The 56,374-nt window shown below is 72.5% G+C and carries 51 protein-coding genes, 1 pseudogene and 1 riboswitch; of the genes and pseudogenes, 17 read left to right on the top strand and 35 right to left on the bottom strand.

Annotation, left to right across the window (positions count from 1 at the left end; all coding sequences use genetic code 11):
- Positions 1-62 precede the first annotated feature (62 nt).
- Complete coding sequence (locus FLV34_RS27000; protein ID WP_147944406.1) at positions 63-1,166, bottom strand: cysteine--tRNA ligase; 1,104 nt, start codon at positions 1,164-1,166, stop codon at positions 63-65.
- A 10-nt stretch (positions 1,167-1,176) separates the two neighbouring features.
- On the bottom strand, positions 1,177-2,895 hold the full coding sequence (gene polX, locus FLV34_RS26995) for a DNA polymerase/3'-5' exonuclease PolX (protein WP_147944405.1): 1,719 nt from the start codon (positions 2,893-2,895) through the stop codon (positions 1,177-1,179).
- Between the two features lie 191 nt (positions 2,896-3,086).
- Here polX and FLV34_RS26990 point away from each other — a divergent pair, with 191 nt between their 5' ends.
- Both FLV34_RS26990 and FLV34_RS26985 read left to right on the top strand, forming a co-directional pair.
- A complete protein-coding gene (locus FLV34_RS26990) occupies positions 3,087-4,235 on the top strand; it encodes a sensor histidine kinase (RefSeq protein ID WP_142648464.1) in 1,149 nt (382 codons plus the stop codon).
- Positions 4,232-4,837 (top strand): response regulator transcription factor, encoded by a 606-nt coding sequence (locus FLV34_RS26985; protein WP_142648463.1) that lies wholly within the window; start codon positions 4,232-4,234, stop codon positions 4,835-4,837. The genes FLV34_RS26990 and FLV34_RS26985 overlap by 4 nt, the downstream gene beginning before the upstream one ends.
- A gap of 14 nt (positions 4,838-4,851) precedes the next feature.
- Here the strand turns inward: FLV34_RS26985 and FLV34_RS26980 are convergent, their stop codons facing one another.
- The 3 genes from FLV34_RS26980 to FLV34_RS26970 form a co-directional block, all read right to left on the bottom strand.
- The gene (locus FLV34_RS26980) at positions 4,852-5,859 is read right to left on the bottom strand and encodes an acetamidase/formamidase family protein (protein WP_142648462.1); all 1,008 of its coding nucleotides are present in this window, start codon (positions 5,857-5,859) and stop codon (positions 4,852-4,854) included.
- The gene (locus FLV34_RS26975; protein ID WP_142648461.1) at positions 5,856-7,250 is read right to left on the bottom strand and encodes an APC family permease; all 1,395 of its coding nucleotides are present in this window, start codon (positions 7,248-7,250) and stop codon (positions 5,856-5,858) included. The genes FLV34_RS26980 and FLV34_RS26975 overlap by 4 nt, the downstream gene beginning before the upstream one ends.
- Positions 7,251-7,332: 82 nt before the next feature.
- Positions 7,333-8,439, bottom strand: coding sequence for a substrate-binding domain-containing protein (locus FLV34_RS26970; protein WP_147944404.1), 1,107 nt, complete (start codon positions 8,437-8,439; stop codon positions 7,333-7,335).
- On the opposite strand from FLV34_RS26970, the gene FLV34_RS26965 reads away from it, so the two are divergent.
- Both FLV34_RS26965 and FLV34_RS26960 read left to right on the top strand, forming a co-directional pair.
- Entirely contained in the window at positions 8,440-8,892 is a 453-nt protein-coding gene (locus tag FLV34_RS26965; protein WP_260617313.1) for a MarR family winged helix-turn-helix transcriptional regulator, read from the top strand. It abuts the gene before it with no gap.
- A gap of 18 nt (positions 8,893-8,910) precedes the next feature.
- Positions 8,911-10,173 carry a cytochrome P450 gene (locus FLV34_RS26960; RefSeq protein ID WP_147944403.1) on the top strand — a complete coding sequence of 421 codons (1,263 nt, stop codon included), beginning with the start codon at positions 8,911-8,913 and terminating at the stop codon, positions 10,171-10,173.
- A 7-nt stretch (positions 10,174-10,180) separates the two neighbouring features.
- Here the strand turns inward: FLV34_RS26960 and FLV34_RS26955 are convergent, their stop codons facing one another.
- The 4 genes from FLV34_RS26955 to FLV34_RS26940 form a co-directional block, all read right to left on the bottom strand.
- Complete coding sequence (locus FLV34_RS26955) at positions 10,181-11,791, bottom strand: peptide chain release factor 3 (protein ID WP_142648458.1); 1,611 nt, start codon at positions 11,789-11,791, stop codon at positions 10,181-10,183.
- A gap of 137 nt (positions 11,792-11,928) precedes the next feature.
- Entirely contained in the window at positions 11,929-12,744 is an 816-nt protein-coding gene (locus tag FLV34_RS26950) for an MBL fold metallo-hydrolase (protein ID WP_147944402.1), read from the bottom strand.
- Positions 12,741-13,349 carry a TetR/AcrR family transcriptional regulator gene (locus FLV34_RS26945; RefSeq protein ID WP_147944401.1) on the bottom strand — a complete coding sequence of 203 codons (609 nt, stop codon included), beginning with the start codon at positions 13,347-13,349 and terminating at the stop codon, positions 12,741-12,743. The genes FLV34_RS26950 and FLV34_RS26945 overlap by 4 nt, the downstream gene beginning before the upstream one ends.
- Positions 13,350-13,406: 57 nt before the next feature.
- Entirely contained in the window at positions 13,407-14,384 is a 978-nt protein-coding gene (locus tag FLV34_RS26940; protein ID WP_147944400.1) for a helix-turn-helix domain-containing protein, read from the bottom strand.
- A gap of 63 nt (positions 14,385-14,447) precedes the next feature.
- Here FLV34_RS26940 and FLV34_RS26935 point away from each other — a divergent pair, with 63 nt between their 5' ends.
- Both FLV34_RS26935 and FLV34_RS26930 read left to right on the top strand, forming a co-directional pair.
- Positions 14,448-15,428 (top strand): aldo/keto reductase, encoded by a 981-nt coding sequence (locus FLV34_RS26935; protein WP_142648454.1) that lies wholly within the window; start codon positions 14,448-14,450, stop codon positions 15,426-15,428.
- Between the two features lie 501 nt (positions 15,429-15,929).
- Entirely contained in the window at positions 15,930-18,161 is a 2,232-nt protein-coding gene (locus tag FLV34_RS26930) for an HNH endonuclease signature motif containing protein (RefSeq protein ID WP_187280746.1), read from the top strand.
- Between the two features lie 86 nt (positions 18,162-18,247).
- Here FLV34_RS26930 and FLV34_RS26925 read toward each other — a convergent pair whose 3' ends face one another.
- The 7 genes from FLV34_RS26925 to FLV34_RS26895 all read right to left on the bottom strand — a co-directional run bounded on the left by FLV34_RS26925 (position 18,248) and on the right by FLV34_RS26895 (position 24,577).
- Positions 18,248-18,460, bottom strand: coding sequence for a hypothetical protein (locus FLV34_RS26925; protein WP_142648452.1), 213 nt, complete (start codon positions 18,458-18,460; stop codon positions 18,248-18,250).
- A gap of 288 nt (positions 18,461-18,748) precedes the next feature.
- Positions 18,749-19,549, bottom strand: coding sequence for a hypothetical protein (locus FLV34_RS26920; protein ID WP_147944398.1), 801 nt, complete (start codon positions 19,547-19,549; stop codon positions 18,749-18,751).
- Between the two features lie 261 nt (positions 19,550-19,810).
- A complete protein-coding gene (locus FLV34_RS26915) occupies positions 19,811-20,986 on the bottom strand; it encodes a lipid-transfer protein (RefSeq protein ID WP_142648450.1) in 1,176 nt (391 codons plus the stop codon).
- Entirely contained in the window at positions 20,983-21,408 is a 426-nt protein-coding gene (locus FLV34_RS26910) for a MaoC family dehydratase (protein ID WP_142648449.1), read from the bottom strand. The genes FLV34_RS26915 and FLV34_RS26910 overlap by 4 nt, the downstream gene beginning before the upstream one ends.
- Positions 21,405-22,349: a bifunctional MaoC family dehydratase N-terminal/OB-fold nucleic acid binding domain-containing protein gene (locus tag FLV34_RS26905; protein ID WP_147944397.1), complete on the bottom strand. Its 945-nt coding sequence runs from the start codon at positions 22,347-22,349 to the stop codon at positions 21,405-21,407. The genes FLV34_RS26910 and FLV34_RS26905 overlap by 4 nt, the downstream gene beginning before the upstream one ends.
- A 142-nt stretch (positions 22,350-22,491) precedes the next feature.
- Positions 22,492-23,322, bottom strand: a complete 831-nt coding sequence (locus FLV34_RS26900; RefSeq protein WP_142648447.1) for a phosphoenolpyruvate hydrolase family protein — start codon at positions 23,320-23,322, stop codon at positions 22,492-22,494.
- A gap of 13 nt (positions 23,323-23,335) precedes the next feature.
- Positions 23,336-24,577 (bottom strand): Tm-1-like ATP-binding domain-containing protein, encoded by a 1,242-nt coding sequence (locus FLV34_RS26895; protein ID WP_142648446.1) that lies wholly within the window; start codon positions 24,575-24,577, stop codon positions 23,336-23,338.
- 113 nt (positions 24,578-24,690) lie between these two features.
- Between FLV34_RS26895 and FLV34_RS26890 the strand changes: the two genes are divergently transcribed.
- Entirely contained in the window at positions 24,691-26,085 is a 1,395-nt protein-coding gene (locus FLV34_RS26890; RefSeq protein ID WP_187280745.1) for a PLP-dependent aminotransferase family protein, read from the top strand.
- A gap of 69 nt (positions 26,086-26,154) precedes the next feature.
- On the opposite strand, the gene FLV34_RS26885 is transcribed toward FLV34_RS26890, so the two are convergent.
- From FLV34_RS26885 to FLV34_RS26840, 10 genes are all read right to left on the bottom strand, one after another.
- Positions 26,155-26,913, bottom strand: a complete 759-nt coding sequence (locus tag FLV34_RS26885; RefSeq protein WP_222709635.1) for a sugar isomerase domain-containing protein — start codon at positions 26,911-26,913, stop codon at positions 26,155-26,157.
- 12 nt (positions 26,914-26,925) lie between these two features.
- Positions 26,926-27,669: a GntR family transcriptional regulator gene (locus FLV34_RS26880; RefSeq protein WP_142648444.1), complete on the bottom strand. Its 744-nt coding sequence runs from the start codon at positions 27,667-27,669 to the stop codon at positions 26,926-26,928.
- A complete protein-coding gene (locus FLV34_RS26875; RefSeq protein WP_147944395.1) occupies positions 27,663-28,565 on the bottom strand; it encodes an ROK family protein in 903 nt (300 codons plus the stop codon). The genes FLV34_RS26880 and FLV34_RS26875 overlap by 7 nt, the downstream gene beginning before the upstream one ends.
- Positions 28,562-29,386 carry a carbohydrate ABC transporter permease gene (locus FLV34_RS26870; RefSeq protein ID WP_142648442.1) on the bottom strand — a complete coding sequence of 275 codons (825 nt, stop codon included), beginning with the start codon at positions 29,384-29,386 and terminating at the stop codon, positions 28,562-28,564. The genes FLV34_RS26875 and FLV34_RS26870 overlap by 4 nt, the downstream gene beginning before the upstream one ends.
- Positions 29,383-30,285 (bottom strand): carbohydrate ABC transporter permease, encoded by a 903-nt coding sequence (locus tag FLV34_RS26865; protein WP_142648441.1) that lies wholly within the window; start codon positions 30,283-30,285, stop codon positions 29,383-29,385. The genes FLV34_RS26870 and FLV34_RS26865 overlap by 4 nt, the downstream gene beginning before the upstream one ends.
- The gene (locus tag FLV34_RS26860; RefSeq protein WP_205830390.1) at positions 30,282-31,466 is read right to left on the bottom strand and encodes an extracellular solute-binding protein; all 1,185 of its coding nucleotides are present in this window, start codon (positions 31,464-31,466) and stop codon (positions 30,282-30,284) included. Before FLV34_RS26860 ends, FLV34_RS26865 begins: the two co-directional genes overlap by 4 nt.
- A gap of 300 nt (positions 31,467-31,766) precedes the next feature.
- On the bottom strand, positions 31,767-33,392 hold the full coding sequence (locus FLV34_RS26855) for a beta-1,3-glucanase family protein (protein WP_142648440.1): 1,626 nt from the start codon (positions 33,390-33,392) through the stop codon (positions 31,767-31,769).
- 163 nt (positions 33,393-33,555) lie between these two features.
- Positions 33,556-34,737, bottom strand: coding sequence for a steroid 3-ketoacyl-CoA thiolase (locus FLV34_RS26850; RefSeq protein ID WP_142648439.1), 1,182 nt, complete (start codon positions 34,735-34,737; stop codon positions 33,556-33,558).
- Between the two features lie 88 nt (positions 34,738-34,825).
- Positions 34,826-35,113, bottom strand: a complete 288-nt coding sequence (locus FLV34_RS26845) for a hypothetical protein (RefSeq protein WP_142648438.1) — start codon at positions 35,111-35,113, stop codon at positions 34,826-34,828.
- Positions 35,114-35,187: 74 nt separating this feature from the next.
- On the bottom strand, positions 35,188-38,031 hold the full coding sequence (locus tag FLV34_RS26840; protein WP_187280744.1) for a LuxR family transcriptional regulator: 2,844 nt from the start codon (positions 38,029-38,031) through the stop codon (positions 35,188-35,190).
- Between the two features lie 153 nt (positions 38,032-38,184).
- Here FLV34_RS26840 and FLV34_RS26835 point away from each other — a divergent pair, with 153 nt between their 5' ends.
- The gene (locus FLV34_RS26835) at positions 38,185-38,532 is read left to right on the top strand and encodes a hypothetical protein (RefSeq protein WP_142648436.1); all 348 of its coding nucleotides are present in this window, start codon (positions 38,185-38,187) and stop codon (positions 38,530-38,532) included.
- 61 nt (positions 38,533-38,593) lie between these two features.
- Complete coding sequence (locus tag FLV34_RS26830) at positions 38,594-38,842, top strand: hypothetical protein (RefSeq protein WP_222709634.1); 249 nt, start codon at positions 38,594-38,596, stop codon at positions 38,840-38,842.
- 154 nt (positions 38,843-38,996) lie between these two features.
- Here FLV34_RS26830 and FLV34_RS26825 read toward each other — a convergent pair whose 3' ends face one another.
- From FLV34_RS26825 to FLV34_RS26815, 3 genes are all read right to left on the bottom strand, one after another.
- Complete coding sequence (locus FLV34_RS26825; RefSeq protein ID WP_147944392.1) at positions 38,997-39,626, bottom strand: TetR family transcriptional regulator; 630 nt, start codon at positions 39,624-39,626, stop codon at positions 38,997-38,999.
- Positions 39,627-39,744: 118 nt separating this feature from the next.
- Positions 39,745-40,911, bottom strand: coding sequence for a 3-hydroxy-9,10-secoandrosta-1,3,5(10)-triene-9,17-dione monooxygenase oxygenase subunit (gene hsaA / locus FLV34_RS26820; protein WP_142648434.1), 1,167 nt, complete (start codon positions 40,909-40,911; stop codon positions 39,745-39,747).
- Positions 40,912-40,940: 29 nt separating this feature from the next.
- Positions 40,941-41,747, bottom strand: coding sequence for a TetR/AcrR family transcriptional regulator (locus FLV34_RS26815; protein ID WP_142648433.1), 807 nt, complete (start codon positions 41,745-41,747; stop codon positions 40,941-40,943).
- 111 nt (positions 41,748-41,858) lie between these two features.
- Here FLV34_RS26815 and FLV34_RS26810 point away from each other — a divergent pair, with 111 nt between their 5' ends.
- Genes FLV34_RS26810 through FLV34_RS26800 form a run of 3 tightly spaced genes read left to right on the top strand, consistent with a single transcriptional unit; the run spans position 41,859 to position 46,064 of the window.
- Positions 41,859-42,449 carry an NADPH-dependent FMN reductase gene (locus FLV34_RS26810; protein WP_142648432.1) on the top strand — a complete coding sequence of 197 codons (591 nt, stop codon included), beginning with the start codon at positions 41,859-41,861 and terminating at the stop codon, positions 42,447-42,449.
- 1 nt (position 42,450) lies between these two features.
- Positions 42,451-44,193 (top strand): ABC transporter ATP-binding protein, encoded by a 1,743-nt coding sequence (locus tag FLV34_RS26805; protein ID WP_142648431.1) that lies wholly within the window; start codon positions 42,451-42,453, stop codon positions 44,191-44,193.
- Entirely contained in the window at positions 44,190-46,064 is a 1,875-nt protein-coding gene (locus tag FLV34_RS26800) for an ABC transporter ATP-binding protein (RefSeq protein ID WP_147944391.1), read from the top strand. Before FLV34_RS26805 ends, FLV34_RS26800 begins: the two co-directional genes overlap by 4 nt.
- A 183-nt stretch (positions 46,065-46,247) precedes the next feature.
- Here FLV34_RS26800 and FLV34_RS26790 read toward each other — a convergent pair whose 3' ends face one another.
- The 3 genes from FLV34_RS26790 to FLV34_RS26780 all read right to left on the bottom strand — a co-directional run bounded on the left by FLV34_RS26790 (position 46,248) and on the right by FLV34_RS26780 (position 47,506).
- Positions 46,248-46,586, bottom strand: a complete 339-nt coding sequence (locus FLV34_RS26790) for a TraR/DksA family transcriptional regulator (protein ID WP_142648429.1) — start codon at positions 46,584-46,586, stop codon at positions 46,248-46,250.
- A gap of 37 nt (positions 46,587-46,623) precedes the next feature.
- A complete protein-coding gene (locus FLV34_RS26785) occupies positions 46,624-46,908 on the bottom strand; it encodes a TraR/DksA C4-type zinc finger protein (protein WP_168066021.1) in 285 nt (94 codons plus the stop codon).
- A gap of 232 nt (positions 46,909-47,140) precedes the next feature.
- Positions 47,141-47,506 carry a hypothetical protein gene (locus FLV34_RS26780; protein WP_142648427.1) on the bottom strand — a complete coding sequence of 122 codons (366 nt, stop codon included), beginning with the start codon at positions 47,504-47,506 and terminating at the stop codon, positions 47,141-47,143.
- 167 nt (positions 47,507-47,673) lie between these two features.
- On the opposite strand from FLV34_RS26780, the gene FLV34_RS26775 reads away from it, so the two are divergent.
- Together FLV34_RS26775 and secD are read left to right on the top strand one after the other, a co-directional pair.
- Positions 47,674-48,108, top strand: coding sequence for a hypothetical protein (locus tag FLV34_RS26775; protein ID WP_147944390.1), 435 nt, complete (start codon positions 47,674-47,676; stop codon positions 48,106-48,108).
- Positions 48,109-48,150: 42 nt separating this feature from the next.
- Positions 48,151-50,397 (top strand): protein translocase subunit SecD, encoded by a 2,247-nt coding sequence (secD, locus tag FLV34_RS26770; protein WP_147944389.1) that lies wholly within the window; start codon positions 48,151-48,153, stop codon positions 50,395-50,397.
- Positions 50,398-50,483: 86 nt separating this feature from the next.
- Here the strand turns inward: secD and FLV34_RS26765 are convergent, their stop codons facing one another.
- Positions 50,484-51,209, bottom strand: a complete 726-nt coding sequence (locus tag FLV34_RS26765) for a glycoside hydrolase family 25 protein (RefSeq protein WP_142648424.1) — start codon at positions 51,207-51,209, stop codon at positions 50,484-50,486.
- A gap of 12 nt (positions 51,210-51,221) precedes the next feature.
- A riboswitch (cyclic di-AMP (ydaO/yuaA leader) is annotated at positions 51,222-51,367 on the bottom strand.
- A gap of 276 nt (positions 51,368-51,643) precedes the next feature.
- Between FLV34_RS26765 and uppS the strand changes: the two are divergent.
- Together uppS and FLV34_RS42695 are read left to right on the top strand one after the other, a co-directional pair.
- A pseudogene (uppS, locus tag FLV34_RS43440) lies at positions 51,644-52,744 on the top strand (polyprenyl diphosphate synthase); the annotation flags it as partial.
- 254 nt (positions 52,745-52,998) lie between these two features.
- The gene (locus FLV34_RS42695; RefSeq protein ID WP_260617312.1) at positions 52,999-53,400 is read left to right on the top strand and encodes a hypothetical protein; all 402 of its coding nucleotides are present in this window, start codon (positions 52,999-53,001) and stop codon (positions 53,398-53,400) included.
- Between the two features lie 214 nt (positions 53,401-53,614).
- On the opposite strand, the gene FLV34_RS41780 is transcribed toward FLV34_RS42695, so the two are convergent.
- Together FLV34_RS41780 and FLV34_RS40735 are read right to left on the bottom strand one after the other, a co-directional pair.
- Complete coding sequence (locus FLV34_RS41780; protein ID WP_222709631.1) at positions 53,615-53,869, bottom strand: hypothetical protein; 255 nt, start codon at positions 53,867-53,869, stop codon at positions 53,615-53,617.
- A gap of 9 nt (positions 53,870-53,878) precedes the next feature.
- Positions 53,879-54,025, bottom strand: coding sequence for a hypothetical protein (locus tag FLV34_RS40735; RefSeq protein WP_187280743.1), 147 nt, complete (start codon positions 54,023-54,025; stop codon positions 53,879-53,881).
- 231 nt (positions 54,026-54,256) lie between these two features.
- Between FLV34_RS40735 and FLV34_RS26745 the strand changes: the two genes are divergently transcribed.
- Complete coding sequence (locus tag FLV34_RS26745; protein ID WP_142648423.1) at positions 54,257-54,829, top strand: flavin reductase family protein; 573 nt, start codon at positions 54,257-54,259, stop codon at positions 54,827-54,829.
- The last annotated feature ends 1,545 nt before the right edge of the window (positions 54,830-56,374 follow it).

The raw sequence follows: 56,374 nt of genomic DNA, 5'->3' as shown, positions 1-56,374 counted from the left end.
GCCAGCTCAGGCAGCCCAGCTCAGGCAGCCCAGCTCAGGCAGCGCAGCTCAGGCAGCGCGGATCAGCCGAGCGCGAGCACCGCGATCACGGTGCGGGCGGCCTGCCCGCCCTCCTCCTCGGCGATCTCCAGGGCGGTCGCGACGTCGAGGTCGTCCAGCAGGGCGCGCACCACCGCCCGCTCGCCCGTGCCGGAGGCCGCGGGCCGCCCGGCCGCGGTGCGGGAGGCAGCACGGTGGAGACGCTCCAGCCGGGCCTCGGCCTTCTCCAGGTCGCCGGGGCGGTAGTCCCAGTCGTCCGCCCACGGGTGGCCGAGGAGCAGCAGGCGTACGGCGCCGGCCGGATGGTGCCGCAGGAGATCGGCGGTGAAGACGAGGTTGCCCGCCGACTTGGCCATCTTGGCGCCGTCCCCCCGCCCCCCCCCCACGTGCAGCCAGGAGCGGGCGAACGGCCGCACACCGGTCACCGCCTCGGCCATCGCGGCCTCGTAGGCGTGGTGGGGGAAGCGCAGGTCGGCGCCGCCCGCGTGCAGGTCGAGGGCGGGGCCGTACGTCGTCAGCGCCATGGCCGCGCACTCGGCGTGCCAGCCGGGCCGCCCGTCGCCCCACTCGCTCGGCCAGCCCGGCTCGCCCTTCGCCGACGGCCGCCAGACCGCGACGTCCGCCGGGTCGTCGCCGTCCGCCGGGTCGTCGCCGAACTCCGCCAGGAGGCGGGCCGCCTCCTCGGGACCGAGCCCGGCCCGCTCACGCACGCCCGCGCCGCGGAAGTACACCGCGCCGTCCCTCTCGTACGCGTGGCCCAGCTCCAGCAGGGCACGGGCGAGCGCCACCACCTGCGGCACATAGGTGTGCGCCCGCGGCTCGTACGTCACCGGGTGCACGCGCAACGCGGCCATGTCCCGGTCGAAGTAGAACTGCTGCACGGCGGCGAAGCTGTCGTAGGGGCGGCCGGCCAGGCGCGCCGCCGAGGTCAGCACGTCGTCCACGTCGGTGACGTTGCGGCAGACCTCGACGGGCACGCCCACGTGCCGCAGCACCCGCACCGCCACGTCGGCCCACACGAACGTCCGCGCGTGACCGAGATGGGTCGTGTCGTAGGGCGTGATCCCGCACACGTACATCCGGGCGCGGCCCACCACGGGCAGCGGCCGCCCGCCGATCGTCAGCATGAAACCCCCTTCATCCCGGGCGGAGGAACTCCCGCAGCCGATCCAGTGGCCACGTGTTGATTACCCGGTCGGGGGTGAGCCAGCCGCGCTGCGCGGTGCCGACGCCGTATCGCATCACGTCGAGGTGCGGCACGGCGTGCGCGTCGCTGTCGATCGAGAACAGCACGCCCATGTCGGCGGCCCGCCGGACGAGGTCGGAGGGCAGGTCGAGCCGGTCGGGGAAGGAGTCGATCTCCAGCGCCGTCCCGGTGCGCACGCAGGCGTCGAACACCCTGGTCCAGTCGGCGTCCACCGGCTCGCGCCTGCCGATGATCCGCGCCGTCGGATGGCCGATGATCTTCACGTACGGGTTCTCGCAGGCCCGGATCAGCCGCCGGGTCATCTCCTCGGGCGGCTGGGTGAAGTGCGAGTGCACCGAGGCCACGCACAGGTCGAACCCGGCCAGGAACTCCGGCGGCCAGTCGACCTCGCCCTCCGGGCCGATGTTGAGCTCGCACCCGTGCAGCAGCGTCATGTCGTGGCGGGCGGCGCCGAGGCGCCGGAGCCGCTCGCGCTGGGCCAGCGCCTTCTCGTCGGTCATCCGCTGCATGAACAGGTTGGGCGCGTGGTCGGTCACCGCATAGTAGGCGTAGCCGCGCGCCGCGGCCGCCTCGATCATCTCCTCCAGCGGCGCGAGCCCGTCGGTCAGGTCGGTGTGGGTGTGCAGGTCGCCGCGGATGTCGGCCAGGGTCACCATCTTCGGCAGCTGCCCTGCGAGCGCGGCCTCGATCTCCCCGGTGTCCTCGCGCAGCGTCGGCTCGATCCACGGCAGGCCGAGCATGCCGTACACCTCCGCCTCGTCGGCCGAGGTGATCTTCTCGCCGGTCGCCACGTCGAACACGCCGTACTCCGACAGCTTCAGCTTGCGGTGCACGGCGATCTCCCGGGTGCGGATGTTGTGCGCCTTCGAGCCGGTGAAATACTGCAGCGCGGCGCCCCAGGAGTCCCTCGGCACCACCCGCAGGTCGACCTGCAGCCCCGCGGTCGTGCGGACCGAGCTCTTCGTGTCGCCGTGGGCGATCACCTCGGTGACGTACGGCAGCGTGGTGAAGGCCGCCATCAGGGCGGCCGGGTCCTTCGCCGTGGCCAGCACGTCGACGTCGCCGATCGTGTCCTTCATCCGCCGCAGCGACCCGGCGTACGCGCACCGCTCGCAGCCCGGCACGGCCGACAGCGCGGGCACGATCTCCTCGGCGACCGCCATCGCGGTGCCGATGTGCACCCGGCTGCCGGTCTTGCGCATCACCTCGATGCCGTGCAGCAGGTTCTCCTCGGTCTTCGGCCCGAAGCCGTGCAACCCGCGCAGGTCACCGGCGCGGATGGCGTCCTCCAGCTTCTCGATCGAGTCGATCCCCCGCTCCTGATAGAGCAGCATGGCCTTCTTCGGCCCGAGCGTGGGGATCGTGGTCAGCATGCGCACCCCGGCGGGGATCTTCGTCCGCAGCTCCTCTAGCCGGTGGATCGACCCGGTCCGCAGGTATTCCTCGATCTTGGCGGCGATCGACTCACCGACGTTCGGGATCGCCCGCAGCTCGGCCGCGTCCATGCCGTCGATGTCGCGGCCGTAGCCGCCGACCGAGCGGGCCGCCTTCTCGTAGACCCGCACCTTGAAGGCGTCGCCCCCGGTGATCGCGATCAGGTCGGCGTACTCCTGCAGCAGCCCGGCGACCTCCTCGTTGCAGCGTCTCATCACAGGCACCCCCAGGCCAGGCTGCGACGTGTCCCGGGGCCCCTTCCAGGTGCGGAGGTCCCCACCGGCTGTGACCGAAGACCCAGGGACCGGAGACCCAGGGACCGGAGACCCAGGGACCGAAGGCCCGCGTGACCCAAGATCCGCCTGACCTTGTCCGGTTCGGCCGGAAGGCGACCATAATGGCGACCATGACGGAATCGGCGGCGAAGCCCGTGCGGCTGCCGGGCCGGTTGCTCGTCGCCGCGTTCGGGCTGACCGCCCTGCTGCTGATCTCTCCGGCCGCGGTCGCCGCGTCGGTGGTGCCGGCGTGGCCCGCCTGGACCCTGGTGGCCGCCGCGGGGCTGTCGTTCGCGGGAGCCGTGCTGACCACCCGCCTGGACCGCCCGGACGTACGGCCGGTGACGGCGGCGTTCGTCGGGCTGCTCGCGGCGGTCGTGGTGGCGGCGGCCCTGGCCTACCGGGAGGACGGCTGGCAGACGCTGTTCTCGCTGCTCGCCGTGGCCGTGGCGCTCGTGCTCCCGGTCAGGGCGGCGCCCGCGCTCGTCGCCGTCACGGCCGTGCTGGCCGCGGTCGTCCCGGTGCACAGCTCGGTCGGCGAGGCGCTGTGGGGCGCCGGGCTGACCACCTTCCTCGCCGGGATCACGACGTACGGCTTCCGCCGGATGGGCGAGGTGATCGCGGAGCTCGCCCGGACCCGGGAGGCGCTCGCCGTCGCCGCCGTCTCGGCCGAGCGCCTGCGCTTCTCCCGTGACCTGCACGACCTGCTCGGCCACACGCTCTCGATGGTCGTCGTCAAGGCCGAGGCCGTACGCCGGCTGGCCCCGCGCGACACCGAGGCGGCCGTGCGGCACGCCGCGGACATCGAGACCATCGGGCGGCAGGCGCTGACCGAGGTGCGCGAGGCGGTCACGGGCTATCGGGACGCGAGCCTCGCCTTCGAACTCGACAGCGCCAGGGCGGCCCTGGAGGCGGCCGGCATCGAGTGCGTGGTGAAGGAGTCGGGGCCCGCGCTGTCATGGGAGACCGACATGCTGCTGAGCTGGGTCGTCCGTGAGGGGATCACGAACGTCGTGCGGCACTCCGGCGCCCGGCGCTGCGTCATCACGCTGCGCCGCGACCGCGACCCGGTGCTGGTCGAGATCAGCGACGACGGCCCCGACGACGACAGTGACGACGGCATGGGCGGGAAGGACGGCAGCGGCCTGCGCGGGCTGCGCGAGCGCCTGGCCGTCGCGGGCGGGCGGCTGACCACGGCCCGCACGCCGCGCGGCTTCGTCCTCACCGCCGAGATCCCGCACGCGGGCGTGGACGACGACGATCGGAAGGACGGCCTGTGACCCGGGTGCTGATCGCCGAGGACCAGACGATGATGCGCGACGCGCTCACCGTGCTGCTCGACCTGGAGGACGACTTCGAGGTCGTCGCGCAGGTCTCCACGGCGGGCGAGGTCGTGCCGGCCGCGCTGCGGGTCGAGCCCGACGTGGCACTGCTCGACATCGAGATGCCCGGCGGCAGTGGTCTCGACGTCGCCGCGGACCTGCGGGACGCCCTCCCGGAGTGCGTGGTGGTCATCGTCACGACGTTCGGGCGGCCCGGTTATCTGCGCCGGGCGCTCGACGCGGGCGCCCGGGGCTTCGTGGTCAAGGACCGGCCCGTCGGCGAGCTGGCCCAGGCGATCAGGCGCGTGCTGGCGGGCGAGATCGTGGTCGATCCCGCCCTGGCCACCGCCGCCCTGAGCGCCGGGCCCAACCCGCTGACGCCGCGCGAGCGCGAGGTGCTGGCCGCCGCCGCGGACGGCTCGGCCGCCGCCGACATCTCCCGCCGCCTCTACCTGTCGGAGAGCACCGTACGCAACCACCTGTCGGCGTGCATCACCAAGACCGGCACCCGCAACCGCATGGAGGCCGTACGGGTCGCCCGCCACAACGGCTGGCTGTGACCCTCGGCGACCTCTCAGCGGCCGAGGTACTCCTCGCCGAGGGCGCGCAGGCGGGCGTGCGCGGAGCCGTACACGTCCGGGCCGCCCAGGTAGGCCTTGGGCAGCTTGGCGACCATCGTGTAGTTGGTGTCGCAGACGTTGCCGACCGGGGCCTGCCCGCCCTGGCTGACGAGCTGGTAGGCGTCCAGCTCGTCGAGACCGGTGAGGGAGGAGGTCCAGGTGACGAGGTCGTGCTGGCTGATGCGGTAGGCGTCCTCCAGCGGCCGGGCCGAGCCGGTGGACATGATGTGGTGGTCGTCCTCCAGCCGGGGCCACGGCGTGCCGACGCCCTTGATCAGCTCGACGGCGACGACGGTGTTCATCGCGGCCTCGACGGCCGTGCCGCAGACCTCGCCGTGGCCCTGCCGGCAGTGTCCGTCGCCGATGGCGAACAGCGCGCCCGGCACGTTGACGCCCAGATAGACGGTGACCCCGGCACGCAGCTCGGGGGTGTCCATGTTGCCGCCGTGGGCGTCGGGGGTGATCGTCATCCGCGCCTCGGCGGCGGCCGGGGCGACGCCCACGGTCCCGTGCATCGGGTCGAGCGGCATCTCGACGGCGAAGTCGCCCCGCCGGGCGCGGTAGCGCACGGTCCGCTTCCCGGCGTCCACCTCGTACATCCACACGACCTCCTCCAGCGGCGGCTGGAGGGTGGCGGTGGTGTGCGTGCTCGTCAGCGCCCCGAAGTGCGGGAACGTCGTGGAGACCGCCCAGTCGCGGGCGGGCTCGATCGAGACGAAGTGGAGGGCCAGCGTGTCGCCGGGCTCGGCCCCCTCGACGTGGAACGGGCCGGTGACCGGGTTCAGGTAGGGGAACTCGCAGACCTGCGAGGGAAGGTCGCCGGGGCCGCGCACCCGGCCGCCGAAGCAGTCCTCGGTGTACAGCTCGAGCACCGTGCCCGGGGCGACGGACTCGACGGCCGGACGGCCGCCGAAGGTGTACGCCAGGTCGTCGGGACGGGGACGGTAGGACACGACGTTCACTCGGTGGCCTCCGGGGTGACGGCGGACAGGGTGGGGCGCCGGCCCATCATGTAGGAGCCGGCGAGGATCACGACGCCGATCGCCAGCCAGACGAATCCGAGCACCTGGGCGGCGATGCTGGCGTTGATCACGACGTAGAGCAGGATGAGGAAGCCGATCGCGGGGGCCACGAGGTGCCGCCACCAGTCACGGCTGCCGTTGCGGACGACGTAGTGGACGACGACCGAGACGTGCAGGGCGAGGAACGCGGTCATCGCGCCGAAGTTGACCAGCGAGCCGAGCAACCCGATGCCGTCGTCGCGCGTGCTCATGTACAGGCCGAGGGCCAGGGACACCGCGGCCACCAGGAACGTGGCGTTGACCGGCACCTTGTGCTTGGGGTGCACCTTGCGGAGGAACGCCGGGAGCTGGCGGTCGCGGGCCATGGCGAACAGCAGGCGGGAGGTGGCCGCCTGGGCGACCAGGGAGTTCGCGAACCCCCAGGCGACGGCGGTGGCGACGGCCGTGAGCACGCTCAGCCAGTGGCCTCCGGCGTACTCGGCGGTGTCGTAGAACGCGTTGTCGCCGCCGTGGGCGAGGAGCTCGGCGCGGTTGGGGGCGAGCAGCGCCGCCACCCAGGTCTGCGCGACGAACAGCGCGCCGGCCAGGACGAGGGCGAAGACCATCGAGCGGCCCAGGCGCCGGGTGCTCTCGCGGCTCTCCTCGGCGAGCATCGAGATGCCGTCGAACCCGAGGAACGACAGCACCGCCACGGACACGGCTCCGAACGCCAGCGGCCAGGAGAACGTGGAGGAGTCGAACAGCGGGCTGAGCGCGGCGCCGTGGCCCTTGCCCTGTGCCAGGGCGACGATCCCGACGATCAGGAAGATCGCCAGCACGATCAGCTCGGCGACCAGCATGATCTTGTTCATCCGGGCGGTCATCTCGATGCCGAGGTAGTTGACCACCGTGTTGAGCACGATGAAGGCGATCAGCCACACCCAGATCGGCACGCCGGGCACGAACGACGTCATGGCCGAGCTCGCCACGAGGTACAGCAGCGCCGGCACCAGCACGTAGTCGAGCAGGATCACCCAGCCCGCGAGGAAGCCGACCGGGGCGGCGATGCCCCGGCCCGCGTACGTGTAGACCGAGCCCGCCATCGGGAACGCCCGCGCCATCTGGGCGTACGACTGGGCGGTGAACGCCATCGCGACCATGCCGATCACGTAGGCGAGCGCCACCATCCCGCCGGACGACTGGAAGACGCTGCCGAAGATGCCGAACGGCGCGATCGGCACCATGAAGATCAAACCGTAGATGAGCAGGTCGGCGAAGCTGAGCGAGCGCTGCAGCTCTTGTTGGTAACCGAAGCGCTCGACGCTGGGCGCCGTTGGCTGTGGGGAGGACATGGATCCGCTCCTAAACGCACATGGGGGCAGAGCCGTACGATAGGGGCAATCCTTGAAAACGAAAAGGTTTCTAGTGGAAGTTTTACATGGGGTACATAAACGGCGTGACGACCTCGAAGTCCAGCCCGTCGGCCCTGGCGAGGTACACCCGCTGCCGCACCCGCCCCTCGGCCAGCGTGAGCGGGCCGCGCCCGGAGACGATCGTCGTGCCGTCGGCGACCGCCTCCACGGCGGGCACCGCCAGCGTGCCCGCGCGCCGGGCCAGGGCGGCCAGCATGAGCACACCCTCGTAGCAGCCGTGAGCATGCCCGTTCAGCAGCGGCGCCTCCGGGCCGAACATCGCCGTGTAGCGCTCGGCCAGGGCGAAGTTGGCGGCGGTCACGATGCCGCCGAAGTACCCCATCGCGGCGTAGAGCCCGCCGGTCGTGTCGCCGCCCGTGGCGAGCAGCCCGTGCTCCTCCAGCGCGCCGCACAGCCGCGCGCAGCCGAGACCGCTGGCGGCGAAGGCCCGGTTGAACGCGATCAGGTCGCTGCCGATGAGCGTGAGCAGCACGGCGTCCGGCCGCGCCGCGGCCACCTCCTCGAGCAGCCGGTCCGTCGCGGCGGTGCCGGGCGGGACGAGCCGCTCCCCCACGACCGTCGCGGACCGGGCGCGCAGGTGCCCGCGGGCCGAGGCGTGCACCAGGCGGGGCCAGACGTAGTCGTTGCCGAGCAGGAACCAGCGCCGGGCCTTCCGGTGCCCGACCAGCCAGTCGATCCCCGGGGCGACCTGCAGCGACGCCGGCTCGCCGAGATAGTAGACGCCCGGACGCCGGGCGCCGCCCTCGTACGGCGGGGTGTAGACGAACGGGGCCGCGCCGCCGAGCGCCTGCTCGACCGCGATGCGCACGTCGCTGGCGTGCGTGCCGACGACGGCCTGGACGGCGCCGGAGAGCACCAGGCTCCGCACCTCCGAGGCGACCGCGGACGGACCACGGCCCCCGTCGACGAGCACGAGCTCGACCGGCCTGCCCAGCACTCCCCCGGCGGCGTTGACCTCCCGGGCGGCCAGCACGGCACAGTTGATCGCTCCGGGCCCGAGCAGACCGAGCACACCGGAGACCGGCACCACCAGCGCGACCCGGAGCGTGTCCGCGGGCAGCAGGTGTGCCTCAAGAGAGTCGATGACGACTGTGACAGGATCGGCCACGTGCACGAGTATCCCCCCACCGAACAGGTGACCGGCCTCGGGTCGTCGCTCGCCTATCTGCTGAGCCGGGCAGAACGCAGCGTCAACCGCGGCCTGGCCGCCGTGCTCGCCACCGAGGACGTGACCGTCGAGCAGTGGCGCATCCTGCAGGCGCTCGCGGACGGGCGCGGGCACTCGATGGGCGACCTGGCAGAGGCCGCGCTGATGCCCCACCCCACGCTGACCAAGGCGGTCGACCGGCTGGTGGACCGCGCGGTCGTCTACCGGGGACACGACCCGGCCGACCGCCGCAAGGTCGCGGTCTTCCTCGCCGACCGGGGCCGCGACCTGCTCGCCCGCCTGGAGGCGGGCATCGCCGAGCACCAGCGGGGGATCATCACCGCGTACGGCCCGGCCCGCACCGACCGCCTGATGCGCGACCTGGAGTCGCTGCTGGCCTCCCTGGAGGACTGACATCGAAGTGAGGTAGGCATGAGCACTTCCGGCACGGCACGACCCGTCGACCTGTTCGGCGCGGATCTGGTGCGCGACCCGTTCGAGGGCTACTCGCGCCTGCGGGAGCAGGCCCCGATGGTACGCGGCTCCTTCCCCGGCCTGGACTCCCCCGTCTGGCTCGTCACGCGGTATGACGACGTCAAGACCGTGCTGGGCGACCGCAGGTTCGTCAACAACCCGGCCAACGTGCCGGGTGCGAACGTGCACAACATCCGCGAGCAGCTCATCGAGGCCCGGGGCATTCCCCGCGAGTACGCCCCGTACATCCTCGACAGCGTCCTCGACTCCGACGGCGACGACCACCTCCGGCTGCGCAGGCTCGTCTCGCGCGCCTTCACCGCACGCCGGGTGGCGGAGCTGCGGCCCCGGGTCCAGGAGATCACCGAGGACCTCCTCGGCAGGCTGCCCGGCCACGCCGAGGACGGCGTCGCCGACCTGATCGAGCATTTCGCCTACCCCCTGCCGATCACCGTCATCTGCGAACTGGTCGGCATCCCCGAGGAGGACCGCCCGCTGTGGCGGGAGTGGGGCAGGAGCCTGGTCTCACTCAGGCCCGGAGCGATGGCCGAGCCGCTGCGGCACATGGTGACCTACATCCGGGAGCTGATCGCCCGCCGCCGTGCCGAGCCCGCCGGAGACCTGCTGACCGGCCTGATCCGCGCCCACGACGAGGACGGCGACCGGCTCACCGACACCGAGATGGTCACCATGGTCCTCACGCTCGTCCTCGCCGGGCACGGGACCACCGCCCACCTGATCGGGAACGGCACCGCCGCCCTGCTGACCCACCCGGACCAGCTCGCCGCGCTGCGGGCCGCCCCGGAGCTGCTACCGCGCGCCGTGCACGAGCTGATGCGCTGGTGCGGGCCCGTCCAGGGCACCCGGATCCGGTACGCCGCCGAGGACGTCGAGTTCGGCGACATGACCGTGCGCCGGGGCGAGCCGGTGATGGCGGTGCTGGTGTCGGCCAACTACGACCCCCGGCGCTTCGACGACCCCGACCGGCTCGACGTCACCCGCGAGCCCGACGGGCACAAGGAGGTCCACGTCGGCTTCGGCCACGGCCTGCACTACTGCCTGGGCGCGGCGCTGGCCCGGCAGGAGGGCGAGGCGGCCTTCGGCGCCCTGCTGCGCCGTTATCCGGCGCTCGAACTGGCCGTCGCCCCGCAGGACCTCGACCGGCAGTTCCTGCCCTTCTCCTGGCGCCTCGCCCGTCTTCCCGTACGCCTGGGGGCGTGAGCGGACGTCAGGGGGACGTGCCGGGGACGGCCTGGCCGGCGATCAGCGGTTCGAGGGTGAGGCCCTCGTGCTCGCGCTGGATGGAGCGCATGCGCCACTGATCGGTGAACACGGCGAGCAGGGCCTGGTCGCGGCTGCGGATCAGCACCTCCGCGCCGCGCTGGCGCCGCAGCACCTCCGCGGACTCGGCGTCGGTGCGCAGGGCGAGGCCGTACTCCAGCCGGTCGAGCACGATCTCCGCGCCGAACTCGGTGGCCAGGCGCTGCTCCACGACCTCGAACTGCATGGGCCCGACCGCCGCGAGCACCGGGGCCTGGTCGCCGCGCAGGTCGGAGCGGAGCACCTGGATCACGCCCTCGCCGTCGAGCTGGTCGATGCCGCGGCGGAACTGCTTGGCCTTGGCGGTGCTGCGCGACCGGGCCACGGCGAAGTGCTCGGGGGCGAAGCTGGGGATGGGCGGAAACTCCACCGGCGTCCCCTCATAGAGGGTGTCGCCGGGCCGCAGCGCGGTGGCGTTCACCAGCCCGACCACGTCTCCCGGGTACGCCTCGTCGATGGTGGCGCGCTCCTGGCCGAACACCGACTGGGCGTACTTGGTGGCGAACGGACGGCCGGTGGCGGCGTGGGTAAGCACCATGCCGCGCTCGAACCGGCCGGAGCAGACCCGGACGAACGCGATCCGGTCGCGGTGGGCGGGGTCCATGTTGGCCTGCACCTTGAAGACCAGGCCGGAGAACGGCGCGTCCAGCGGCCGGTCCGCGCCCTCGACGTCCGGGCGGGGCGCCGGGGCGGGGGCGAGGTCGACGAGCACGTCCAGCAGCCGGGCCACGCCGAAGTTCGACAGCGCCGCGCCGAACAGCACCGGCGTGGACTCGTGCGCCTCGAACGCCTTCTGGTCGTGCTCGGCCCCGATGGCGGCGAGCAGGTCGGCCTCCTCCCCCGCGCGCACCCAGTCGGCCCCGAGCTCGGCGGCGGCCTGCTCGGGGGTCAGCTCGGTCTCCAGCGCCTTGGTCGCGCCGCCGGGCGTGCGGGTGTAGCGGACCGCGCGGCCCTGCAGCCGGTCGACCACGCCGTGGAAGTTCCCGGCCGCGCCGATCGGCCAGGTGACCGGCGTGGGACGCAGCCCGGTGCGCTCCTCGATCTCGTCCAGCAGCTCCAGCGGCTCCCGGCCCGGCCGGTCCCACTTGTTCACGAACGTGATGACGGGGATGCGGCGGTGGCGGCAGACCTCGAACAGCTTCATGGTCTGCGGCTCCATGCCCTTGGCCGCGTCGAGCAGCATGACCGCGCAGTCGACCGCGGCCAGCACGCGATAGGTGTCCTCGGAGAAGTCCGCGTGGCCGGGCGTGTCCACCAGGTTGAACACGTGGCCGCGATAGTCGAAGCGCAGCGCGGCCGACGTGATGGAGATGCCGCGGGCCCGCTCCATCTCCATCCAGTCGGACGTCACGCCCCGCCGCCCGGCCTTGCCGTGCACGGCTCCCGCCTGGGTGATCGCCGAGGCGTGCAGGGCCAGCGCCTCGGTCATCGTGGACTTTCCCGCATCCGGGTGGCTGATCACCGCGAACGTGCGGCGCCTGGCCGCCTCACTCGCGGCGGCGCTGGTGGCGGTGCTCATCGCCGCGTCCCCCTGTCGGCGCGGGCGCGGGTCGTCGTGATGCGGTCGTACGTGCAGGCCATCCGTGCTCCCAAACAGCATGAGGACGGTTGAGGTTACCGCACGCCGGAGGATGCGAAGGATCTAGACGGCCCGGCTCACTCGCCGGGGGACGTGAAACGGCGCAGCTCCCACGGATCGTGGGCGGAGAAGACCTCCACCTCGTCCGCGTGGTCGCGGACCAGGGCGCGCAGCCGGTCGCGGTTGCGCAGCCGCAGCTCGGCGTCGACCTGCGAGCCGGTCTGCACGAAATCGAGCAGCGGGTGCGGCTGCGGCTCGTCCGCCCGCAGCTCGCCGTGGTAGAAGTACGCGTCGCCCGCGTGCAGCAGCCACCGGCCGCCGTCGCGCACCGCCACCGCCGCGTGCCCGGCCGTGTGCCCGCCGAGCGGCACCAGCAGGAAGTCCGCCGGCAGCCCGTGCGGCAGCCGTACGCCGCCGAAGCCGAACCACTCCTCGCCCGCGCCGGTCCCGTACGTCTCCCAATGGGGCCCATGGGCCCAGTGCGCCGGCCGGTAGCGCCTGCTGGGGGCCTCGGCGAGCGCCGCAGTCAGTTCGTCCTCCAGGACGTGCACCCGGGCGCCCGGGAAGTCCGGCAGGCCGCCGGAGTGGTCGACGTCGAGGTGGGTCAGCAGGACGTGCCGCACGTCGGCGGGCGCGTATCCGAGCCGCTCGACCTGCCGCACGGCGGTCTCGGCCGGATCGAGCACCGGCTCGACCATCTCGGTCCAGTCCGCGGCGAGCGAGCCCGCCGGGTCGCGGACGTCGCCGAGCCCCAGCCCGGCCTCCACGAGCACCAGGCCGTCGCGATCGGTCTCGACCAGCAGGCAGTGCGCCACCGCGTGCGCGGACGGCATGCCGTCGTCGATGGGCTCGAGCTTCCGCATCGAGCCGCAGTTGAGGTGATGGATCTTCATTCGGAGTCCTTTCGCGCAGCGGCATCGGCGGCGTCGGCGACCATGCCCCCGACCATGCCGCCGATCCGTTGCGTGACCGAGTGGATGACGGCGGTGTCGCGGCGCACACGGGCGAGCAGGAGCGCTCCCTGCAGCGACGACAGCACCAGGTCGGCGACCGCCTCGGGGTCGTCCACGCCGTGCCCGCGCAGATAGCCGGCCAGGCCGCGCAGCCAGGAGGCGTACGTCGTGTCGCAGGCCGACCTGATGGGCTCGCTGTCGCCCGCGGCCTCCAGCGCGACCGTGGCCACCGGGCAGCCCTCCTGGAACCCCGACTCCTCCAGGTCGCGGGCGAGCAGATCGCCGATCCGGGCGACTGCCTCGGCGGGGCCGGAAGCGGCGGCCACGGCCGCGGCCATGCGCTCGCCCAGCTCACCGCCCGCGATCGCCACCGCCTCGGCGGCCAGCTGCTCCTTGCCGTCGGGGAAGTGGAAGTAGAGCGAGCCCTTGGGCGCCCGGCTCTCCGCCAGCACCTGGTTGAGGCCGGTGGCGTTGTAGCCCTGCCGCTGGAAGAGCCCGGCGGCCGTGCGCAGGACCCGCTCGCGCGTGTCGTTCCTTCGCGTCATGCCGATCAGACTAGACCGGTCTACATAGTTTCGGCAAGATCCCCGTTCAGAGCGCGTCTACGGCGCCTGGTCCTCCCCGGCGAGCTGTTCGCCGAGGCCGGTGCGGCGGTAGGGCAGGCGGCGGCCGTCCCGTTCGCCGGTTATCAGGCCGGCGTCCCTGAGCGTGGTCAGGTGGTGCGACGCGGTCGCCGGGGCCAGCCGGAGGGCGGCGGCCACCTCCCCCGTGCCGGCCGGTTCCGCCAGCAGGGCGAGCACGGCCGCGCGGGTCGGGCCGAGCAGGGCGGCCAGCGCCGCCGGCGGTTCGGCCGGCGCGGGCCGGTCCCACAGCCGGCCGTGGCCGCGCGGCGCGTACCACAGGGCGCGTCCCGACGGGGTGCCGGTCATCGTGTACACGTGCGGGCCGGTGAACCCGGTCGGCAGCAGCGTGAGCGGGTGCCCGTCCAGGCCGAACTCGCCGTCCTTGTCGTACGCCAGCCGCAGCGCCCCGCCGTCCCAGTCGAGGCGCGGGTGCAGATCCGTCAGCAGCGCCCCCGGCCCGCGCTCGGCGGCCAGCAGCCCGCGGCGGGTCACCTCGCCCTCCGCGGGCGCGCGCAGCCGCGGCCAGCTCGGCGCGATCGCCGTCGAGAAGTAGCGCCGGATCTCCCGCACCGTCACGGCCAGCGCGCCCGCGGGGTCGGTCGCGAAGCGCTCGGTTTCCGGCGGCGCGCGGTGCCCGGCCCAGGCCCGTTCCACCTCGGACACGACCCGGTCGAGCGGCGTGGCCGCCACCACCCGCAGCTCCTGCTCCAGGGTCGGGCGGGTGACGGGCGGCGCCGGGGTGAGGAAGTCCGGCACGTAACCGCTGGGGCCCGGGACCAGCGGACGGAGCGTGGTCAGTCCTCGCAGCAGCGGCTCGGCCCGGGCCCGCCAGGACGCGGGGACCAGACGCGCCGAGCGGGAGCGCAGCGCGAGGCAACTGGCCACGACCTCCGCCATCGGGCTGTGCGCGAACCTGAGCCGCAGCAGGTCGGCGGGGGCGAGCTCGATCCGGATCACCCGTCCATTCGAGCATGCTCGAACGGTTAACGGACAGCGGCCCCGCGTTCCTACGGTCGGCGCATGGAATACACCCGTTTGGGGCGGACCGGCCTGCGCGTCAGCCGGATCTGCCTCGGCACCATGAACTTCGGCTGGCAGATCGGCGAGGCCGAGAGCCACGCGATCCTCGACCGGGCGCACGACGACGGCGTCAACTTCGTCGACACCGCCAACATGTACGGCAGCGAGACCGGCGACGGCCTGAGCGAGCGGTTCATCGGCCGCTGGTTCGGCAAGACCGGCCACCGCGACCGGATCGTGCTGGCCACGAAGGTGTACGCCCCGATGACCGACTGGCCGAACGACGGCGGGCTGTCGGCCCGGCACATCATCGCCGCCTGCGAGGCGTCGCTGCGCCGCCTGGGCACCGACTGGATCGACCTTTACCAGATGCACCACGTGCAGCGGGACACGCCGTGGGAGGAGATCTGGCAGGCCATGGAGACGCTCGTCGCCCAGGGCAAGGTGCGATATGTGGGGTCGTCCAACTTCGCCGGCTGGCACCTCGCCCGCGCCCAGTCCGCGGCCGACCGGAGGAACTTCCTCGGCCTGGTCTCCGAGCAGTGCAAGTACAACCTGCTCACCCGGCACGTCGAGCTGGAGGTGCTGCCCGCGGCGATCGAGCTGGGGATCGGGATCCTGCCCTACTCGCCGCTGCACTTCGGCGCGCTGTCCGGGGCGCTGCGCAAGCAGCGCGAGGGCGCGGCCGGTCGCAGCGTCCTGCACGCCCCCGAGCGGGTCGAGCCGCACCGGGCGGCGATCGAGGAATACGAGAAGCTCTGCGCCGATATCGGTGCGGAGCCCACCACGGTCGCGCTCGCCTGGCTGCTGTCGCGGCCCGGAGTGACCGCCCCGATCATCGGGCCGCGCACCCCCGGGCAGCTCGACCTGCCGCTGACCGCGCTGCGCACCGAGCTGTCCGCAGAGACCCTGGCCTGGTTGGAGGAGCTGTTCCCCCCTGTCGGCAACGGCGGCCCCGGCCCCGAGGCCTGGGCCTGGTGATCCCGCGCCCATGAGCCTCACCCAGTCGCGCACGCGGGGCGGTACGCGGGGCCGTACGCGGAGGCGGATGCGAGGCCGTACGCAGGGCCGTACGCGGAGGCGGATGCGGGGGCGGCGGCCGGGTCCGTCGGCACACTTCAGGATGGAAACGCCCCCGCCCGGCGCTCGTCCGGCCTTTTCTGCCTTTTCTGCCTTTTCTGCCTTTTCTGCCTTTTCTGCCTTACGAGCCTTTCGGGCCGGTCCATGCCCTGCTCGATTTCCTGCCTGCCGCCTTATGTCCCGTACGTGCTTATGCGAATGTCCCGCAGGCGCGCTTTGCGGCTTTTATGACCCGCCTGAAGCTCCAACTTAGCCCCTCGGCGAGTTGCCACTCACGGAAAAGAGGTGAGAGAATTAATACAAGTTTTCGAATGACTTGAGGAGGGCGAGATGGATCTGTTCAATCCAGACCCTGATCGCCATCGTCGTGCGAATAGTTTCGACGACGGCTGGTGGGATCGGTTGACCGCCAATTCCCCGCTGTGGTCGTCCGACGGTTCATCCGCCCACGAGCCCTTCCCCATCATCGGCTTCGAGCCCCCGCAGCGTGCGAGCCGTGCCGAGGACGAGGGCGACACTGGCGCTGATGGCGACGCCGATAGCAGCACCAGCGATGACGCCCCCGGTGCCGGTCAGGGCAAGGGCCGGTCGTCGTGGGTGGTGGTGGGGTCTGTTCGTGAGGTGGCCCAAGAGCTGGCGCTGACGCCGCTTCCCGACGACGTGGATACCTGCCTGGCCGAGGCGGAGGAGTTGCTGTTCGCCCGTGACCGAATCACGAGTGCGCTGGCCGATCGGGTGGGGCGGGGGCATCGTGCGGGGCAGGCCAGGCAGCATGGGCATGCCTCCACCCGCTGCTGGCTGCGCACCAGGGGGGGGATGACGGGGGGCGGTGCGGGCCGCCTGCTCACGTTGGGGGCGGAACTGCCGCGCCTCCCCAAGGTGCGGGAGAAGTTCGCTGCGGGTGAGCTGGCGGCCGGGGTGGTGGAGGCCATCTGCGCCGCTGTCGCCGGACTAACCGACGAGCAGGCCGGCCTGGCGGAGCCGATCCTGGTGGACCTGGCCAGCAAGGCCGGGGCGGCGGAGGTCGCCAAGGCCGGCCGCCACCTGCGGGCGGTGCTCGACCCCGATGGGGAAGAACGCGATGAGCGGGCCGATTACGGGAGGCGGTTCCTGCGGGTCCGCCCGGGCAAGGGCGGCGGCGTGGAAGGAGAGTTCTACCTGCCGCGTGAGGCCGGCGCCCGGTTGATGGCCTTGTTGCAGGCGTACGCCAAGCTGAGGGCACAGGGGGATGACCGCCCGCTGACGGTACGTCAGGCCGACGCGCTGATCGCCCTGCTGGAGCAGAAGATCACCGCCGAGCTCCTCGTCGTGGTCAGCGCCGAATCCCTCCCCACCGACCCCGACAACACCGACACCAGCGACTCTGCCCCCGACGACGACGCCGACCCCGCCGCCGACCTTGCTGACGGCGAGGCCGACGACACCGTCTCCGACCCGATGAGCGGCCCCGGTCACGCGAGCGGCGCAGACGACCCCGACGACTACGACGCTGCCCAGGCCGACGACACCGGCGGCTACGCCCCCAATGAGACCGGAAGCACCGAGGACCCGAGCCAGGGTGACGACACCGTCTCGGGCGAAATGGGCGACCACGATGATGCGGGCGGCACCGACGCCCCCGATGGCTCAGACGAGTTCGACACTGCCGAGGCCGCCCCCGCCACCGCCCCCGCCACCGCCCCTGCCGCCGACTCCGCCATCGACCCTGCCCCTGGCTCCACCGATGCCACGACCGGACTTCGCGACATGGAGTCTCGCGACTATGGAGTCGGTGAGCGCGAGGCCGGTGAGCGGCGGCCCGGTGAGTGCGAGGCCCGTGACCGGCGGCCCAGCGAGCGCGAGCTGCGCGACACCGCGAGCACTGCCTCTGCCGACTGCGACATAGCACCCTCGGAGGCGGCGCAGCCAGACCCTCCTCCCGAGGACGCCTCCACACGTCACACCCACGCCGGGCCCCGGCCTGCGGGGGACTGCCGGCATGGCCAGGGCACGTGCCCGTGCGACGGCCAGGCGCGCTGCTCGCGTGCGACGCAGGCACCGGGGGCACCGGGGGCACCGGGGCCATCGGGAACGGCGCCCGGCGGGCCGGGACCGGAGCCGGAGACACCACCCGGGAGGGCATCGGGAACAGCACCGGGAGCCGGGCGAGGAACACCGGAGACCGCGCAAGGAGCGACGCAAGGCGCGTCACCGGGAGCAGCGCCGGGGGCGTCGGTGGGGATGGCGCCGGGGTTGTTGCCGGCGACCGGGCAGGTGCTGCCCGTCTCCAGCGTGCACCGCCTCGCCCGCACTTCCACTCTGGTGCGGATCGTCATGAACGCCGAGGGACAGGTCCTCGACATGGGCCGCAAAGTCCGCCTCGCCACCCCCGCCCAACGACGGGCCGTGTACGCCCGGTATGCCACCTGCTGGATCGACGGCTGCCCGCTCCCGGCGACCATGTGCCAGATCGACCACGCCGACAACTGGAGCAGCGGAGGGCTGACGGACCTGAAGCTGCTGGGCCCGGCCTGCCAGTTCCACAACCGCGACCGCTACCAGCACCCCGAGCGCTACACCCGCCGCAACGTAGGCACTGACCGCTGGGCCTTCACCTACCACCGCCTGGGAACAGCCCGGCGACTACGGGAATGAGGCGGGGGAGTGAGGAGGGGCGACGCACGGGGGGGCACCGACCGCTGGGCCTTCACCTACCACCGGATCGGGATCAGGCGGCGGTGCTACGAGAGCGACTGAGCCGCGCCGACCACGAAGGACTCCAGCCGGTGCAGCAGCGCGGCCATCTCGCTCTCGGGCAGGCGGGTGGTGTCGGCGTTCAGCTCCACCCCGAGCGTGCCCTTCCAGCGCATCAGGGCCACGCAGAAGTCGCAGCTGCGCTTGTCGGTGCCGGGGACACTCCAGCTCGGACTCCCCGTCCGCGCCGCCGCCGACACACGGGTCCTCGCCGGGGCGCAGGTCGTTGAAACAGCACGACGGGAACATGGGGACCCCCCGGTCGGCGCTCATCCGGTCGATCATCGCGTTCAGGGCCAGCGAGTCGAAACGGGCCCGCCGGTAGGACGCGAGAACCGCCGGATAGGCGCTCACGAGGGTCTCGGGAAGGCTCTCGCAGGGCCCGAGGGTGAACAACCCCAACTGGTTGAGGCTGGTGACCAGGTCCCGGCTCCGGTCGTTGAAGCGGTTGTGCACGATCGGGGTGATCGCGCGCACCTCGTGGCCGGTCAGCTCGCGCAGCAGCACGGCGACCGCCACGAGCAGGACGGTGGCGGTGCTGACGCCGGCGCGGCGGGCCAGCACCTGGCCGGCGCGGTTGAGCCGGGGCGACGACAGCACGGCCCGCGCGTATCGCGGCGTCGCGCCCGCTCCGGCCGCTTCCGGGAACATGGCGGACGGCACGGTGTGCGGAGCAGCGTCTCCCACTGCGCGATCGCCCGGTCCGAACGGGCCGAGGCCATCGACTCGTCCCGCACGAGGTCGAGCAACTGCGACGGCGGCGGCCCCGCGATCGCGCCGCGGAGCAGCAGCATCCGCAGGTCGCGAACCACGACGTCGGCCGCGTGCCAGTCCGCGACGACGTGGTTGAGCACCAGCGCCACATGTGTGGCGGCGCCGTCGCAGACGACGAGACCGGCGCGCAGCGGCTGCTCGCCGTCGCCGAACGAGCGGCCGGCCAGGCGGGCGACGAGGTCCGCCGCCGCGCCGTCCGCGGCGTCGCGTGCCACCTCGACCGTCTCGATCGGCAGGGTCCCGGCCGCCGCCACCTCCTGGTACGGCCCCTCCGCGCCGAGCCGTACGAGCGATCGCAGGGCGTCGTGCCGGCCCATCACCTGCGCCAGGGCGGCCGCCACGGCCCGGGGACTGCGCGGGCCGCCCGCGCCCGGGACGGCGAGGAGCCGGGGCACGTTGAAATAATGCGCGCTGTCCGGCCCGACCTTCTGGATGGCCTCCCAGATGTCCCGCTGCCCCCATGCGAGCTCCGCCGTTCCGGAACGATCGGCGGCGAAGTCCACAGAAAGCCGCATGGCTCTCCTTTATCGAACGCGGGCGGGTGGATCCGGAAACGCTCCAACGAAGGCTAGGTTTGCGCTCCGCGCCGGTCAAGATTCGGCTTTGACCATTCGGGAAACGCTCTCACGTCACCTCCGGGATATGGGCCCGCCGAAAACAGGGCAAGAACTGCGCGTGAAAATCGCCGTCATCGAAGCGGAACTGACGGGAGTGAATTTCCCTCGTGGAACTTCGGCGCCCCTATCCTTTAGCGCGGGGCGGCCGGCTGCGGGCGTTCACCGGTCCGTCCCGAGGACCAGGCCGCTGGTGGGCACGCCGGTGCCGGCGGTCACGATCACGTTGCGCACGCCTTCGGGCTGGTTGACGCTGGTGCCCCGCACCAGCCGCACCGCCTCGGCGATGCCGTTCATGCCGTGCAGGTACGCCTCGCCGAGCTGGCCGCCGTGGGTGTTGAACGGCAGCCGCCCGCCGAGCTCCAGGTTGCCCTCGGCCACGAAGTCCTTGGCCTCGCCGGGGGCGCAGAAACCCAGCTCCTCCAGTTGCGGCAGCACCAGCGGCGTGAAGTGGTCGTACAGGATCGCCGCGTCCATGTCGGCGGGGCCGAGGCCGCTCTGCGCGTACAACTGCCGCCCGACCAGCCCCATCTCGGGGATGCCGGTGATGCGGGGACGGTAGTAGCTCGTCATCATGTGCTGGTCGTCGCCGGAGCCCTGGGCCGCGCCGAGGATGACGGCGGGCGGGTGCCGCAGGTCGCGCGCCCGCTCGGCCGAGACCACGACCAGCGCCTGCCCGCCGTCGGTCTCCTGGCAGCAGTCGAGCAGGTGCAGCGGCTCGGCGATCCAGCGCGACGCCTGGTGGTCTTCGAGCGTGATGGGCCGCCGGTAGAACCAGGCCGCCGGATTGGTCGCGGCGTGCGTCCTGTCGACCACGGCCACCCGGCCGAAGTCCTCGCTGGTCGCGCCGTACTCGTGCATGTAGCGGCGGGCGAACATGGCCACCCACTGGGCGGGCGTCGACAGGCCGAACGGGGTGAGCCACGCGTACGCCGCGCCCTCGGCCCCCGTGTCGGCCGGGTCGCCCGCCTGGCCGAGGCCGTAGCGCAACCCGGAGCGCTCGTTGAAGGCCCGGTAGCAGACCACGACGCCGGCGACGCCGGACGCGACGGCCAGCGCCGCCTGCTGGACGGTGCCGCAGGCCGCGCCTCCGCCGTGCGGGATGCGCGAGAAGAACGTCAGGTCGCCCATGCCGGTGGCACGGGCGACGTGGATCTCGGCGTTGGTGTCGGCGGTGAACGTCACCATCCCGTCCACGTCGGACGGCTTCAGGCCGGCGTCGGCGAGAGCCGCGAGCACGGCCTCGCAGGCGAGCCGGAGCTCGCTGCGGCCGGAGTCCTTGGAGAACTCGGTGGCCCCGATGCCGGCGATCGCCGCCGCGCCCGAAAAGCCGCTCATGTCACGTCCTTCGCGGGAAGCCGTACGGCGACGGTGCCGGTGACGTGGGCGCCCAGGCCGTTCTCGCCGCGTACGGCGATCTCGACCCGGTGGTCGTCGTCGTGCTTGGCGGTGACCGTGCCGGTCAGCGTCATCGTGTCGCCCGGGTAGTTGGGCACGCCGAGCCGGATCTTGATGGCCTTGACGACGGCGGCCGGGCCCGCCCATTCCGTGACGTACCGGTCGACCAGGCCGTTGGTGGTGAGGATGTTCATGAAGATGTCCTTCGACCCGCGCTCGGCCGCGAGGCCGGGGTCGTGATGGACGTCCTGGTAGTCGCGACTGGCGATCGCGGTCGCCACGATGAGCGTGCGGGTCAGCGGGATCGGCAGCGCGGGCAGCTCCTCCCCCACCGCCACCTCCTCGTACGTCCGCCCGTTCATGACACGACCCCGAGCTGCGGGCGGAACACGGGAAGCGACAGGCCGGGATCGGCGTCCAGCCAGTCGAGGACGACGGGCATGCCGATCTCGACCTCCCCCGGCTCCACGCCGACGAGGTCGGTGACGAGCCGCGTGCCCTCCTCCAGCTCCACGAGCGCGACGATCAGCGGATAGCCGAACGCCGGGTGGCGGGGGTGATGGTTGACCACGAAGCTGTAGACCTGCCCGCGGCCCGACGCCTCGGCGGTGTCCCACTCGAACGAGCCGCAGTGCGGGCAGCAGGGGCCGGGCGGATGGCGCAGCGTCCCGCACCCGGCGCAGCGCTGGATCACCAGCCGGTGCTCGCGCGCCGCCTCGAACCAGAACGCGTTGTCGCGGTTGATCACCGGCCGCGGCCGCGACGCCTTCGGGGCCCGCTCGCCAGGGGAGGACGCCTTCGGCCGGAACCACAGCAGGCGCCAGCGCTGGACGGCGACGACCTCGCCGTGCTGGTCGGTGTAGGTGCGGACCGTCGTCACGAACCGGCCGGCGCCCAGCGCGGTGCTCTTCTCCGGGGAGATCGACTCCACCACCTCGCGGACGCTCACCCGGTCGCCGACCACCAGCTCGCGGTGGAACTCGAACTCCGAGTCGGTGGCCACCACCGAGGTGTAGCCGTCCTTCTCCAGCAGCGCGTACAGCTCCTCGGCCCCCGGCGCTCCGCCGGCGCCTCCCCCATCGGGAGCCCGGGCGTACCCGCGCATCGTCCACGCCTGGGTCATCGACGCGGGCGCGACGATCCCGGTGCGGCCGGTCGCGCGGGCGGCGTCCTCGTCGAGGTAGATCGGGTTGCGGTCGCCCATCGCCTCGGCCCAGTGCCGGATCATGGGCGCGTTCACCGGGTCGGGCCCCTCCTGCGGGGGAAGGATCTCCCGTCCGGCGAAGTCCTCGTAGGCGGTCATCGGTCCTCCACACCGGTCTGCACGCCGGTCTGCACGCTGTCCAGACGTTAGTCAGCGGGACCCGCCGGCGATCCGGCGAATCCCGCTGACCGGGAGCGGAGTGAGACCGAGTGAAGCGGAATGAGGCCGAGTGAGGGCCGGGTCAGGCGGGACCGAGCCGCAGGCTCTTGAACTCGGTCGCCTGGGCGGCGATCGCCTTCTCCGTGGGCAGGCGTTCCATCGACGACGCCCCGAAGAAACCCGCGATCCCGTTCGTGTGATCGAGCACGAACTGGGCGTCCTGCGGCTCGGCGATGGGGCCGCCGTGGCACAGCACGATGACGTCGGGGTTGACCGCGACGGCGGCGTCGCGCATCTCCTGCACCGCGGCGGCGGCCTCGTCGAGGGTGAGGGCGGTCTCCGCGCCGATGCTGCCGCTCGTGGTCAGCCCGACGTGGGGCACGAGAACATCGGCTCCGGCCTCGGTCATCGCCGCCGCCTGCTCCGCGTCGAAGACGTAGGGGGCGGTGAGCAGGTCACGCCGCCGCGCCTCCCTGATCATCTCCACCTCCAGCCGGTATCCCATCCCGGTCTCTTCGAGGTTCTGCCGGAACTTGCCGTCGTACAGCCCCACGGTGGGGAAGTTCTGCACGCCGGCGAAGCCCATCGCCTTGAGCTGGTCGAGGAACGGGCCCATGAGCCGGAACGGGTCGGTGCCGCATACCCCGGCCAGCACGGGGGTGTCGCGGACGACCGGCAGGACCTCCCTCGCCATGTCGACGACGATCGCGTTGGCGTCGCCGTACGGCAGCAGCCCGGCGAGCGACCCGCGACCGGCCATGCGATAGCGGCCCGAGTTGTAGATGATGAGCAGGTCGGCCCCGCCCGCCTCGGCGGCCTTGGCCGACAGGCCGGTGCCCGCGCCCGCGCCGATGATGGGCCGGCCGGCCCGTACGGTGGCGCGCAGACGTTCGAGAGCTGTCTCGCGGTTCATCTCAGTCTCCAGTTCAGCGTGCGGAGTCGGACGCACGGATGAGGCGGTGCAGCGCTTCCGCCGCGGCCCGGCCGAATCCCGGGTCGTTGATGGCGGCGTCCACGTCGTGGACGGGGACGCCGGTGTCCTTCAGGGCGTCCCGCAGCGCGGTGAAGCAGGCGGCGTCGGCGTCGGGGTCGGCGAAGGGCCCGCCTTCGACGTCGATCCCCGAGACGCCCTTCAGCGGCAGGAAGACCTCCACCGGCCCGGTGGCGCGGCCGAGCTTGCCGCCGATCCTGGCGCCCAGCTCGGCCATCTCCTCGCGGGTCGTCCGCATGAGGGTGACCGTGGGGTTGTGCACCAGGAACTTCCGGTCCGCGAACTTCTCCGGCACCGTGTCCCGGGGCCCGAAGTTGACCATGTCGAGCGCGCCGACGCTGACCACCTGCGGGATGCCGGCCCGCCCTGCCGCCTCCAGCCGGTCCGGTCCCGCGGTGAGGACGCCGCCGACGAGATCGTCGGCCAGCTCGGTGGTGGTCAGGTCGAGCACGCCGTCGAGCATGCCGGAGGCGGCGAGGGCCTCCATCGCCCGCCCGCCGGACCCCGTGGCGTGGAAGACCAGCACCTCGTATCCGAGGGCGGTCAGGTGGTCGCGGGCCTCGTCGACGGCGGGCGTGGTGAGCCCGAACATCGTCGCGCCGATCAGCTTCCGGTCGTCGCCGGTCCCCGTCTCGCCACGGACCCGGGCGTACCGCTGGGCCATCCCGGCCATGGCGGCGGCGGCATTGCCGAGCACCGCCCGCGAGAGCCGGTTGATGCCGGAGATGTCCACGACGGAGTACATGAGCGTGACGTCCACGTCTCCGACGTACGGGCGGACGTCGCCCGAGGCCATGGTCGAGACCAGCAGCTTGGGCACACCGACGGGCAGGGTCTGCAGCGCCCGGGCCGCGACCGACGAGCCACCGGAGCCGCCGATCGCGAGCAGGCCGTCGAGGCGGCCCTCGTCGTACAGCCGGCGGACGACCACGGCGGCGCCGGTCGCCATCGTGTCCATCGCGGCGCCGCGGTCGCGGCCGGCGCGGAGCCCGTCGAGGTCGGCGCCCGCCGCCCGGGCCACCTCGTCCGCGCCGACGTCGGCGTGCTCCGCCCCGGCGGCGAAGGTGCCCACGTTCACCAGGAGCACGTCGCAGCCCGCCTCTCGCAGCCGGTCACGGACCCAGAGGTACTCCTCGGTCTTGGTGTCCAGCGTTCCCAGCAGCACTACCGTCGCCACCGCGGCCTCCTGTCGTCGTCGACCTGCCCGTACGGTCGAGAATGTCCGGCAGCGGCCGAACCGGCCAGGCCAATCACGCAGAATTGGTCCACGCGTACAGGGGGGACGGTGAGATGGCACGCGCGGAACACGTCGACAGTGCCGCGTTGGCCCGCCTGCTCGGGGGCTGGCGGGCGGACGACATGCCGCTGCCGCACGCCCTCGCGGACGCGCTCGACGAACTGGTCGCCGGCAACGTGCTGGTCGAGGGGGCCGCGCTGCCGCCGCAGCGCGCGCTGGCCGCCGCGCTGGGGGTCTCCCGCGGGACCGTCGCCGAGGCGTACGCGGAGCTGGCCGCGCGGGGGCGGCTCACGTCACGGCAGGGATCCGGGTCGCGGGTCCGGCGCGACCGCAGCGCGGGCGGCGGCGACCACGTCGTCGACGGACGGCTGGCGTCCTTCGGCAGCACCCGCCGCCTGGCCGAGCTCGACCTGTCCAGCGGCGCCCTGCCCGCCCTGTCGCTGGTGCGGGAGGCCGTGTCAGCGGTCGACCTATGCGAACTCGACGTCTATCTCGCCGACGACGGCTACTACGCGGCGGGGCTGCCGCGTCTGCGCGCGGTCGTCGCCGAGCAGTATCGCGCGCAGGGGCTGCCGACGGAGGCGGATCAGATCCTCGTCACCTCCGGCTCCCAGCAGGCCGTCTGGTTGTGCGCGTCGTCCCTGGTGACGCCGGGAGACGAGGTCCTGGTCGAGGAGCCGGGCTACCGCGGCGCCATCGAGGCGTTCCGTACGGCGGGGGCGCGGCTGACGGCGGTGCCCGTGCGGGCGGACGGCCTCGACCTGGATCACCTCGACCGGGTGGCGCGCCGGGCCGCTCTGCTCTACTGCCAGCCCGCCGCGCACAACCCCACGGGGATCAGCCTGCCCGCGGCGGCCAGGGAGCGGCTCAGCGAGATCGTCGGCAGGCACGGCCTGCTCACGATCGAGGACCGTTCCTGCGCCGACCTCGTCCTCGACGACCGCGGGGTGCGCCCGCCGCTGCCCGATCCGCCCGGCCCCGGCCTGGTGATCCGGATCGGCACCGCGTCCAAGCTGCTGTGGGGCGGGCTGCGGGTCGGGTGGATACGCGCGGAACGCCCGATGATCAAGCGGTTGACGCAGGCCAAGGCGGCGCTGGACCTGGCCGCTCCGGTGCTCGACCAGATGGTGACCGCCGAGCTGCTGACGCAGGCGGACCGGGCCCGGCGGGAGCGCACGCGGCGCCTGCGGGCCCATCTCGCCGACGCCGTGGCGGTCCTGGCCGAACGCCGCCCGGCGTGGCGGTGGACGCCGCCGAGCGGCGGCACGGCGCTGTGGATCGACACCGGGACCGACGCCGTCGCTCTGGCCGAGCGCGCTCGCAGGAGAGGCGTGCTGGTCACCGCAGGCCCGGCCTTCTCCCCCGCGAACGCGCAGCGCTCCCGGATCCGGCTGCCGTTCTGGCGGCCCGTGGACCAGTTCGCGCACGCGGTCGACCTGCTCGAATGAGCGACGGCGCCGGTCACAGTGTCATCTCATCCGGGTCATCTCACCCGGTCACCTCAGTGCCGGGTCACCTCAGCGCTGATCGCGGGCCTCGGCGGCGAGCAGGCGGCGCCGGTGGTCGGCGAACACCTCGTCATTGGACGAGACGGCGGCACCGGGCACGGTCGGGGAGACGAACGTCGGCACCACGACGCCCCGGCCGGCCAGCACGGCGGCCGTACGGGTCACGATCTCGTGGCTGACCACGCTGGCCACCACCGTCGAGGCGCCCCCTGTCGGACGGTCCCAGCCGTCCACCTCGATGATGGCGTCCTGCACCGGCACGCCGGTGTCGATCGTGACGTCGCAGATCTCCGCGATCCGCTTGCCGCTGGAGTGCTCGGCCGGGCGTTCCAGGTTGGCCACCGAGGTGACCGCGACGGTGAACAGCCCGCGCTCGGCCGCGTACATGGCCGCCTCGACGGGCGCCGCGTTCCTGCCGCCGTGGCTGTAGACCACCATCACGTCGCCGGGGGCGAGCGGCTCGTGGTCCAGATACTGCTTGATGTATCCCTCGGTGCGCTCCAGCCAGAGCAGCTCGCGCACGCCGCCCGGCCCCAGCACGTTGTGCCACATCAGCCGGGGATCGGTGAGCGGGTGGATGCCCGCGAAGCTGCCATACCTGGGGAAGGCGTCCATGGTGGGGATCACCGAGTGGCCGCTGCCGAACAGGTGGATCAGGCCGCCGTTCTGGATGGCGTCCGCGCTGCGCTCGGCCACGGTCGCCAGCGCCTCCTCCTGTGTGGAGGCGAGCCGGTCAAGGATGGTCATCAGGGTTCGGGTGTAACTCACGGACGTTTCCTTTCATGGGGTCCGCAGCGCCAGCCGCACGCGGTATCGGTCTCCGCGCATGACGCTGCGTACGTGTTCGAACGGGCCGTGGGCGTCGAAGGTGAGGCGTTCGACGTAGAACGCGTGCGCGCCCGCGGCCACTCCGAGGGTCGCGGCGTCCTCGTCGAGGACGCCGCCGACCGTGAAGGTCTCGACGGCCTCGCGCGGGACCAGCCCGTACTTCTCGTTGAGGGTCTGGTAGAGCGACCGGTCGGTGAAGTCGATGTCGTCGATACCGGGGAACCGGTCGAGCGGGAGGAGCGCGGTCTGCACGCCCACCGGCCGGGTGCCGTCGGTCCTGAGCCTGCGCAGCCGCAGCATCCGGGCGTCCGGCGGCAGCTGCATCTCGGGGGGCAGGTCCTCCTCGCCCGCCGTGACGACCGACTGGCCGAGCACCCGCGAGCCCGCGCTGTGGCCGAGCTGCGCGAGCTCGGCGGTGAACGACGTCACCCACCGCGCGCCGGCGGTCAGGCTCGTGTCGCGGACGAAGGTGCCCCGGCCCTGTTCCCTGACCAGCACCCCGCGGTCGACCAGCCGGGCCACCGCCTGCCGGACCGTGACGCGGCTCACGCCGTACGCCTTGCCCAGCTCGTCCTCGGTCGGCAGGCGCTGGCCGGGCACCCATTCGCCGGCGTCGACGCGCTGCTGGAGGCTCCGTTCGACCTGCAGATAGAGAGGGACACCCGAGGTGGGGTCCAGCCCCTTCACGATCACCATTCCTCCGTTCTGGCGATGAGGAGTGCCCCCACGACGCCCGCCCGGGAGCCCAGTGCGGCGGGCCGCACCGGCACCCGGCGGCCGTCGGGGGAGGCGAACCTCGCGACGTGCCGCTGGAGCGGAGGGCCGAGGACGTCCATCGCGTCGGCCAGCCCGCCGCCGATGAGAATGATCTCGGGATCGATCGTGCTGGCGACAGCCGCGACTCCCCGGGCGAGGCGGGCGGCGTACGCGTCGAGCGCGGCGCACGCCCGCTCGTCTCCCGCGCGGGCCGCCGCCATCAGGGCGGGGCCGTCGCGCAGCGACGAGCCGGACGCGGCCCGCTCGAACGACCCGTGAACAGGGCCGTGAACAGGGCCGTGAACAGGGCCGTGAACAGGGCCGTGAACAGGGCCGTGAACAGGGCCGTTGAGAGGGCTGTCCGGCACGTCGGCGGGCAGCCAGCCCCACGAGCCGGCGCTGCCGTGGACGCCGCGCCAGATCCGGCCGTCGATCAGGAGGGCGCCGCCGATGCCGGTGCCGACGGCCAGCAGCACGGCGGACCTGGCCCCCTTGGCCGCGCCTTCGGCGGCCTCGGCGAGCAGCGTGAGGTGGCCGTCCAGGGCGAGCCGTACGGGCGCGCCGAGGCGGGCCTCCATGTCCTCCCGCAGCGGGCGGCCCTCCAGCCACGGCAGCGCGGGGACGAACACCGGCCGGTCCTCCCCGGAGGTCCCCGGCAGGCCGATCCCGACTCCGGCCGGCCGTGCGATTCCCGCGCAGAGCGTGGTCACCTGGGCGAGGAACGCGTCGTAGGAGCCGGCCACCGGGGCCGTGACCAGTTCGCCGCGTCCGTCCGGCGTCTCGGCCAGGACCCGTACGGAGGTGCCGCCGACGTCGATGCCGACGTACGTCGTCATCCCTTCACCCCCGTCCGGGAGATGCTCTGGACGAACACGCGCTGGGCGAGCAGGAACACCACGATCGTGGGCACGCTGGCGATCAGCGCCCCGGCCATGACCACGTTCTGGTACTGCACGCTCGTGCTGTAGGACAGCAGGCGGCTCAGCGCGAGGACGACGGGGAACTTGTCGTCCGACTGCAGGATCGACAGCGGCCACAGGAAGTTGTTCCAGTAGAAGACGAAGGCGAAGATCGCGAGGCTGACCAGCGCCGGGCGCAGCAGCGGCGTGACGATCTGCCAGACGATGCGCCCCTCCGAGGCGCCGTCCAGGCGGGCGGCCTCGATCAGCTCGTCGGGGACGTCCGCGATGAACTGCCGCATCAGGAAGATGCCGAAGGCGTTGGCCAGCCAGGGCAGCATCACGCCCATGTAGGAGTCGGCCAGGCCCATCGTGGAGACCAGCCAGTACAGCGGCACCAGGGTCACGATCGGCGGCAGGAACATCGTCGCGACGACCGACCAGAAGAGCAGGTCGCGGCCCCGGAAGCGATACTTCGCGAACACGAAGCCCGCCATGACGCTGGTCACCAGCACCGACAGCGTGGAGACCCCGGCGATCAGGACGCTGTTGGCGAAGGCGCTGCCGAAGGGGACGGCCTGGAAGACCTCGCCGAACGCGGAGAACGTCACGTGCGACGGGAACCAGGTCGGCGGCGCCTTCTGGAGCTCCTCCGGGCCCTTCAGCGCCGAGATCACCATCCAGTAGAGCGGGAACAGCGGCACCAGGATGACCAGCCCGAGCGCGAGCGCCGTGGCCGCGCGTGCCGTGCGCCTCATGACCGTCCCTCCGCCGCCGTACGCCTGCGCATGGCCGCGAGGACGACTCCCGTGACGGCCACCAGCACGAGCAGCAGGCTGAAGGCCATCGCGCTCGCCTGGCCCGCCATGCCGTTCTGGAACGCCGCCCGCTGGATCGCGTACGACAGGACCGTGGTGCTCTCGGCCGGCCCGCCCTGGGTGAGGATGTAGACGGGGTCGAAGACCTGGATCGCGTTGATCGCGGCGATCAGCACGATGAACGTCGTCGTACGGCGGAGCAGGGGCAGCGTGACGCTGAACGTCTGCCGCCAGAAGCCGGCGCCGTCGATGCGGGCCGCCTCGTACACGTCGTCGGGGATCTGGGTGAGCCCCGCGATGACCAGGATCGTGTAGTAGCCGGTCATCTGCCAGACGTGGAAGATCACCAGGGAGAACAGCGCGGTCCCGGGGTCGCTCAGCCAGGCGGGCGAGTCGATCCCGAGGGCGCCGAGCGCCTGCGAGATCGGGCCGTAGTCGGGCGCGTAGAGCGCACCCCAGACGATCGCGATGGCCACCGTGGGGATCACGTAGGTCGAGAACAGCGCGGCCCGCGCCACCGCCTTGCCCGCCGTCTTCGGGAAGTAGAGCAGCATCCCGAGCGCCAGGGCCAGCGGAACCGTCGTCACCAGGACGAGCACGACGTAGACCAGGGTGTTCCCGAGCGCGTTCAGGAAGTCGTCGCTGTGCAGCAGGTCGGCGTAGTTGCCCAGGCCCCGCCACGTCATCTGCGTCAGCGGCGTGTACATCGACCAGTCGTGCAGGCTGATCCAGAAGGTCAGGGCGATCGGCACGGCGACGAACAGGACGATCACCGCCATCGCCGGCGAGAGGAAGGCTATCGCCGCCCCTCGCCGGGCGTGCCCCCGAGCAACGGTCATGCCCCGGCCTTGGCCAGGATGTCGGCGACCTCACTCTGCGCCGCGGTCATCGCCTGCTGCGCGGTCTCCTTGCCGAACACGATGTTCTCGATGTGCTTCTGCACGGCCTGGCTCATGGCCTCGCCGCCCAGCACCGTCGGGAACGGCTTCGCGTTCGGCAGCTCGGCGACGTACGCCGCGATGAACGGGTCGGACAGGTCGGCCTTGTGCGCCGTGAGGTCGCTGGTCCTGCTGGGCAGGATGCCCATCGACATCAGGATGTCGCCCATCGCGGACGAGCCGCTCTTGCCGCTGTCGGGTCCGTTGAGGAACTGGAGGAACTTCCACGCCGCGTCCTGCTTGGCGGGCGAGGCCTTGCCGTTCACCATCGTCAGCCAGGAGTAGGACACCCCCGCCGAGGCCGTGCCGTCCGGACCGACCGGCACCGGCGCCACGCCGACGTCGGAGTAGCGGTCGCCCATGGCCTGCTTGAGCGCGCTCTGCCACCAGTTCGCCATGATGATCATGCCGGTCTTGCCGTTGACGAAGTTGTCGAGGTAGGGCCCGGTGGTGTTGGCGTTGGCGCTGCTCATGGACGGCTGGGTGGCGCCGCTCTTGATCAGGTCGGCGTAGAGCTGCGCGGCGGCCACGACCTTCGGGTCGTCCAGCTTGGGCGTGCTGCCGTCGAGCAGCTGCCCGCCGTTGGAGTCCACCAGCGACAGCCAGGGGTGGACGGCGCCCGAGGCCCAGCTCGTGATCACGCCGAAGCCCTGCTGCGTCACCTTGCCGCCGTCGCGCTTGGTCAGCTTGGCGGCGTCGGCCTTCAGCTCGTCCCAGGTCTTGGGCGGCGCGGGGATGCCCGCCTCGGCGAACAGCTTCTTGTTGTAGTTGAGCGCGTAGAGGTCGACCTCGTTCGGATAGCCGCGCACCTGGCCCTGCTTGGTGACGTCGTCGACCATGTTGCCCGGCCAGGCGGCCTTGACGTCCGCGGCCACGTCCGAGGGGGCGGGGGCGGCCAGGCCGTCCCGCACCAGTTCGGGCAGCCAGAGGTCGTAGATGCCCGCGATGGTGGGGCCGTTGGGGCTCGCGCCCTGCGTCCTCAGCGTGCTGAGCAGGTTCGCGAACGGGACCGCCCGGATGTCCACCGTGACATCGGGGTTCTTGGTGTGGAACGCGGCGGCCGCGGCCTTGAGCGCCGTCACCTGTTCGGGTCCCCAGTGGGTAAGGAATGAAATCGTCTGCGGTCCGCCGGCCGCTCCGTTGTCCGCTGAGCCGCCGCATCCGGCGAGCGCGAGCGCCAGCACGGCACCTAGTGAGATCGCTCCGACAGTTCTCAAGGGGGTCTGCCTCCTCCCCGCTGTACGCCGCCGCCGACCGGGCGTCGTTACATCGTTAGGTTGTTATAACGAATTTTTGCCGCGAGGGGAAGGGCTGCGGGCGAGGACGTGAACGAGCGAGCGGCCCGGCGGTTGCCGCCGGGCCGCTCTTTCACCTCTGCCGGGTCACCGCATGACGAAGCGCTGGGCCGCGGTGCCGTTGCAGTCGTAGATCTGCAGGCGGGTGCCGTTGCCGGTCGCACCGCCGGGCGAGTCGACGCACCGGCCCGACTGGGGGTTCTGGATCGACCCGTCGGCCCGCAGCACCCAGTTCTGCGCGCCGGTGTTGTTGCAGTCGTAGAGCTGCAGCGGGGTGCCGTTGGCGGTGCCACCCGACCGCACGTCGAGGCAGCGGCCGAGGGTGCGCAGCGTCTGCCCGCTCCAGGTCCAGAACTGGTCCTTGGCGTAGGACTGGCAGTCCCACAGCTGCACCGCCGCGCCGTTGCCGCCGGTGTCGTCGCCCGCCACGTCGACGCACTTGCCGCCGGGGCCGATGATGTTCGCGCCGGACGGGCCGCCCGTGCCCCCGCCGAAGCTCCCGATCGTCATCCCGGCCGACGACGGGTTGGGCTGGTCGATGACCGGGGCGAACCCGCCGACGTCGTCGTAGGAGAAGCCGTAGGCCAGGCCGTTCAGCGAGTGGGCGTGGATCGTCTTGCTGAACAGGTTCGACGCGGACTGGCCGTAGAACTTCGTGGCGTCCGTCGTCGGCTGGGTGTCGTACATGACCCGGCCGGTCGTCGAGAGCGTCGCGCGGTTGAGCGCGGCGCAGACCCGCGCGCCCACCGCGAGGATGGCCGCCTGGTCGGGCTGGTTCGGCGGCTGCATGCCGCCGGCGCACGCGAAGACGTCGCTCGTGGCCGGTTTGGTGAGCGTGCCGATGACGGCGCCGGACGCGTTCCGGAACGTCCAGTTCGCGCCGCTTGTGGTGCCGGTGAAGGTGCCCAGCGACGTCTGCACGGTCAGCGGACGCGTCGCGTAGTAGGACCACACGCCGTTCACGTAGGAGTCGAGGTACGTCGAGGGGAACAGGCCCTTGGCGATGGCGTGGACGGGTGCGAGCACGCGCAGCGGGAGGCCGTCGGAGGCCCGGGTCGTCGTCAGGGCCGACCACGGCGACCCCAGGCCGGCGAACGCGTTGAGGATGGCGGCGCGGTCGCCGGCGATGCCCTGCGTCTGGGTGTTGCCGGAGGCGTCGGTGACGCCGACCGTCAGCGGGAAGCCGAACATGTCGACGGTGGTGGAGTTGATGAAGATGCCCGCGCCGCCGTTGCTCGTCCGGGCGAACTCGGCCCAGTCGTAGAGGATGCCGGCGTTCGGGTCGCTGTCGACCCAGGGCGCGGGCTCGACCAGCCCGTTCGTGGTGAGGAAGAAGCGCAGCTTCGCGCCCATCGACACGTAGACGCGGCCGCCGGACAGGTTCGGCGGCAGCGTGACGGTCGTGCGGGCGCCGGTGCCCGGCCCGGGGATCGCGATGTCCGGCGCGGGAACCGGCCCGTTGGGGATCGACGAGGGGAAGGAGTAGGCGCGCCACGTTCCCGAGGCGTCCACATAGCCCTGCTGACCGGTGATCGAGTTGCGGGCGACGACATAGACGTACGTCGCGTCGCCACGGCCGGAGTTGTTGGTGATCGTGAAGGGCAACTGCGTGACGGCGGCGTTCGCCCGCTGCCCGGCGGCGAGGACCACCGCCTGGGCCAGCAGGACGACGGCGAGCAGGGCGCGCCGCCATCGCCGCGACGACATGTGCATCTCTCGGCTCCTCTGGGGGGTGAAGGGCGTAGACGAGCTGTGAGAGCGCTCTCAGACAAGTAACTTTACTGTTAACTGACCACCCGTCAATAGGCATCTGACACCTGTCATGCCGCCGCCGGGAGCCGAGCCCGCTCGGGAGAGCGCTTTCCGATCCGGTTGCTCAGACGCGTTCGATGACGGTGGCCGTGGCGTGCGCGCCGCCGGCGCACATGGTCACCAGGGCGGTCGAGCCTCCGGTGCGCTCCAGCTCGCACAGCGCCTGGGTGAGCAGGCGGGAGCCGGTCGAGCCGACCGCGTGCCCGAGCGCGATCGCGCCGCCGTTCACGTTGACCCTGTCCATGTCGGCGTCGAACGCCCGCGCCCAGGACAGCACGACCGAGGCGAACGCCTCGTTGACCTCGACGAGGTCGATGTCCGGCAGCTTCATGCCTGCCTTGCGCAGCACATGCCGGGTCGCGTCGATGGGCCCGTCGAGGTGATAGCAGGGATCGGAGCCGACCACGCCGGAGGCGACGATGCGCGCCCGCGGGCGCAGCCCGAGGTCGCGCGCCCGGCCCGCGCTCATCAGCAGCACCCCGGCCGCGCCGTCGCTGATCTGCGAGGAGTTGCCCGCGGTGTGGATGCCGCCCGGTATCACCGGCCGCAGGCTCGCCAGTGCCTCCCTGCCGGTGTCGCGCAGCCCCTGGTCCCTGGTGACGACGGCGGTCTCCCCCGTCGGCCCCTCCGGTCCCGTCACCGGCGCCTCCACCGCGAGGACCTGGCCGTCGAACCTGCCTTCCGCCCACGCCCGCGCGGCGCGCCGCTGGGAGCGCAGGCCGAGCGCGTCGGCGTCCTCACGGGTGATGCCGCGCCGCTGCGCGATCCGCTCGGCCGCGGTGAACTGGTCGGGCAGGTCCAGCGACCAGGACGGCGGGAACGGGCTGCCGGGGCCCGCGGTGACCGCGGCGCCGAGGAAGACCCGGCTCATCGACTCGATCCCGCAGCCGATGCCGACGTCGATCGCCCCGGCCGCGATCAGCCCGGCGACCAGGTGGACGGCCTGCTGGCCGGAGCCGCAGGCACAGTCGATCGACGTGCAGGCCGTGGTGTACGGCAGGCCCGCGTGCAGCCATGCCTGGCGGGTGACGTTGTTGGCCTGCTCCCCCGCCTGGGTGACGCAGCCGCCGATCACCTGCTCGACCGTCTCGGCGGCGAGGCCGTTGCGCTCGATCAGTGCCCGGTGCACCACGCCGAGCAGCTCGGCCGGGTGCAGCCCGGACAGGGCGCCGTACCGCTTGCCGACCGGTGTGCGCACCGCGTCGACGATGACGGCCTCGAACGGGGATGCCACCTTCAGCGTCATGAGGAGAGGCTAGAAATCTTCTCCGGTGCGGACACGTCCAGGTCCCGCTCAGTGGTGCGTGCCCGCGATCGCGAAACAGGGACCGGCGTCAGGCATGAGCGGACACCTCCACCATCGCGAGCACGTCGACGGTCACGCCGACGCGGGCGGCCGCCTGGGTGGCCTGTGCGATGTGGTCCTTGAACGCACGTGCGTGCGGCTCGGTGTCGAAGACCGCGACCGTGTGCATCTTGCCGGTCTGCGCGTCCCGCATCCAATAGCCGCTGACGAAGCCCGGCCGCGCGGCGGTCTCGGGCACCACGGCGGCGCGCAGCGCCTGTTCCTGCTCGGCCCGCCGGCTCTCGTCGGCGGACCAGATCCCTACAACCGCGTGCATGGCCCGCACGCTATGGCCGGGACCGGCGCCGGGCATCCGTGCGACCACTCATCCGCGGTACCTATCCGTGTGCCCTATCGTGTGCCCTCTCCGTGTGCCCTCTCCGTGTGCCAGGAGGCGATCCGGGCCCGCGACTCGAAGCCGAGCTTCACCAGGATGTGCGCGACGTGGTTCTCGACCGTGCGCACGGACAGGTAGAGCCGCTCGGCGATCTGCCGGTTGGACAGCCCTTCGGCCACCAGGGCGGCGATCTGCCCCTCGCGCGGGGTCAGCGGGCCGGCCGGCGGCGTGACCACCACTTCGGCCACCGCTTCTGCCGCCCTTTCGGCCACCGCTTCGACCGCCGCCTGGAGCGTCGCCAGCCCCAGCCGCCGCGCCAGGTCACCGGCGGCGTCGAGGTGCTCGCGGGCGGCGGCCCGGTCACCCTGGTCAAGCGCCGCGCGGGCCAGTTCGAGGTGGACGTGTCCGGTGGCCGGCGCGAACCCCAGTGCGAGGCTCGTGGCCAGCGCGACGCGCAGGTGCTCCCCGGCGGCCTCCGCGTCGCCGAGAAGCCGGGCGAGCCGGCCCAGCCGCAGTGCCACCGGACCAAGCCCGGGGCCCAGCGGATCGGCGATCACCTGCCGGTCGGCGAACGTCAGCAACTGCGTGTAGACCCACGCACCGGTCTCCCGGTCGCCGAGCGCGACGCACACGTCCGCCATCCCGGACATCGCGACGACCCACTCCCGGGCGTGCCGCGGGAACGCGCCGAGGTGCGGGACCAGCGACGGCCACATCGCCCGCACCTCGTCGATGCGGCCCATGTGCGTCAGCACGTTCACGTGCCAGGCGCGGGACAGGAACGGGCCCTGCTCGGTGAACGCGCGCACCGCCCGCTCCACCGGCTCGTATCCCTCGCCGGTGAGCTGCGCGAGCGCATCGGCATAGATGAGGTGGAAGAATTCGGCCCCCTCGTGCCCGGCGCGCCGGCCCCGCGCCTGCCCCTCCGCCATCAGCTCGGCGGCCAGGGCCAGCCGGCCCTCGCTGAACGCGACGGACGCACGCACCAGCGTCAGCCGCCACGTCCACAGCGGCTCGCGCAGCTGGTCGACGGCGCCCGCGAACTCGGCCAGCTCGGTGTCGAAGGGCACCCGGCGGCCCAGCTCGGCGAACGCGCCCAGCCGCCACAGATGGCCCCAGGCCGCGTACTCCGGGCGGCCGACCTCGCGGCCCAGCCGCACCGCGCGCTCGCCGAGCGAGAGCCGCTCCAGCACGTGCCCCGCCCCGGTCAGCTCGGTGCCGCGCGCCTGCAACGCGAGGAACACCGCGTCCGGGTCGCCACACGCCTCGGCCTGCTGCAGCGCGCGGCGCCCCACGTCCGGCTCGCCGCCGTACGTCGCCTCCGGGCCGGGGCCGAACGGGTCGGCGGTGACGACCAGTTGGGCGAGGACCCGGGCGCGGCGCACCGGCTCGGTGTCGCCGAGCAGCGGCAGCGCCGCCCGGCACAAGGCGTGGATCCGCGGGGTGACCGAGGAGTCGGTGACCCCGCGCAGGACCGTTGCCGCGTCCGCGAGCACGGCCGCGTCGCCCGCGGCCCGGCCCAGGTCGGCGGCCTCCTGGCAGCAGCGCCAGGCGGCGTCCACCGCCCCGGCGCGGAACTCGCAGCCGGCGAGGTCGAGCAGCAGCCGGGCCCGGGTTCCGTCGTCCGCCCGGGGAAGCAGGCCGAGGGCGGCCCGATACTGGTATGCGGCGTCCTCGTACGCGAGCCGGCCCCGGGCCCGCTCGGCGGCGCGCAACGTGACCGTCAGCGCCTCCGCCTCGCCGCCCTGGCGCAGGTGATGCGCCACGGTCTCGATCGGGCCGTCGGCGACCGCCGCAGCGGCGCGCGCGTGCAGCTCCTGCCGCTCGGCAGGCCCCAGCTCGGCGTAGAGCACCTCCTGGGTGAGCACGTGGTCGAAGCGCAGCACGGGCCCGTCGGCGACGAGCACCCCGGCGTCCAGGGCGGCGTCCAGGGCGGCGTCCAGGGCGGCGTCCAGGGCGGCGTCGAGGGCGACGTCGAGGGCGACGTCGAGGGCGGGGCCCAGCCGCGTGACCGTCTCGTCGCGCGTCAGGCGCACGGTCGCGGCGAGGGTGGCCGCGTCGAACTCCCGTCCGTGTACGGAGGCCCGGCGCAGCAGGAGCCGGGTATCGGCGGGAAGCGCGTCCAGCCGCCGGCCGATCGTCGCGCGGATCCCGCGTGGGAGCCGCTCGCCGGTGCCCGCCAGCCGGGCCAGCTCCACCACGAACAGCGGGTTGCCACCGGACCGTTCGCCGATCGCGCGCAGCGTCGCCGCGTCCAGCGGGCCCGCCGCGGCCCTGGTGGCCAGTTCGGTGACGTCGCCGGCGGCGAGCGCGCCGAGGCGGATCCGGTGCGCCCCGCGCTCCCGGCCCACCGCGCTGAGCACCTCGTGCCGGTCCGTGCCGGCCTGCCCGTCGCGGAACAGCGCCAGCAGCATCAGCGGCAGGTCCGCCGCCTCGGACGCGACATGCTGCAGCAGGCGTAACGAGCCGAGGTCGGCGGCGTGCAGGTCGTCCAGGACGAGCAGCAGGCCGTCACCGGTGGCCCGGTCGCGCAGCGCCTCCACGACCGCGTCGAACCGCCGATATCGGGTGACCGAGGCGTCGGCGGGCTCGTCGAGGCCGGTGGCCGGGGCCCGGATGGCGTGCAGGATCTGCAGCCACGGCCGGAACGGCGCGCCCGGCTCGACTTCGAGACAGGACCCCCAGGCGGTGGCGTGCCCGGCGGCTCGTGCGCGCCGGGTCAGCGCGTTCGCGAACGCGGTCTTCCCGGCGCCGGCCTCGCCCTCGACCAGGACGACGGCGCCCGATCCGGCCCGCACCCCGGATAACCGGGTCTCCGCCTCGGCCAGTTCGCGCCCACGCCCGACAAGCTCCGTCACACGAATACCGTACGGGCAGCCGGCCGCCGAAATGATGTGTCCAATCAGTACGTCGAATGAGTATGCCGGATGAGTGTTTTCCCGGACGACCACCCGGCTCCGTGCGACCTACGGTCCCGGCATGGATGACCGTTCCGTCGACCGGGAGCTGCCATGAACCCGACCCTCAAGTGGGGCCTCGCCCTAGCCGTACTGCTGGGCCTGCTGGACATCGCCGGCGTGTCCGGTCTGTGGGCCGACGAAGGACCCCCGGCCGCGCTCGCGATCGGCGGCGGGGTGGTCGGGGTCATCACGATCGTGGCCGCGGCGCTCGCCCGGCGGCGCGGCGCGATCCCTGTGGTGATCGGCTCCCGGGTCGTCTCCGCACTGCTCGGCCTGCCGGTCTACTGGGCGGACGACGCCCCGGACTGGTCGAAGATCGTCATCGGGATCGCGATCGCGGTCACCGTGGCCGCGATCGTTCTGCTCGCCGTCGGCCGCCGGGCACCTCAGCCGGCCTGAGTCCCGTCCAACCGCCTGATCGGAGAACCGCGTGATCGCCAGAGTCGCACGGTGGGAACCCATGCCCACCGACGACCGTGACTGGGTCGTCGAAGCCGCCGCCTCCGTCCCCGGGGTGCGCGCCACCTACCATCTGCTGGACCCGGCCACCGGCAACGGCCTGTCGATCGCCGTTTTCGACGACGACGAGGCCGCCGCCGCGGCCGGCGAAGCGATCCGGCGCCGGGCCGCCGAGATCGGCTGGAACGACCAGCCCCGGCCGCGCTTCACCTCCGAAACCTTCTACCAGGTCATTCGCGGCACGCCGTGAGCCTCACCCGCGTACGGAACGTCGTGCGCGGGCGGTGAGGACGGGAGCGGCGACGGCCGCCGCGAGCACCATCGAGCCGAGCCCGAACCCCGCGAAAAGGTACGTGAGGATCTCCAGCGCCACGTCTGCAGCGTATGTGCCCGGAGCCGATCGGTCAGGGGGAAACTGGGCCGGCCGCCGCGTTCGACCGGGGCGCGAGCAGGAGCCGGCAGGCGATCCGGATGTCGCTCTCGGTGTCGGTGACCGACGCCCTGCCGTTGAGGCTCATCTGCAGCACGCCATACCAGCACTGCATCAGCAGCCGGATCAGCGTGACGTCGGTGACGGTGGGCTCGGCGACGCCGAGCGTGCGCAGGACGATCTTCCGGAACGTCCGGTCGATCCGGCCCACGTCGGCCACCGCGGCGGCGTTGGCGGCGCTCGCCGACTGGAGCATCGCGGTGGCGAGCGCGGGGCGGCGCAGCAGCCGCCTGCTGGCGAGCACGAGCACCTCGCCGACGGCGTCCTCGGGCGTCATCCCCGGCTCGGGCCGCGGGAGGCTCTCGCCGAACCTGTCGACCTGTTCGGCCAGCACCGCGGTGAACAGATGCGTCTTCGAGGGGAAGTAGCGGTAGAGCGTGGCGATCGCCACGCCGGCCTCCTTGGCCACCTCGTGCATCTGGACGCGCTCCAGTCCCTTTTCCGCGCCCAACCTGGCGGCGGCGCGCAGGATGCGCAGGTGACGGGCGCGCTGCTCGGGTGAGCTCGGCTCGGCCGGCGCCCTGACCTCGGCGATCCTCGGCACGTCTCCCCCCTGGTCCTTCGTCCGTCGCGACGACGATACACAGCGGAGCTTCCCCGGCCGCCAGTGGTCCATACCACTCAGTGGGACGTACGGGCCGGTCAGACGCCCGGGAATGCCCTCAGATCAGGTTGTCCTCGACGGTCAGGCCGAACTCGCCCCTGCCGTACATCGCGAGTGCCCGCTCGACGTCGTTGGCCACGTGGACGCTGCCCGCGTGGGCGTCGCGCCAGGCCCGCTCGATCGGGTTGCCGCGGCTGAGCGAGTTGCCCCCGGCGGTCTTGAACAGGATGTCGATGGCCTCCAGCGCCCGCTCGGTGGCGCGCACCTGGTCTCGGCGCACCCGCAGCCGCAGCTCGGCCGGGATCGTCTCGCCCCGCACCGCGTGCTCGTACACCTCCCGCACGTTGCGGTCGGTCTGCAGGATCGCCGCGTCGATCTCCGACGCCGCCCGGGCGACCGCGACCTGCGCGAACTGGTCCTCGGCGAACCGGCCGCCGCCCAGGCTGAGCCGTACGCGGTCGCGCATCGCGGTCACGTACGACCGGTAGCAGCCGACGGCCATCCCGATGACCGGGGCGGTGATCGTGGTGGTGAACACGGTGCCGAACGGGATGCGGTAGAGCGGGCCGGTGTTCACCTTCTGGCCGGGGCCGCGCAGCTGCGCCATGTCGTGGTTGCGCATCACGCGGTGGGCGGGCACGAAGGCGTCCTCGACGAGGATGTCGTTGCTGCCCGTGCCGCGCAGGCCGATGACGTCCCACACGTCCTCGATCACGTAGTCGGAGCGGGGCACCAGCACGGTCAGGAAGTCCACCGGCCTGCCCTGGTCGCCGAGGACCAGGCCGCCCAGCATCGCCCACGACGCGTGCTCGCAGCCGGAGGAGAACCGCCACCTGCCGGACAGCCGGTAGCCGCCCTCGGCGGGCACGAGCCGCCCGACCGGCGCGTACGACGAGGAGATGAGCGCGTCCTGGTCGCTCCCCCACACCTCGTCCTGGGCGGCCTCGTCGAACAGGCCGAGCTGCCAGGGGTGCACGCCGAGCACGGCGACGGTCCAGCCGGTGGACCCGCACACCGCGGAGATCTCCCTGACCACCTCGTAGAAGCTCACCGGGTCGCTCTCCGCGCCGCCGTACCTCTTGGGCTGCAGCATCCGGAACACCCCGGCCCGGGCCAGCTCCGTGATCGACTCGGCGGGGACCCGGCGGTCCTCGTCGGTGGACCGGGCCCGTTCGGCGATCTTCGGCAGCAGCGTGCGAACCGCGTCGATGACCTCGTTGCTCATGGGGGAGTTCTCCGTGTCACGCTCGTCGGTCAGTTGCCGTCCATGATGGCGGTGCCCTGTTCTCCGACGCGCAGCCGGGCGGCGATGCCGTCGAGGACGCTGTCCAGACCGAGCTCGAACTGCCAGTCGTCGTCGTCCTTCCTGACGCCCTGGCGGATGTAGCGCTCGAAGGCGGGATAGCGGCCCGAATCCAGCAGCCACCTCATCCGGGACGAGTAGAGGGTGCGCAGGTCGTCCATCTTCTCCGCGCCCTCCTTGCGCATCAGCCTGTCCATCCTGATCCGCGAGGTGGTCGCCCCGGTGACGAACGCGGTGACCGTGCCGATGACGGTCATCGCGGTGTCGGCGTCGAGGCCGAGGCCGTCCAGCGACGCGAGCAGCCGGTCGAGGCGCGCGACGAAGTTGGGGGTCAGCGGCCCGGAGCCGGCCGTGGTGTCCACCAGCCAGGGATGGCGCAGGATGAGGGCGCGCAGCCGCAGGGCGGATACGCGCAGGACCTCCCGCCAGTCGCCGCCTTCACCGCCGCCTTCACCGCCGCCCTCACCGGCTCGCGCCTCCTCGGCGTAGACCCTGTCGACCATCAGCTCGATCACGTCGTCCTTGCCGCGCACGTAGCGGTAGAGGCCCATGGTGGCGACGCCGAGCCGCTCGGCCAGGCGGCGCATGGAGACCGCGTCGAGCCCCTCGGTGTCCGCGATCTCCACGGCCGCCGCGCCGATCTGCGCGTGGGTCAGCGCCGCGCGGGGAGGCCGGGCGGGGCGCTCCATCCGCTCCCAGATGGACTCGCGGACCGCGCCGGTCACGTCGTCAACGCCGTCCGTCTTGTTCCCGGCCATCGTCGTGCTCCTCCCGCTTCGCTGTGTACATCGTACTCGGACTTGTACATCGTACGCATCTGCGCGTACGGTGTACCCGCCGCGTACGGCGTACTCACCTCGGGAGGAATCATGTCCGGAGAAGACCGGCTCAACGTGGGAATGATCATCGGCAGCGTCCGGGACGGGAGGGTCGCGCCCCTCGTCGCGAACTGGTTCGCCGCTCAGGCCGAGCGGCGCGACGACGTGGCGCTCGACGTCATCGACCTGGCCGAGACCCGGCTCCCCGACGGGCTGCGCGGGCACCTCGGCGGCGAGAAGCCGGAGGAGGTCGTCGGGCTGCGGCCCCGGGTGGAGGCGGCGGACGCCTTCGTCGTCGTGACCCCGGAGTACAACCGCAGCTTCCCCGCCGCGCTCAAACTGATGATCGACAGCTATCACCGGGAGTGGGCGGCCAAGCCCGTCGGATTCGTCTGCTACGGCGGCATGTCCAGCGGCCTGCGGGCCGTCGAGCAGCTCCGGCTTGTCTTCGCCGAGCTGCACGCGGTGACGATCCGCGACTCCGTCGCCTTCCAGAGCCCCTGGACGCTGTTCGACGCGGAGGGGAACTGGCCGAAGGACCCCGCGGGCCCGGAGGGCGCCGCCAAGGTCATGATCGACGAGCTCGTCTGGTTCGGCCGGGCCCTGCGCCAGGCGCGGGCGGCGCGGCCGTACGGGGGCTGAGATGGGTTCCCTGCTCCGCTCCGGCCTGCGCCCGCATCGCGGCGCGGTCGCCCTGATCGGCGTGCTCCAGATCGCGCAGGCGCTCGCCGCACTCCTGCTGCCCACGATCAACGCCACGCTGATCGACGACGGCGTGCTGCGCGGCGACACCGGGCTCATCCTGCGTCTGGGCGGCGTCATGGTGGCCGGGACGCTGGCCCAGGTCCTGTGCTCGGCCGTGGTGGGCGCGCTCGCGGCCAGGACCGCCGCCGCCGTCGGTCACGAGCTGCGCGCGGCCGTCTACGCGAAGGTCCAGTCGTTCTCCTCGCGGGAGGTGGGCCGCTTCGGGGTGCCGTCCCTGATCACCCGGACGATCGGCGACGTGCAGCAGGTGCAGACGCTCGTCTTCATGGGGCTGACCGGCCTGGCCGGCACGCCCATGATCTTCCTCGGCGGGGTGGTCATGGCCCTGCGCCAGGACCTGCGCCTGTCCACGCTGCTGCTGGTCGCGCTGCCCGCGCTGTCGGCCGTCCTGTGGGTGATCCTGCACCGGCTCACCCCGCTGTGGCAGGCGACCCAGCACGGCGTCGACCAGGTCAACCGGCTGATGCGCGAGCAGATCACCGGCGTCCGCGTCGTGCGGGCCTTCGCCGCCGAGGACCGCGAAAGCGCCAGGTTCGCCGAGGCCAACGACGCGCTGCTGGGCCTCGCCGTACGCGCCGCGCGGCTGGTGGCCCTGATGTTCCCCGCCGGGATGCTGATCGGCAACCTGTGCGGCGTGGCGGTGGTCTGGTTCGGCGGGCATCTCGTCGGCGACGGCGTCACCCCGGTGGGCTCGCTGGTGGCGTTCCTCAACTACCTGGCCGTGATCCTGGGCTCCGCCCTGCTCGCGACGTTCACCGTCCTGGCCGTGCCGCGCGCCCGGGTCTCCGCCGTACGGGTGCGGGAGGTGCTGGAGACCGGGACAGAGCCGGACGCGTCACCGGCTCACAGCAGCCCCGCCCGGCGGGACCGGATCTGGATGGGCGAGGTGGAGGTCCGCGACGCGCACGTGCGCTATCCGGGGGCCGAAGAGCCGGTGCTGCGGGGCGTGCGCCTCCGCGTCCGCCCCGGCGAGACCGTCGCGGTCGTCGGCTCCACCGGCTCGGGCAAGACGACCCTGCTGAACCTCGTGGCCCGGCTGGTCGGCCCGGCCGCCGGGCGGGTGCTCCTCGACGGGACGGACCTCGCGTCGCTGCCGCCCGAGGAGCCGGCCGGCGTCGTCGCGCTGGTGCCGCAACGGCCGCACCTGTTCTCCGGCACCGTCGCCGCCAACCTCAGGTACGGCAGGCCGGAGGCGACCGACGCCGAGCTGTGGCACGCGCTGGAGGTGGCGCAGGCGCGCGACGTCGTGGAGGCGCTGCCGGAGGGCCTGGAGACGCCGCTCGGCCAGGGGGGCGCCTCGCTGTCCGGCGGCCAGCGGCAGCGCCTGACGGTGGCGCGGGCCCTGGTCGCCCGTCCCCGGGTGCTGCTCCTCGACGACCCGTTCTCCGCCCTCGACCCGATCAACGAGCGCGCGCTCGCCGACGCGCTGGCACGCGAGACCAGCGACGTCGCCGTCGTCCTGGTCGCCCAGCGGATCTCCTCGGCCCGGCACGCCGACCGGGTGGTCGTGCTCGACGAGGGCCGCGTCGCCGGAGAGGGGACCCACGAGGAGCTGATGGCCTCGTGCCCCGCCTACCGCGAGATCGTCTTCTCCCAGACAGGTCAGGAGGTGGCCGCATGACGGCCCCCAGCCGTGGAACCGTCCGGCGTCTGCTGGAGACGGCCCGCCCCGAACTGCCGCTCGCCGTGGCCGCCCTGGCCTGCGCGGCCGCCGCCGTGGCCCTGAGCGTGGCGGTCCCCCGGCTGCTCGGCGCGGCCACCGACCTGGTGCTGCCGGCCGTGTCCGGGCACCGTCAGGTGGACTTCGCCGCCACCGGCCGGATCCTGCTCGCCGCCCTCGCCTGCTACCTGGCCGCGTTCCTGCTCACCCTCGCCCAGCAGCGGACGACCGCGGCCATCGCGCAGCGGCTGGTGTTCCGGCTGCGGGAGCGGACCCAGGCCAAGTTCGCCCGGCTGCCGCTGGCCTACTTCGACGAGCGGGAGCGGGGCGACCTGCTCTCCCGCGCCACCAACGACGTCGACAACGTCGGTCAGACGCTCCAGCAGGTGCTCAGCGTGGCGGTCACCGCGCTGCTCACGCTCGCCGGCGTGCTGGTGATGATGGTGTGGACCTCGCCGCTGCTCGCCCTGGTGTCGGTGCTCATGGTGCCGCTGTCCGTCGTGGCGGCCAGGGTGGTCGGCGGCCGGGCCCAGCCGCGGTTCGCCGAGCAGTTCGCGGCCACGGGCCGGCTCAACGCGCACGTCGAGGAGACCTACACCGGGCACGCCCTCGTGAAGGTCTTCGGCCGGCGGCGCGAGGCCGTGCGCGAGTTCGGCGAGCGCAACGACGCGGTGTTCCGCGCGGGGTTCCGGGCGCAGCTGCTGTCGAGCCTGATCGGCCCGTCGATGTCGCTCGTCATGAACCTCAACTACGTGCTCGTCGCGGTCATCGGCGGCCTGCGGGTGGCGGCCGGCTCGCTGTCGATCGGCGACGTGCAGGCGTTCGTCCAATACTGCCTGCAGTTCGGGCAGCCGGTGAACCAGGTCACGTCGATGTCCACCCTCCTGCAGTCGGTGCTCGCCTCTGCAGGGCGGATCTTCGAACTGCTCGACGAGGACGAGGAGGAGCCCGTCGCCGACCCCGTCCACCCGCCTGCCACGGCCACCGGCCGGGTGACGTTCGAGAACGTCTCGTTCCGGTACGTGCCGGACCGGCCCCTCATCGAGGACCTGTCCCTGGTCGCGGAGCCTGGGCAGACCATCGCCATCGTCGGCCCGACCGGCGCGGGCAAGACCACGCTGGTCAACCTGCTCATGCGCTACTACGACGTCACGGGCGGGCGGATCACGGTGGACGGGGTGGACATCGCCCGGGTGCCCAGGCAGGAGCTGCGGACGCGGATCGGCATGGTGCTCCAGGACACCTGGCTACGGCACGGCACGATCGCCGGCAACATCGCGTACGGCGCCGGAGACGTGCTGCGCGAGCGGATCGTCGAGGTGGCCAGGGCCACGGGCGTCGACCACATCGTGCGCACACTGCCCGACGGGTACGACACGGTGGTCGACGACGACGGCGAGGGTTTGAGCGCGGGTGAGCGGCAGCTCGTCACCATCGCCCGCGCGTTCCTGGCCGATCCCCCGATCCTGGTGCTCGACGAGGCCACCAGCGCGCTCGACACCCGCACGGAGGTGCTGGTGCAGCGGGCCATGACCTCGCTGCGGGCCGGACGCACCGGGTTCGTCATCGCCCACCGCCTGTCGACCATCAGGAACGCCGACCTGATCCTCGTGATGGACGAGGGACGGATCGTCGAGCAGGGCACGCACCACGAACTGCTCGCGGCGGACGGCGCGTACGCCCGGCTGTATCGCGCGCAGCTTCCCGGGGCCCAGCTTCCCGGGGCCCAGCTTCCCGGGGCCCAGCTCCCCGGGCCCGGCTCCCCGGGGCCCGGCCGGAGCGGTCAGCTGTGTGAACCGCCGTCCACGCGGACCTCCACGCCGTTGAGGTAGGCGCCGTCCGCCGAGGCGGCGTACGCGATGGTCCCGGCGATGTCCTCCGGGCGGCCCGGCCTCGGATGAGCGTCACCTGTGCTCAATCCCATCTGCGGGCCGGGAGGCCGAGCGCCGATCCCACCGTGGCAGAACCTGCGCCCGGCCGCCCCCGCCCTCCCGCTCAGTGGGAGTCCCGCCGGGTCACCGGGTCTCGTGGCGCCGCTGGCAGGCGATGCAATACCGGGCCAGGGGCCGGATCTTCAGGCGGCCGAACGGGATGGCCCCGGCGCAGTCGGCGCACCGGCCGTAGCTGCCCTCCTCGATCCGCTCCAGCGCCCTGCGCAGCTCGGCGACCGCCCGCTCGGTGGCGGCGACGTCGGCGAGCAGGGCGAGCCTCGCGGTGTCGTCGTTGCCGCCGTCGACGGCGGCCCGCAGGTCGCGCAGCTGCACCTCCCGCCACTGGAGCTGCTCTTCAAGGTCCGCGCGCATGGCCTGCGTCTGCGGCTCGCTGATCGCGGTGAACTCGTCACTGGTGGTCATCGTCGAGGTCCTTTCGAGTGTTCTCGACTGTGGGCCGTCATGCCGACAACCGGGTCTCTCCGGCGCATGACGCGCAGACCTGCACGTGCGGCATGCGCCGGAGCCGGTCGAGCGGCAGGAACGCCTCGCATCGGGTGCAGGTGCCGTAGAGGCCGCGCTCCATCCGCTCCAGAGCCGCCTCGATCTCGGCGACCTCGATCGTGGCGGCCTCGCCCACGGCGGCGTGGAGCCGCTCCTCGAGCAGCGTGCGCAGCTCGGACATCTGCGCGGAATACCGCCGGCACTCCTCCATGAGGAGACGCGGCGACCTGATCTCTGCCATAGGCGGCATCACTCCAGGTGAAAGATGATGTGGGCGCGCGGGCGCGCGCCTTCGGCGTACCGGGGCTGCCGGTACGCGAGACGAGTACGCGGGAACGGCCCGCGTACGACGGTGATGGGAAGGCTTCGCCCGTGACAGGGCGCGGCTACGCGAAATCCCGTGTCGCAGCGCTCATGTCACAGCGCTCATGTCACAGCGCTCATGTCACAGGGCGCGGATTACAGCGCTTGTCTCAGATGGCCTGTGGCGGGCTGCGCGAGCCGGCGGTGCGATGACCGGTCTGCTGGGGGCTGAGGACGATGTCCTCGTGATGCCGGGCGGGCCCCGGCGGGGTTACGGGTGCCGCGGCCACGGCGACGCGCGGCCGGAACGGGAACGGCAGGTGCTCGGCACCGGCGGCGCTCGTGGGCAGGGTCGCCGACTGCGGCGTCCACGCCCCCGGCGTCCACACCTCGGCGGCGGCCTGCGGCGCGCGCTGGGCGGGATCGCCGCCATACCAGGCGGGCGTGGAGGCGACCAGTGCGAGGGCGAGCATCAGCAGGCCCACCACCAACGTGAAGGCGGTGGACCCGCACGTGCCACGTCGCAAGGTCGCCATGTGACCGACCATAACCCACCTTCGCGAAACGGTCATCCGCGTTTCCTGCGCCCGTGTTCTGTGCCCGTTTCTGTGCCCGTTTCTGGGCCCGTCTCCCGCGGGCACGCTCGCCCGGAACCGGCTACGGTGGCCGCAAGACCGGGCGGACGCGGGAGGGGGAGACCGTCGTGCGACGTGGGCTGACCGCCGCGCTGCTGCTCCTGCTGCACGCGATCCTCCTGACCTCCGGCGGCACGCCGGCGTCAGCGTCGGCGCACGCGCCGGCGTGGGGGACGGCGTGGGGGACGGTTCATCTCCCCGCCGCCCGCCACGTCGTGGCGGCACCGGCGCGTGACGGGGCACGGCTCACGCACACACGGCTCATGGGCACGCGCGTCTGCGCCCCTGCCCACGCCACGCGGCCGGCTCAGGGTGATCCGGCCCGCGTCCGGACGGGCGGGGCCGGCTCCGGCGCCACCGGCGGGCCGGTCGTGCTGCCCAACCCCGCGGTGCCGCGCGGCGGCACCCGGGTCACCCGGGCCGGTCCGCGTCACGACGGCCCGCCCGCCCAGCGCACGCGTCGCGCCGCCGCGGCCCGCGCCCCTCCCTCCACGGCGTACTGAGACCGCTCTCACTCGTCCCACTCGTACGCCTGTGGAGGCTTCATGTCCCGTGCGCCCCTGTGGCGCGCGGTGGCGGCGCTCGCCGTCATCGCGATCTCACTGCTGCTCGCTCTCACCATTGCGCCGCGCCTCGGCCTCGACCTGCGCGGCGGCACCCAGCTCGTCTTCGAGACGAGAGACTCTCCCACGGTCAAGGCGGACGCCGACGCCGCCGACCGTGCCCTCGACGTGCTCCGGCGCCGGGCGGACGCCCTCGGAGTCGTCGATCCCACCCTGGTCCGCTCCGGCGAGAAGCGGATCATCGTCGAACTGCCCGGCGTGCTCGACCCGCGCGAGGCCGCCGCGGTCATCGGCAAGACCGCCCAGCTCAACTTCCATCCGGTGCTGAGCGCCGCCGAGGAGGGTGACACGGACGCGATCGCGGACGAGAGCGGCCGGAAGCTGAAGCTCGGGCCGGTCGCGCTCAGCGGGGCCGGTGTCGCCGACGCCGCCGCGCGCAGCGACCCCCAGGCGGGGCCGGGCTGGTTCGTCACGATCGATTTCAAGGAACCCGGTCCCTGGCGGAAGCTGACCGGCGAGGCGGCCTGCGCGCCGCTCGGCGACCACAAGCGCCGCGTCGCCATCGTCCTCGACAACGAGATCATCTCCTCGCCGCAGGTGGACGAGTCGATCGCCTGCGGGGTGGGGATCGGCGGCGGCACCACGCAGATCACCGGGTCGTTCACCCCGCAGGAGGCGCAGAACCTCGCGGTGCTGATCAAGGGCGGCTCGCTTCCGGTGCCGCTTGAGCTGGTCGAGCAGCGTACGGTCGGCCCGACCCTCGGCGCCGACGCCATCGCGGCGAGCGCCAAGGCCGGCGTCGCCGGGGTGATCCTGACCGCGGTGTTCATCGGCATGGTCTACCGGCTGGTGGGCGTGCTGGCCGCGGTCGCGCTCGCCTGCTACGGCCTGATCTCGTACGCCGGGCTCGTGGCCATGGGGGCCACGCTCACGCTGCCCGGCCTGGCCGGGTTCGTCCTGGCGATCGGCATGGCGGTGGACGCCAACGTGCTGGTCTTCGAACGGGCCAGAGAGGAGTTCGGCGACGCGCCCCGGCGGGGCCTCAAGGCGGCACTCGACCGGGGCTTCAAGAACGCCTGGAGCGCGATCGCCGACTCCGGCATCACCACCCTGCTCGCCGCCGGGCTGCTGTTCTGGCTGGCCTCGGGGCCGGTGAAGGGCTTCGGCGTGACGCTGGCCATCGGCGTGCTGGCCTCGCTGGTCTCGGCCATGCTGATCACCCGGGTGCTCACCGCCGCGCTGATCGGCAGGATCGGCCCGCGGGCGTCCGGCATCGGCTCGATCGGCCGGGTCAGGACGTGGCTGACGCGGCGCGACCCGGACCTGATGCGGCGCGGGCGGCTGTGGCTCGCCGTCGCGGCCGGGCTGCTCGTGGTCGCGGGCGCGGGCCTGGTCACCCGCGGCCTCAACTACGGCGTCGAGTTCACCGGCGGCCGGATCGTGGAGTTCGGCACGAGCAGGCCCGTGGACGTCGCGGCGGCCAGGCAGGCGGTGGCGGACGCCGGGTTCCCCTCGGCCGTCGTGCAGCGGTCGGAGGACGCGCTCTCGGTGCGCACCGGGCAGATCAGCGCCGACGACGTGGTCCGCATGGAGGAGGCGCTCGACCGGCGCGTGGGCGAGGTCGCCAAGCAGCGCGACGAGCTGATCGGGCCGAGCCTGGGCGAGGAGCTGCGCCGCAACGCGATCATCGCGCTCGCTGTCGCGCTCGCCGCACAGCTCGTCTATCTGGCGTTCCGGTTCCGGTGGACGTTCGGCACGGCGGCCGTGGCGGCGCTGTTCGTGGACGCGGCCGTCGTCGTCGGCGCGTTCGCCTGGATGGGCAGGCCGATCGACGGGGTGTTCCTGGCGGCGATGCTCACGATCATCGGTTATTCGGTCAACGACAAGGTCGTGCTGTTCGACCGGGTGCGCGAGCTGTGGCCGGTGCGCCGCCGCGAGCCGTTCGGCCGGGTGGTGAACGCCGCGATCCTGCAGACCGCGCCGCGCACGGTCAACACCGGGCTCGGGGCGCTGTTCATCCTGGCGGCGCTTGCGGTGTTCGGCGGCGACTCGCTGCGCGACTTCGCCGTCGCCCTCCTGATCGGCATCGTCGCCGGCACGCTGTCGTCGTCGTTCGTGGCCGGGCCGGTGGCGATCGCGCTGGAGCGGCGCTCCGGCCAGGCGCCGCCGGCTCCCGCCGCGCCCCGGGTCAGGCCCGTACGCCGCGACGACTCCGGCGCGGTGGTCTGAGGCCGGTACGGCTCCCGGCGCGTCCCCCCGGGGCGGGCGATCCGCCCCGGGGGGACGCCGGGCTGTCGGCGGCGCTGCCGGCGGCGTTATCGGCGGCCGAGCGCGCGCAGCTGGGCGGGCGTCAGCGAGGAGACGTTCTGGTCGATGGGCTCATCGGTGTACTGGTGGATGGCCCAGGTCTTCCAGTCGGCGGGCGGCGTGATGTCGCCGGGCGCCTTGCTGTAGTGGGCCACCCACAGCGGGTACTGGCCGAGGCCGCGGCCGTACTTGTTGGCGAAGTTCCACCCGCTGTAGAACATCGGCCTGGTGCCGGTCTTGGCCGTCACATACTCCAGCCAGGTCTTGGCCCACTTGTTGACCTGCTCGACGGACTCGCCGTCCGCGGTCTCCAGGTCGAGGACCAGGATGTCGCCGGGCTTGCTCGGCTGCGAGTTCACCACGCTGAGGAAGTGGTCGGCCTCGGCGATGGGGTCGTTGGAGGGGTGGCCGTAGTGGTAGGCGCCGCGGACGATGCCCTTCTTGGCCAGCTCCCGCCAGTGCCGGGGGAAGGACGAGTCGACCCAGTCGGTCCCCTCGGTGGCCTTGATGAAGCCGAACTGCGCGCGGCTGTTCATCCAGTCGTGGTCGGCCTCGTAACCGGAGACGTCCTGACCGTACGTGTGCGGGTTCGCGTACGCCGGGGCGGCGGGCAGAGCCACGGCCGCGGTGATGCCGGCCGTGGCGGCCGAGACCGCGAGGGTCGCCGCCGCGAGGGCGGAGCGCAGGCGCCGGCGCGAGTGCCGGCCCCCGAGGGAGAGCCGATGGGTGGACATGACGAGGTTGACTCCTTGCTTCCATGCCGCCTACCGGGTTAGCTGACGGGTTCGGGCAGGAAGTGCCCTACGGGCGCATCTGGGGGCCTGCGCTCCGATTCACCCCAAAGAGAGTGGGTCCCCGGCTCCACATGACGCGGATTCGGCGGCCGCGCGGTCATGCGACCACGCGGACCGGGCAACGACACGGCAAGGGATGGGTCGCCGGAGGCGGGTCGTTACCCCATACCGTGTGCCCTAAAGGTACACAATCCACCAGAATGGTGTAAACAGGACAAAACACGCCTTTACCTGGCACAACGCGGCAGCACCTGGTCCGGACCCGCTCGAAGTAAGGGCCGTGGCTAACAACGGTAAGTAGTCGATCTCTCACCGACTGTGCAAGCCTCGTCGCCGTGAGGGTGAGAAGCGTCCCCCGTCATGTGGCGTGCGTCATGGACGGGAACGGCAGGTGGGCCGCGCAGCGGTCCCTGCCCCACACCGAGGGGCATCGGGCGGCCGAGGCCGCTGTGATCGATGTCATAGAGGCGGCATACTCGGCGGGCGTCGAGTGGCTGAGCCTCTACGCGTTCTCCACCGAGAACTGGCGGCGCCCCGCCACCGAGGTCGACGTCCTGCTGCGACTGGTGCGCCGCGCCGTACGCAAACACGCCCTGTCACTGCACACACGGGGGATCCGCTGCCGGTTCCTCGGAGCCGCCGACCCGCGGATCCCGCCCGCACTGGCCAGGGACATCGCCGACCTCATGGCGCTGACCCGCGACAACCGGCGGATGACGTTGACGGTGGCGTTCGACCACGGCGGCCGCCGCGACATCGTCGAGGCCGCCAGGTCGCTGATCCGCGACGGCGTGCCGCCCGAGCAGGTCACCGAGGAGAGTTTCGCCCGTCGTCTGCCCCACCCCGACATGCCGGAGGTCGACCTCGTCATCCGCACCTCCGGCGAACAGCGCATCTCCAACCTCATGCTCTGGCAGGTGGCGTACGCCGAATGGGTCTTCCCCCCGGGTGCTGTGGCCCGACTTCCGTGCCGGGCACTTCTGGGAGTGCCTGGAGATCTACCGGCGGCGCCACCGCCGGTTCGGCGCCACACCGACACCGATCTCGGCACCGGTCTCGGCACCGGTCTCGGCACCGACACCGACAGGAAAGGGACGTCGATGAGTGACGCAGCACCGGGATCCATGCTCCACGAGCTGACCCGGCAGACGCGCTGGGGGCTGGTGGCGACCCGGGCCATCGTCCTGGAGGCCGCGCACCCGCAGATCGGCGCGGCGCTGATCACCAACTCGACCTTCGTCGCGCACCCGTGGCGCCGGCTGCGCAACACCGTGCTCAGCGCGCAGCGCATGGTGGACCCCGACATCCGGGTGCGGCAGCGGGAGGCGGCCCGGCTCAACCGCCTCCACGCGCGCATCACCGGCACCGACGCCGAGGGCCGCCCGTTCAACGCCGCGGACTCCGAGGCGCGCGCCTGGGTGGTGGCGACGCTGTTCGAGTCCACGGTCACGATGTGCCGGTTGAGCGGCGAGTCCCTCGACGGTCCGGTCCTGGAAAGGCTGTACGCCGAGTTCCAGTCGTTCCTCACCCTCATGGACCCCTACGGGGGCAGGCTCCCAAGGCGGGGGCGCTCCTGCGCCTCCTCACACCCGGCCCGGAGGCGGCCGGCACCGCCACCACCTCCGCGGCCGCCGCCGGGGGCTCCGCCGTACGATCCGCCGCGCGGTTCTTCTCCGAGGTCCTCGACCAGACCGGCGACGGCCACCTCGACTGGCCCGACCTCGCCGCGATGGCCAGGGAGATCGCCACCCGCCTCGACCTGGAGACTCAGGACGAGGACCGCCTGTTCGCGGCCTTCGCCGACTGGTGGCGGGAGCTGCAGCAGGAGCTGGACACCGACGGCGACGGACGCATCACCGGCCACGAGTACGCCGCGGCCTCCGCCGCCCTGGCCGGCCCGGCGCTCATCAGGATCGCCGAGGTACTGTTCGACGTCACCGACACCGATGACGACCAGACCATCGATGCTGAGGAGTACCGGTCTCTCTTCCGTACGGCGTTCGACCACGACTCGGGCGACGACGATGATGACGGGCGGCTGACCCGGGGTGAGTTCGTCCGCCGGTTCCTCGGCTTCATGGCGGGCCGCCGGCACTCCGGCGGCTACGACCAGATGTTCGCCCAGGCCTGACGCGCTGTCGCCGCGGCCGAAGTCCAGGTCCCTGCCCGTGCGTGCGAAGGCGTAGAAGCGCTCGACGGTCTCGGCCGGCGCGCCCGCCGGGACACCGATCCGGCCCGCCAGCTCGGCGAAGGTGTCCGCCCGGAAAGCGATGCCCTGGCCGTAGAAACTCCTGCGGCACCGGCATGCCCGGCATGATCTGCGCGAACGGATAACGCGCCCGTGCCTAGGCGTCCATCACGAACCAGGCCGGGACGTGCCCGCCCGCGCCCTGGTCGTGCACGAAGTTCACGTACGGCACGGACTCGTCGGTGAACCTCCTGCCGTCCGCCGAGACGATGATCGACGGCGGGATGCACCGCTCGGACACCAGCGCGATCGTCTCCCCGGCCGGGTGCGTACGGCCCGCTGTCGTACGCGGCCAGCGCGGCGGCCATGCCTCCGCCCCCGCTGCCGACGATGACGAGGTCGAACTCCTCATCCCACGCGGTCACCGCTCCTCCTTCCGCGTGTTGCCCCGCGACCAGCAGGGCGGGGTGTCCGGCTTCGCAGCGGGGAGCATCTCCCGCTCGGAGTGCAGCACGCCGTGCTCGGTCGTGAGTTCCCGTAGGGTCGACTCATAGGTCAGCTCCGTCATGGTCCATGCCGAATCACCGGAGTGCCGGACTCGTGACGCTAACTGGACAGACACACCGAATAGGGCGATCATCCCGATGAGCGAGATCGGGACAGGCAGGCTCGGTGACCTGCCCGGACCACGCTCCCGCCGGTACGTGCCTTCGGTTGACCGGGATCCCCTTGCGGGCCGCACATGAGGGGGTTTGTAAGTTCGTCACCTGAGGCATCGACACGCACGCGAGGTGAGTCCATGACCGCTGTACCCGCCGACCCCGAGTTCACCGAGCCGGCACCGCCCACACCCGCCGAGTTCCGGCGCGCGCTGGGCATGTTCGCGAGCGGTGTGACCGTGGTGACGGGCCTTGACGACGGCGAGCCCGCCGGTTTCGCCTGCCAGTCGTTCGCGTCGGTGTCCCTCGAACCGCCTCTGATCCTTTTCTGCGCCGACCACAGAGGCCGCGCCTGGCCGCGTATCAGGAGGTCGGGCCGCTTCTGCGTGAACGTGCTCGGGGAGGACCAGGTCGATCTCTGCGGCCGGTTCGGGTCCAGTACGGGCGCGAAGTTCGCGGGCCTCGACTGGGACCTGTCGCGATGGGGCACCCCGTCCTTGCGGGGAGTGCTGCTGCGCGTCCACGGCGAGATCCGCGACGTGCACGTCGCCGGCGACCACGACGTGGTCATCGGCCACGTCAACGAGCTCGAACCCGTCGTCACCGAGCAGCGCCCCATGCTGTTCTTCCGCGGCCGGTTCGGCCTCGACCAGGACGACCCGGCCGCCGCCCTCGGCCCCAACCTGTGGGGCTGGGGCGACCATTGGGGCTGATGATCCCCTCTTCTCTACGGCCCATACAGCGAGCCGCACCCCCTCTTCAACGACCCGCACCCGCCTCGCCGGCCGAGCGCCCCCAAGCCACATGACACAAGTCCGTGGCGCGCGCGGTGCCGGCCGAGCGCCCCTCACCCGTATGACACGAGTTCCTGGCGCGCGGTGCCGGCCGAGCGCCTCTCACCCGTATGACGCAGGTCATGGCGAGCGGTGCCGGGCAGCAGCCGCGCCCCGCCTCGCCTCGCCTCGCCGTACGGATATCCCTCACGGGCCGCATGATGCGGGTCATGGCAGGCGGTGCGGAGGCAGCAGCCGTCCCCCCCCTCTCCTGACAGGCGACCCCCCGCCACTTGGTGCAGGGCGCGGTAGGTGCTGCGCCGACCTCAACAGCCCCTTTGCCCCGCTTGCCTCGCCGGGCGGACGCGCAGCGCATCATGCAGGCCACAGCAGTGGTGCACCGCCAGCAGCAGCGCCCGTTCCCCCCTCACCGACGGGCGGCCGAACTCGTCCGCACACCGCACGCCGTCGAACGCACCTCCGCGTTATCGAACGGACCTGCGCACCGTCGAATACGCATAAGCGTCGTCGAATGCGCCGTTGTCGCCCGATTCCGAGCAGCATCTTCACCGCCTTCGGGGAGGCCCTCAGACGGCCGACACCCCCTTCCCTGGATAACTTGCGGCCCCAACCGTTCGCTTCGCACGGTTGCCACTCGCTCACGGAGTGCGAGAGAATCCATACATCAGTTCGAATCAATCGAGGCGGGGGTGATGGATCTTTTCGACATCGATCCTGAGCGCCTTCGTCATTCGAATGGCCCTGATGACGGTTGGTGGGACCGTCTGGTCGCCAATTCGCCGCTGTGGTCGTCCGACGGCTCGTCCGCCCGCGAGCCTTTCCCGATCATCAACTTTGCGCCCCGGCAGCCCGCCAACGCGTCCCGCGCCGCAAGCACGGACGCCCCAGGCACCGATACAGGCAGCGCAACTAACGACGGCGCGGATCCCACGAGTGGTGCTGCCGCCGGTACGAATGCCGCTGGCGCGAACGCCGCGCGCTGGACCGCCGACAGCGCAGGATCGGACACAGGTGCCACCCACGGGGCTGCCGATCGTGCGGCTGCCGCCGGTGCGGACGCCGCTGGCGCGGATGGTGCTCGCGCGAACGCCGCGCGTGGGGCCGCCGAGAGTGCGGCATTCGCCGGTGCGAATGTGGGTGGCGCGAACGGCGCTAGCGCGAATGCCGCCCGTGAGACTGCCGAGGACGCGGCTCCCGCCGGTGCGAATGGCTCCGGCTCTGGCGCTAGCGCGGATGGCGCTGGCGCGGGCGGCTCTGGCTCTGGCGCTAGCGCGGATGGCGCTCGCGCGGGCGGCTCGGGTGCGGGTGCGGGTGCTTCCGAGGGTGTGGGTGGGCGTGATCGTGGTCGTGACCGTGGTCGGGGTGGTGTGCGGTCGTCGTGGGTGGTGGTGGGGTCGGTTCGTGAGGTGGCCCAAGAGCTGGCGCTGACCCCGCTTCCCGATGACGTGGACATGTGCCTGGCCG

It is taken from the genome of Microbispora sp. CSR-4 (assembly GCF_008033685.1).
Classification (GTDB): Bacteria; Actinomycetota; Actinomycetes; order Streptosporangiales; family Streptosporangiaceae; genus Microbispora.
Note: the sequence above shows the minus strand (reverse complement) of the source record. Positions and strands in the feature narration are given on the sequence as shown.

Bases quoted from the DNA above. Each gene is read 5' to 3' on its own strand.
- FLV34_RS27000 (WP_147944406.1), bottom strand. From the start codon at position 1,166: ATGCTGACGATCGGCGGGCGGCCGCTGCCCGTGGTGGGCCGCGCCCGG.
- polX (WP_147944405.1), bottom strand. From the start codon at position 2,895: ATGAGACGCTGCAACGAGGAGGTCGCCGGGCTGCTGCAGGAGTACGCC.
- FLV34_RS26990 (WP_142648464.1), top strand. From the start codon at position 3,087: ATGACGGAATCGGCGGCGAAGCCCGTGCGGCTGCCGGGCCGGTTGCTC.
- FLV34_RS26975 (WP_142648461.1), bottom strand. From the start codon at position 7,250: ATGTCCTCCCCACAGCCAACGGCGCCCAGCGTCGAGCGCTTCGGTTAC.
- FLV34_RS26960 (WP_147944403.1), top strand. From the start codon at position 8,911: ATGAGCACTTCCGGCACGGCACGACCCGTCGACCTGTTCGGCGCGGAT.
- FLV34_RS26955 (WP_142648458.1), bottom strand. From the start codon at position 11,791: ATGAGCACCGCCACCAGCGCCGCCGCGAGTGAGGCGGCCAGGCGCCGC.
- FLV34_RS26950 (WP_147944402.1), bottom strand. From the start codon at position 12,744: ATGAAGATCCATCACCTCAACTGCGGCTCGATGCGGAAGCTCGAGCCC.
- FLV34_RS26945 (WP_147944401.1), bottom strand. From the start codon at position 13,349: ATGACGCGAAGGAACGACACGCGCGAGCGGGTCCTGCGCACGGCCGCC.
- FLV34_RS26935 (WP_142648454.1), top strand. From the start codon at position 14,448: ATGGAATACACCCGTTTGGGGCGGACCGGCCTGCGCGTCAGCCGGATC.
- FLV34_RS26920 (WP_147944398.1), bottom strand. From the start codon at position 19,549: ATGCGGCTTTCTGTGGACTTCGCCGCCGATCGTTCCGGAACGGCGGAG.
- FLV34_RS26915 (WP_142648450.1), bottom strand. From the start codon at position 20,986: ATGAGCGGCTTTTCGGGCGCGGCGGCGATCGCCGGCATCGGGGCCACC.
- FLV34_RS26910 (WP_142648449.1), bottom strand. From the start codon at position 21,408: ATGAACGGGCGGACGTACGAGGAGGTGGCGGTGGGGGAGGAGCTGCCC.
- FLV34_RS26905 (WP_147944397.1), bottom strand. From the start codon at position 22,349: ATGACCGCCTACGAGGACTTCGCCGGACGGGAGATCCTTCCCCCGCAG.
- FLV34_RS26900 (WP_142648447.1), bottom strand. From the start codon at position 23,322: ATGAACCGCGAGACAGCTCTCGAACGTCTGCGCGCCACCGTACGGGCC.
- FLV34_RS26890 (WP_187280745.1), top strand. From the start codon at position 24,691: ATGGCACGCGCGGAACACGTCGACAGTGCCGCGTTGGCCCGCCTGCTC.
- FLV34_RS26880 (WP_142648444.1), bottom strand. From the start codon at position 27,669: ATGGTGATCGTGAAGGGGCTGGACCCCACCTCGGGTGTCCCTCTCTAT.
- FLV34_RS26875 (WP_147944395.1), bottom strand. From the start codon at position 28,565: ATGACGACGTACGTCGGCATCGACGTCGGCGGCACCTCCGTACGGGTC.
- FLV34_RS26870 (WP_142648442.1), bottom strand. From the start codon at position 29,386: ATGAGGCGCACGGCACGCGCGGCCACGGCGCTCGCGCTCGGGCTGGTC.
- FLV34_RS26865 (WP_142648441.1), bottom strand. From the start codon at position 30,285: ATGACCGTTGCTCGGGGGCACGCCCGGCGAGGGGCGGCGATAGCCTTC.
- FLV34_RS26855 (WP_142648440.1), bottom strand. From the start codon at position 33,392: ATGCACATGTCGTCGCGGCGATGGCGGCGCGCCCTGCTCGCCGTCGTC.
- FLV34_RS26850 (WP_142648439.1), bottom strand. From the start codon at position 34,737: ATGACGCTGAAGGTGGCATCCCCGTTCGAGGCCGTCATCGTCGACGCG.
- FLV34_RS26845 (WP_142648438.1), bottom strand. From the start codon at position 35,113: ATGCACGCGGTTGTAGGGATCTGGTCCGCCGACGAGAGCCGGCGGGCC.
- FLV34_RS26835 (WP_142648436.1), top strand. From the start codon at position 38,185: ATGAACCCGACCCTCAAGTGGGGCCTCGCCCTAGCCGTACTGCTGGGC.
- FLV34_RS26830 (WP_222709634.1), top strand. From the start codon at position 38,594: ATGCCCACCGACGACCGTGACTGGGTCGTCGAAGCCGCCGCCTCCGTC.
- hsaA (WP_142648434.1), bottom strand. From the start codon at position 40,911: ATGAGCAACGAGGTCATCGACGCGGTTCGCACGCTGCTGCCGAAGATC.
- FLV34_RS26815 (WP_142648433.1), bottom strand. From the start codon at position 41,747: ATGGCCGGGAACAAGACGGACGGCGTTGACGACGTGACCGGCGCGGTC.
- FLV34_RS26810 (WP_142648432.1), top strand. From the start codon at position 41,859: ATGTCCGGAGAAGACCGGCTCAACGTGGGAATGATCATCGGCAGCGTC.
- FLV34_RS26805 (WP_142648431.1), top strand. From the start codon at position 42,451: ATGGGTTCCCTGCTCCGCTCCGGCCTGCGCCCGCATCGCGGCGCGGTC.
- FLV34_RS26800 (WP_147944391.1), top strand. From the start codon at position 44,190: ATGACGGCCCCCAGCCGTGGAACCGTCCGGCGTCTGCTGGAGACGGCC.
- FLV34_RS26790 (WP_142648429.1), bottom strand. From the start codon at position 46,586: ATGACCACCAGTGACGAGTTCACCGCGATCAGCGAGCCGCAGACGCAG.
- FLV34_RS26785 (WP_168066021.1), bottom strand. From the start codon at position 46,908: ATGGCAGAGATCAGGTCGCCGCGTCTCCTCATGGAGGAGTGCCGGCGG.
- FLV34_RS26780 (WP_142648427.1), bottom strand. From the start codon at position 47,506: ATGGCGACCTTGCGACGTGGCACGTGCGGGTCCACCGCCTTCACGTTG.
- secD (WP_147944389.1), top strand. From the start codon at position 48,151: ATGTCCCGTGCGCCCCTGTGGCGCGCGGTGGCGGCGCTCGCCGTCATC.
- FLV34_RS26765 (WP_142648424.1), bottom strand. From the start codon at position 51,209: ATGTCCACCCATCGGCTCTCCCTCGGGGGCCGGCACTCGCGCCGGCGC.
- FLV34_RS42695 (WP_260617312.1), top strand. From the start codon at position 52,999: ATGGCCAGGGAGATCGCCACCCGCCTCGACCTGGAGACTCAGGACGAG.
- FLV34_RS41780 (WP_222709631.1), bottom strand. From the start codon at position 53,869: ATGAGGAGTTCGACCTCGTCATCGTCGGCAGCGGGGGCGGAGGCATGG.
- FLV34_RS40735 (WP_187280743.1), bottom strand. From the start codon at position 54,025: ATGACGGAGCTGACCTATGAGTCGACCCTACGGGAACTCACGACCGAG.
- FLV34_RS26745 (WP_142648423.1), top strand. From the start codon at position 54,257: ATGACCGCTGTACCCGCCGACCCCGAGTTCACCGAGCCGGCACCGCCC.